This is a genomic window from Paraburkholderia acidicola, from assembly GCF_002362315.1.
Taxonomy (GTDB): domain Bacteria; phylum Pseudomonadota; class Gammaproteobacteria; order Burkholderiales; family Burkholderiaceae; genus Paraburkholderia; species Paraburkholderia acidicola.
The window spans coordinates 460,297-517,967 of record NZ_MTZV01000001.1; the positions used below are offsets into that span (position 1 = coordinate 460,297).

Consider the following 57,671-nt stretch of genomic DNA (forward strand, 5'->3'; position numbering starts at 1 on the left):
ATGCCGACGAACAGATACAGCGTGCTCTCGGGATCGTGCGGTTCTTCCGAGAACGTCAGAAGCGCGGCCGTCTGGGCCAGCGCCTCGAGGATCAGCACGCCCGGCATCACCGGACGCTTCGGAAAGTGCCCCGTGAAGTACGGCTCGTTGATCGTCACGTTCTTCAGCGCCTTGATGCTCTTGTGAGGCTCGAGTTCGAGCACCCGGTCCACCAGCAGGATCGGATAGCGGTGCGGCAGTAGCGTGAGAATCTTGTGGATGTCGAGATTGATTTTTTCGGTGCTCATGGTGTTTCTGCTCACGCGTGAATCGCGCGACGATGACTGCGGATGCTGGTGCAGGGAGGTTGGTCACACAAGCTGCGGCCGGTCTCCTGTTCCAGCCGCCGCATGGCTTTACGCCTTGTCCGTTGAGGCGTGGGCGGCCGTGGCCGCTTCGAGCGCCTTGATGCGGTCTCGTAGCTTGTCGAGGTTGCGCATTATCGCAGCACTCCGGTTCCAGTCGGCGTGGTCGACGGCCGGGAACGCGCTCGTGTACATGCCGGGTTTCAGCAGCGATTTCGACACGCCCGACTTCGCCGTGACGATCACGTAATCGGCCAGCGTGACGTGGCCCGCAATGCCCACCGCGCCACCGATCATGCAGTGCCGGCCGATCGTCGTGCTGCCGGCAATCCCGGCACAGCCGGCGATCACCGTATAGGCTCCGACCTTGCAGTTGTGGCCGATCTGCACGAGATTATCGATCTTCACGCACTCTTCGATCACCGTATCGGCCATCGCGCCGCGGTCGATCGTCGTGTTCGCGCCAATTTCGACGTCCGGCCCGATCGACACGCCGCCCACCTGCGGAATCTTCACCCAGTTGCCGGTACGCGCGTCGCCTTCGCCCACGAAGTCGGGGGCAAAGCCAAAGCCGTCCGAGCCGATCACCGCGCCGGCGTGCACGATGATCCGGTCGCCGAGCTTGCAGCCGTGGTACACGGTCACGTTCGGGTACAGATGCGCACCCGCACCAATCTGCGTGCCGCGCCCGATAAACACGTTCGCATCAAGCCGCACACGCTCACCGATCACCACACCGGCTTCGACCGTCACGTTCGGCCCGATCACCGCGCTGGCCGCGATCTGCGCCGATGGATCGACGGTTGCGCCGGGATGCACACCGGGTACGGGCTTCGGTGCGGCGAGATCGATGAAAGTCTGGGCGATACGCGCGAAATACGCGTAGGGATTCGGTGTGACGATAAAGTTGCGGCCCTCGCGCGACGCGAGTTTCGCGAGGTCGTCGGCATTGATCAACACAGCGCCCGCGCGCGTGCTCTCGACCTGCGACAGATACTTCGGGTTCGCGAGGAACGCCAGCTGGTCGGGAGCGGCCTGATCGAGCGGCGCAAGACTGCCGACCCGGTGCGAAGCGTCGCCGACGACTTCACCGCCGAACTGCCCAACGATGTCCTCGAGCGTAAATGCCATGCGTGTGCTGCTCCTGCTGTTCAGTGAATCCCGGTTCGACGCTCAGTTCGACGAACCCGACCCGGCGCCGGACGCCAGTGCCTTCAGCACCTGATCGGTGATGTCGATGCTCGGACTGACATACACCGCTTCCTGCACGATCAGATCGTAGTGCTGCTGCTCGGCGATCTGCTTGATCACCTTGTTCGCGCGATCGAGTACCGCAGCCAGCTCTTCATTGCGGCGCTGATTCAGGTCTTCACGGAATTCACGCTGCTTGCGCTGGAAATCGGTGTCGAGCTGCGAGATGTCGCGCTGCTTCTGGGCACGGTCGAGTGCCGACAGCGACGCACCGTTCTTGTCGAGCGAATCGGACAGGCTCTTCAGCTTCTGCGCCATGTCCTGCAGGTCCTTGTCGCGCTTCGCGAACTCCGCTTCGAGCTTGACCTGCGCAACCTTGGCCGGCGCGGACTCGCGCAGGATGCGATCCGAATTGACCGCGGCGATCTTCGCGACCTGAGCGTGCGCGACCCCCATCCCCAAGGTCATCGTCATCGCCAGCGTCCATGCGCACGCCACACGTTTCGAAAACATACCGGTTTGCAAAGTCATCCTCTCGATACCGTAAAGAGCCCCATTCCGCCTTGCTTCATCAGAACGCTGTGCCGATCTGGAACTGGAATTTCTGATACTGATCGCCGACGTGCTTCTGCAGCGGGAAGCCGAGACTCAGCTTCAACGGTCCGATCGGCGAGATCCACGCCAGACCGACACCGTAACCGTAACGCAGACCGTTCGCGCCGACGCTGTTGCCCTCATTGCCCCAGACGTTACCGCCGTCCAGGAACGTGAAGACGCGCAGCGTGCGGTCGTAGCCGGTGCCCGGCAGCGGGAATGTCAGTTCGATATTGCCGACCACCATCTCGTTACCGCCGATCGGGTCTCCTGTCGTCGAGTCGCGCGGACCCAGCGAACTCGGCTCGTAACCCCGCACCGAACCGATACCGCCCGCGTAGTAATTCTTGAAGATCGGATACGGCTTGCCGGCCAGCCCGTTACCGTAGCCGCCCTGCAGGTTCAGGCCGAGCACGAAACCGCGTGCGAACGAGTAATAGTACTGCGCCTGAACATCAGCCTTGTAGTATTGCGTGCGCCCAGCCGGCGTGCCGTATTCGGCATTCGCCTGCGTGAAGTAGCCGCGGCTCGGGACGAGTGCGCTGTCGCGCGCATCGCGCGACCAGCCTACCGTGAGCGGCACGTTGTTCGACACGCGGCCGAAACTGTTCACGTAGTCGATGTAGCTCTTCGGCGTAGCGGAATCGACGTCGAGCGTGTTCTGCTCGAGGCCCGCGCCGAAGTACACCGTATCGACTTCCGAAAACGGAATCCCAAACTTCAGGTCGCCGCCCACCGTTACGATGCGGAAGCTCGAATTGGTCGAGTAGTACAGCGGCTGATACGTGCGGTAGTAGACGTCAGTGATGCGCTTGATGCCGTCCACCGTGAAGTACGGGTCGACCTGGGTAACCGTCAGCGTACGGTACGTCTTTGCCGTGTTGACGTTGACTGACAGGCTCGTGCCCGAACCGAACACGTTGTCCTGCGATACCCCCGCCGACAGCACGACCTTGTCCGTCGACGAAAAGCCCGCGCCCAGCGTAATTGCGCCAGTCGGCTTCTCGGTCACCTTGACATCCACGTCGACCTGGTCGGGCGTGCCTTCCACGGGGATCGTCGTGACGTCGACGTCGGTGAAGTAGCCGAGACGGTTGATCCGGTCTTTCGACAGCGCGAGCCGGTTCGAATCGAACCACGAGCTTTCGAGCTGGCGCATTTCGCGGCGCACGACTTCGTCGCGCGTGCGCGTGTTGCCGACCACATTGATGCGCCGCACGTACACGCGGCGGCTCGGATCGACCTGCAGCGTGAGGTCGACCTTGTGATGCTCCTGATCGATCTGCGGCAACGCGTTCACGGTAGCAAACGCATAACCGTACTCGCCCAGCTTGTCGACGACCGCCTTCGTGGTGGCCTGCAGCTTCTCGGCCGAGAACCGGTCACCTGGCTTGATCTTGATCAGCTTGCGGAGCTCCGGCTCGCGGTCCAGCAGGTTGCCACCCAGCTTGATGCTCGAAATCGTGTACGGCTCGCCTTCGTGCAGCGTCACCGTCAGGTACATGTCCTTCTTGTCCGGCGAAATCGACACCTGCGTCGAATCGATGTTGAACTCGAGATAGCCGCGGTTCAGGTAGTACGAGCGGATGTTTTCGAGGTCGCCGGTGAGCTTTTCCTTCGAGTACAGATCGTTCTTCGTGTACCACGAGAACCAGTTCGGCGTGGACTGCTGCATCTCGTCGCGCAGCGTGCTCGTGCTGAACGCCTTGTTACCGATGAAGTTGATCTGGCGGATCTTCGCGCTCGGTCCTTCGATCACCGAGAACAGCAGCGACACGCGATTGCGGTCGATCGGTGTGACCGTGGTCGTGACTTCGGCCGCATAGTAGCCGCGCGTCAGGTACTGACGCTTCAGCTCCTGCTCGGCCTTGTCGACGAGCGCCTTGTCGTAGTAGCGACCCTGCGACAGACCGACCGCGCGCAGCGCCTTGGTCAGGTTGTCCTTGTCGAATTCGTGGATGCCGGAGAAGTCGATCGTGCCGATGGCCGGACGTTCCTGCACCTGCACGATCACGACGCTGCCTTCGGTCGCGATCTTGACGTCGTTGAAGAAACCCGTCGCATAGAGTGCGCGGATCGCTTCGGAAGCCTTGTCGTCGTTGAATGTGTCGCCTTGCTTGATCGGCAGGTACGAGAACACCGTACCGGCTTCGACGCGTTGCAACCCCTCGATGCGGATGTCTTGCACCACGAATGGTGTCGTCGCGTGAGCCACCAGCCCATGCGCGGCGAATGCCGCGGCTACAACAGTCTTAGGTACCAAGCGATGAGGTTTAAACAACGTGCTTCCCCAGTGTGTATAGCTGCATCAGGTCAGACGGTCGTCATCGTGAACGCCGCCGGACACTTTAAAAATGGATTAAACGAGCCAGATCGTTGAAAAGCGCAATCGCCGACAATGCGACGATGCAGGCGAGTCCCGCTCTCTGCAGAACGAGCTGCCAGCGATCGGATACAACCTTGCCGGTTACAGCTTCAACCAAATAATATAACAGATGCCCCCCGTCCAAAACCGGAATTGGTAACAGGTTGAGTACGCCGAGACTAATACTGACGAGCGCGAGGAACGATAAAAAGGCCGACGGACCGAGTCGCGCGCTCTTGCCCGCGTAATCCGCGATCGTCACCGGACCGGACAGGTTCTTCAGCGAAGCCTCGCCGACGATCATCCGGCCGAACATCCGCAACGAGTAGACACTGAGGTCCCACGTGCGGCGCGCGCCCAGCTGCATGCTTTCGAGCGGACCGTAACGGACCTCGAGCGATGGCACCTGGGTGGCCAGTTCGGCGCCGATGCGGCCGACTTGCTGGCCGGTCGTCTCGTCGCGCCGGGCCGCGGGCACGATCACGATGTTCTCGAGCGTGCCGGGCTGCTGCCCCTGGGCGCCGCGCTCGATCCGCAGCGTGACCGGCTTGCCTGCATGCGCCTTGATGGCCGCGATGAAAGTGGTGGCGTTGTCGGCCGGCTTACCGTCGACCGCGCGCAACCGGTCGCCCGCCTGCAATCCGGCCTGTTGCGCGGCGCTGCCCGCCTCTACCCCCGCCACGGACAACGTGCCGCCACCTGGCTCGAAGCCGAGCCGCGACATGAAATCGTCGTCGACGTCCTTGTCGGACACGCCGCGCAGGTCGACGGGGAAATCGAAGGTGCCGCGGCCGTCCTTTGCGCTCAGCACCACACGACGGTGGTCGAACGCGGCCCCGAGCAGCTTCCAGCGCAGATCGGACCACGAGCGCACCGGCTCGGATTCGCCCGCATCGCCCTCGCGCACCGCCACGACTGTTTCGCCGCCATCGAAGCCCGCGCGTGCCGCAACGGTGTCCGGGGCCGGGGTCGCGACAATCGCCGCCGGCTCGGTCACACCGGTCGCGAACACCACAGCGAACAGCACGATAGCCAGCAGGAAATTAGCGATCGGGCCGGCCGCGACGATCGCGATCCGCTTGCCGACCGACTGACGGTTGAAAGCGTGAGGCAACTCGGCGGTGGGGATGGGTACGCCCTCTTCGCGCTCGTCGAGCATCTTCACGTAGCCGCCCAGCGGCAACGCGGCAATCGTCCACTGCGTACCGGTCTTACCGCTGACCCATTGCACGAGTGGCTTGCCGAAACCAATCGAAAAGCGCAGCACTTTAACGCCGCACAGACGCGCGACGCTGTAATGGCCGAACTCGTGCACGACGACGAGCACGCCGATCGCGACCACGAAGGCAAGGAGTTCGATCAGCACGTTCATGGCTGGCTCACTGGACGACGCGTTCCGCGCGGCCCGTGGCGTAAGCACCGGCAACGAAACCGGCCGCCGCACGGCGCGCCGCGGCGTCGGCATCGAGCACATCGTCGAGGCTGCCGGCACTGCGGTTCGGCAGCGCGTTCAGCACGGCGTCGACGATCTGCGCGATCGCCATGAAGCCGATCTTGCGCGCAAGGAACGCTTCCACCGCGACTTCGTTCGCCGCGTTCAGCGCGGCGCTCGCGACGCCGCCTTCGGCGAGCGCCTTCATGGCGAGCGCGAGGCACGGGAAACGGGCGTAGTCGGGTTTCTCGAACGACAGCGACGCGACCTGCACGAGGTCGAGCGGCGCAACGCCGGAGTCGACGCGCTCGGGAAAAGCCAGCGCGTGCGCGATCGGCGTACGCATGTCGGGATTGCCGAGCTGTGCGAGCACCGAGCCGTCCGCATACGACACCAGCGAATGGATCACGCTCTGCGGATGGATCAACACTTCGATGCGTTCGCCCGGCAGATCGAACAGCCAGTGCGCCTCGATCACTTCGAGGCCCTTGTTCATCATCGTCGCCGAATCGACGGAGATCTTGCGGCCCATCACCCAGTTCGGGTGCTTGCAGGCTTCGTCGGGGGTGACGTCGACGAGCGTCGACGGTTCGCGCGTGCGGAACGGGCCACCCGACGCGGTCAGAAGGATCTTCGAGACGCCGCCGTGCAACGCGGCTTCGCGCGGCAGGCACTGGAAAATCGCGTTGTGTTCGCTGTCGACCGGCAGCAGGACCGCGCCGTGGTCGCGCACCGCGTCCATGAAGATCGCGCCGGACATCACCAGCGCTTCCTTGTTCGCGAGCAGGATACGTTTGCCGGCGCGCGCCGCGGCCAGCGTCGGAGCAAGGCCCGCTGCGCCAACGATCGCTGCCACAACCGTATCGCAGGCGGCGCTTTCCGACACGTCGACGAGCGCCTGCGCGCCGAATGTCACCTCGGTCTTGCAGCCGGCGGCCCGCAGCTTTGCCGCAACCTGCGCGGCGGTATCGGCGTCGCCAACCACCGCCACCTCGGGGCTAAAGCGCAGGCATTGCTCGACGAGCTTGTCGCCGTTGCGATGCGCGGTCAGCGCGTAGATCGAGAAGCGCTCGGGATGACGCGCGACGACGTCGAGCGTGCTGTCTCCAATCGAGCCCGTGGAACCGAGCAAAGTTAATCGTTTGTGCATGTCTCTTTCTCTAGCCGAGCGTCGGCGGCAACAGCAGCATGGCGAGCGGCAGCACCGGCAACAACGCGTCGATGCGGTCGAGCACGCCACCGTGTCCCGGTAGCAGGCCACTTGAATCCTTCACGCCGGCCTGCCGTTTCAGCAACGATTCGAACAGGTCGCCGATCACACTGAACACGACCAGTACGGTCAACGCCGCGATGGTGCGCACTGCACCGAACTGCACGAACAGCGCTGAATACAGCGTGGGTTCGAATGCATGTAGCGCAATCGCCACGCCGGCCACGATCATCACCGTCGCCCAGCCGCCGATTGCACCCTCCCAGCTCTTACCGGGACTGATCGTGGGGGCCAGCTTACGGCGACCCAACGCTTTCCCCGCGAAGTATGCGCCAATGTCGGCGAGCCACACCAGAAGCAGCAGGGACAGAACGAACGGCACCCCGGCCATGCGGGCAGCGACGAGCGCATGCCAGCAGGCGACAAACGCGACGATCCCGGCGACGAACAGGAACAGGCGCCACGCGCCTTGCGCGAGCGTAGGCTTGCGCAGCAGCACGAACGGGCCGGCCAGCACCCAGAATACGCCTGCCGCCTGGAAGAGCGGCCGGGGCAACTGCATACCGGTACCAAGACGCGCACTGGCGACGAGCGCAGCCGCGGTCACGAGCGCATAGACCACCGGGCCGGCGCCGCCCACCTTGAGCAGGCGTGCCCATTCCCACGCGGCAAACACGACGACGAAAGCGATCAGCGCGCCGAACGCACCCACCGGCGCAAACAGCGTAACCGGCAGGAACACCGCGAGGAGGACGAGCGCCGTGATGACACGGGTCTTTAGCATGGAAGCGAGTCGGCGTTTTGCGATTGCGGCTCAAGTTGAGCGCTGGTGCGGCCGAAGCGGCGCTCGCGTTCCGTATAGGAAGCGATGGCATGGCCGAGGGCGTCGGCGTCGAAATCCGGCCAGAAAGTATCGGTGAAATAGAACTCGGTGTAGGCCAGTTGCCACAGCAGGAAGTTGCTGACGCGTTGCTCGCCGCCAGTACGGATGAACAGGTCGGGCTCGGGTGCGTACGCCATGGCCAGATGTTCGGCAAACGATCCCTCGGTCACCTCGACGGCGTGACCCGCTGCCGCCGATTGCTCGGCGAGCTTGCGCGTAGCCTGCATGATGTCCCAGCGACCGCCGTAGTTCGCCGCGATGGTCAGCGTGAGACGCGTATTGCGTGCAGTCTTGGTTTCCGCGCGGCGAATCAGGTCCTGGATGCGCCGGTCGAACATCGACAGGTCGCCGACTACACGCAGACGAATACCGTTCGCATGCAGCTTGCCGACTTCGCGCTCAAGCGCGGTGACGAACAGACGCATCAGGAACGAGACTTCATCCGTAGGACGCCGCCAGTTCTCCGAGCTGAACGCGAACAGCGTCAGGTATTCGACGCCTTGCCGCGCGCACGCTTCAACGGTGGCGCGCACCGCATCGACGCCGCGCGTATGACCCGCCACGCGCGGCAGGCGACGCTGCGTCGCCCAGCGGCCGTTACCGTCCATGATGATCGCGATATGTCGCGGCACCGCTGCGACGTCAGGCACGCGCACGGTTGAGCTGGTATAGGTCATGGCCGTCGGAGCAATAGCTGCAAGTGAAGAAGAGTGGACCCTGAAGGTGCCGATGCCTGAGGCATCACACCGTCATGATCTCGGCTTCTTTCGTTTGCACGAGCTTGTCGATCTCCGTGACGAACTTGTCCGTCAGCTTCTGGACGTCGTCGCTGGCGCGGCGCTCGTCGTCCTCGGAGATATCCTTGTCTTTCACGAGCTTCTTCAGTTGCTCGTTGGCATCGCGCCGCAGGTTGCGCACCGCGATCTTGGCCGTCTCGGCTTCGCTCTTGACGACCTTCGTCAGTTCGCGGCGGCGCTCTTCGGTAAGTGCGGGCATCGGTACGCGGATCTGGTCGCCCGAGGTAGCCGGGTTCAGGCCCAGATCCGATTCGCGGATCGCCTTCTCGACCACCTGCACCATCTTCTTTTCCCACGGCTGCACGCCGATCGTGCGCGCGTCCACGAGCGTCATGTTCGCGACCTGCGAGATCGGTACCGGCGAGCCGTAGTAATCGACCTGGATATGATCGAGCAGGCCCGTATGCGCACGGCCCGTGCGGATCTTCGACAGATCGTTCTTGAATGCATCGATCGAGCGCAGCATCTTCTGCTCAGCGCCCTTCTTGACGTCAGCTACAGACATATTTAAACCTCCGAACCTTCAAAACGGTGCGGGCCAGCCAGCGCGCGTAAAGCGGCGACCCGGGCCCGCGTTCGAACCCACATTTTCTGACAAGGAGTTTACACGTGGACGAGCGTGCCTTCGTCCTCGCCCTGCACGATACGTTTGAGCGCGCCCGGCTTGAGAATCGAGAACACGCGAATCGGCAGCTTCTGGTCGCGGCACAGCGCAAACGCCGTCGCATCCATCACCTGCAGGTTGCGGCCGATCGCTTCGTCGAAGCTGATCGTCGTGTAGCGCGTCGCGCTCGGGTCTTTCTTCGGATCAGCCGAATAGACGCCGTCGACCTTGGTCGCCTTCAGCACGACTTCCGCGCCGATTTCCGAACCGCGCAAAGCCGCTGCGGTATCGGTAGTGAAAAACGGGTTGCCGGTACCGGCCGCGAAGATCACGACCTTGCCTTCCTCGAGCTGGCGGATCGCCCGCGGGCGAATGTACGGCTCGACCACCTGGTCCATACGCAGCGCGGACTGCACACGTGCTTCGATGCCCGCGTGACGCATCGCATCCTGCAGCGCAAGCGCGTTCATCATCGTGGCGAGCATCCCCATGTAGTCAGCCGTCGCACGGTCCATACCGGCCGCGCCGCCCGCCACACCACGGAAAATATTGCCGCCGCCGATCACGACCGCGAGCTGCGTGCCCAGCCGCACTACCTCGGCCACGTCCGCCACCATGCCTTCGATCGTTGCGCGATTGATGCCGAAAGCATCCTCGCCCATCAGAGCTTCACCGGAAAGTTTGAGGAGAACGCGTTTGTAGGCAGTGGGCATAGGGGTATCCAGATCGCGCGGAACAGGGCAACAACAAGGGACTAATGTAGGGGTGAAATGCCGGTTCGGGCAAGGGCCGCCAAATTGACGGCCTGCGAGGCCCATGCAGGGCGGCTGCGGCGCGAGGGTCGACCCGCGGACAGCCTTGCGGCGTTTCCGGCCGCGGCAGGCTTGTGCCCCGCCGCGGGTCCAACGATACAACGTGGTGACGCGGCGCGGTGCCGCGCCAACGTCCAACGCTTACTGTTGCTTTGCAGCAGCCACTTGCGCTGCCACTTCGGCAGCGAAGTCGTCCTGGCGCTTCTCGATGCCATCGCCGACTACGAACAGTGCAAATTTCTGCACCGACGCGCCGCCAGCCTTCAGCATCTGCTCGATTGTCTGTTTGTCGTTCTTCACGAACGGCTGGTTCAGCAGCGAGACTTCCTTCAGGTACTTCTGCACGCTACCGTCGACCATCTTCGCGACGATTTCAGCCGGCTTGCCCGATTCGGCGGCCTTCTGTTCGGCGATGCTGCGTTCCTTCGCGATCAGGTCAGCCGGCACTTCGTCGGCCGACAGCGAAACCGGCTTCATCGCGGCGATGTGCATCGCGACGTCCTTGCCGATCTGCTCGTCCGCGCCGGTGTACTCGACCAGCACGCCGATACGCGTGCCGTGCAGGTAAGCAGCCAGCTTGTTCGCGGTTTCGAAGCGCGCGAAACGGCGGATCGACAGGTTTTCACCGATCTTGCCGACCAGTGCGAGGCGCACGGCGTCGACAGTCTGGCCGTCGAGCGGCAGCGCGGCGAGCGCAGCCACGTCAGCCGGGTTTTGCTTCGCGATCAGTTCAGCGACGGTCTTCGAGAACGCGAGGAAATCATCATTCTTCGAAACGAAGTCGGTTTCGCAGTTCAGTTCGACGATCGCGCCCGCGTTGTCGCCGAGGAACGAGGCGATCACGCCTTCTGCCGTCACGCGCGATGCTGCCTTGCTCGCCTTGTTGCCGAGCTTCACACGCAGCAGTTCTTCGGCACGTTCCATGTCGCCGTCAGCTTCCGTCAGCGCCTTCTTGCATTCCATCATCGGCGCATCGGTCTTCGCGCGCAGTTCTGCAACCATGCTTGCGGTAATTGCCGCCATCATTCGCTCCTTGGGTCTGTCTTTCACACGCCGTCCGCATTCGATGCCGACAGCAAGAATTCGTTTCCGCGCGGCGCATTTTTTTACGCACCGGCGGTGGTCCTGCTAAACGCTACGGCTTAAAAAAAGGGGGCCTGTAGAAAGCCCCCTTTTTGGCCGGTCACGGGGTCGCTTACGCTTCCGCGTTGACCTCGACGAACTCGTCGCCGTCGTCGCCGCGTGCGGCCTGGACCACTTCGTTGACCGAGTTCGCACGGCCTTCGAGGATCGCGTCAGCCACGCCTGCCGTGTACAGGGCAACAGCCTTGCTGGCGTCGTCGTTACCCGGGATCACGTAGTCGATGCCTTCCGGCGAGTGGTTCGTGTCGACCACTGCGATGACCGGCACGCCGAGCTTGTTCGCTTCGGTGACGGCAATCTTGTGGTAACCGACGTCGACCACGAAGATCGCGTCCGGAATGCCGCCCATGTCCTTCACGCCACCGATCGACTTTTGCAGCTTCTGGATTTCGCGTTCGAACAGCAGCGCTTCCTTCTTGCTCATGCGTTCGGTTTCGCCGGATTCGACAGCGGCTTCCATGTCCTTCAGGCGCTTGATCGATACTTTCAGCGTCTTGAAGTTGGTCAGCATGCCGCCGAGCCAGCGTGCGTTGACGTACGGCATACCAGCGCGCAGCGCTTCTTCAGCCATCGTGTCACGCGATTGACGCTTCGTGCCGACAAACAGAATCGTGCCGCGGTTCGCTGCCAGTTGACGCACGTACTTCAGCGCGTCGTTGTACATCGGCAGCGTCTTTTCGAGGTTGATGATGTGAATCTTGTTGCGATGGCCGAAAATGAACGGGGCCATTTTGGGGTTCCAGAAGCGCGTCTGGTGACCAAAGTGGACACCGGCTTCCAGCATTTGACGCATGGTGACTGCCATGTAAATCTCCGCAAGGGTTGGGTCTTAAGCCGGCTGCCGCATCCACCGCGCCGCCCTCACCTTTGTGAAGACCTGACGCTGCGGACACCCTGGGTGCGCCGGCTTGCGAGTTTGCTGCTTCGCTTCCTGTTTGCTTGAGGCGCCCGTACTGACTTACGCAGGCAGAGCACATCAAGGATCTTCGCGACGCAGGAAGCGCCCGCCGCGAGAACCCGCCCCTTAATTCGCCCAATACCGCACACAAACCGGTATCCAACAAATCAGGAACGACGTAGCCCGCGATTATAGCATGTGACTATCGCCTGACTCAATGGGTCCGATGGATACCTGGTAGCACATAGCGTTGGCGGCAGGTTGCACCTCCGGGCGGCGCGCGGCCGGCGTTTCGGCGCAAACCGGGGCGCCACAGCCCGGTCCGCCGGCCGCCCGGGCGTCTCCGGGCCGTCTCAAAAGCCAGCGGCACCCTCAATATGGTGCGATAATTCGCCCAATAGACGCATTTCAGGCCCATCCCATGGCTATTACGATCAAAAACGAACACGATATCGCGCAAATGCGCGTTGCATGCCGCCTCGGGAGCGAGGTGCTCGACTACATCACGCCTTTCGTTAAGCCCGGCATCACGACCGGCGAACTCGACCGGCTGTGCCACGAATACATGCTGAACGTACAGGGCACGGTCCCGGCCCCGCTCAACTATCAGCCGCCGGGCTACCCGCCGTACCCGAAAGCCACCTGCATTTCCGTCAACGACGTGATCTGCCACGGCATCCCCGGCGAGAAAACGCTCAAGAACGGCGACGCGCTGAACATCGACATCACGGTGATCAAGAACGGTTATTTCGGCGATACCAGCCGGATGTTCATCGTCGGTGAAGGGTCGATTCTCGCGAAGCGGCTCGTCCAGACCACCTTCGAATGCATGTGGCTCGGCATCGAACAGGTGCGTCCGGGCGCGCATCTCGGCGACATCGGCTACGCGATCCAGCGGCACGCCGAGGCGCAGGGCTATAGCGTGGTGCGCGAATACTGCGGTCACGGTATCGGTACCGTGTTCCACGAAGATCCGCAAATCCTGCACTACGGCCGCCCTGGCACGGGTCTCGAATTGCAGACCGGCATGATCTTCACGATCGAACCGATGATCAACGCCGGCCGCCGTGATATCCGCACCATGCCGGACCAGTGGACCGTCAAGACCAAAGACCGCAGCCTGTCCGCACAGTGGGAGCACACCATCCTCGTCACGGAAACGGGGCACGACGTGCTGACCGTCTCCGCCGGTACGCCCGCCCGGCCGGCGCTCAGCGCCGCTACCGCCTGAGCTTTTCGTTTCCCTTGTCCGCCGCGTGCCCATGAGTAGCGTCCAGGTTGTTCCTCTTTTCAGTGCTACGTCGCTCAAGGCGGACTACAAGATAGCGAAGGCCGCGCTGCTGGAGCGCTTCAGGACCGCCGGCAACGTCGATACGCTGATGCGCTCGCTCGCGCGTCTCACCGATACCGCACTGCGCGGCGCCTGGGATGCGTGCGGGCTGCCACCGGCGCTGACACTGCTGGCTGTCGGCGGTTATGGACGCGGCGAACTCGCGCCGTTTTCCGACATCGATATTCTGGTGCTGTTGCCCGACGGGCCGAATCCGCAGCTTGAAACGCGGCTTGAGCGCTTCATTGGCCTCGCGTGGGATCTCGGGCTCGAACTCGGCAGCAGCGTGCGCACCGTCGAGCAATGTCTCGAAGAGGCGGCCAACGACATCACCGTGCGTACCTCGCTGCTCGAAGCACGACGTATTGTCGGCAGCACATCGCTGTTTGAGCGATTTGCCGTGCGCTATCGCGAGGCGCTCGATCCGCGTGCCTTCTTCCAGGCGAAGGTGCTGGAAATGCGTCAGCGCCACGCGAAGTTTCAGGACACGCCCTACTCGCTCGAACCGAACATCAAGGAAAGCCCGGGCGGCCTGCGCGATCTGCAGTTGATCCTCTGGGTCACGCAGGCGGCGGGCTTCGGCAGTAGCTGGCGCGAACTCGATGCACGCGGCCTGATCACCGAGCGCGAAGCACGCGGGCTGCGCCGCAATGAAAGCTTTCTGAAGACGCTGCGCGCGCGGCTGCATGTGATCGCCGGGCGGCGCCAGGACATTCTCGTCTTCGATCTACAGATCGCGGTCGCCGAAAGTTTCGGCCACAAGGCCACCGACGCGAAACGCGCCAGCGAACAGTTGATGCGCCGCTACTACTGGGCCGCGAAAGCCGTCACGCAGCTGGCGACGATCCTGATCCAGAACATCGAAGCACAGCTGTTTCCGGATACGAGCGGCATCACGCGTGTGCTCTCGGACCATTTCGTCGAGAAGCAAGGCATGCTGGAGATTGCCGGCGACGATGTTTTCGAACGCGAACCGCATGCCATTCTCGAAGCGTTCCTGCTGTACGAGAAGATTCGCGGCGTCAAAGGGCTGTCCGCGCGCACGCTGCGCGCGCTCTACAACGCGCGCGACGCAATGGACCGGCACTGGCGCCGCGACCCCGAAAACCGTCGCATGTTTATGGAAATCCTCCAGCAGCCGGAGGGCATCACGCACGCGCTGCGGCTGATGAACCAGACGAGCGTGCTCGGGCGGTATCTGCTGAACTTCCGCCGCATCGTCGGGCAGATGCAGCACGACCTGTATCACGTGTATACCGTCGACCAGCACATCCTGATGGTGCTGCGTAATCTGCGCCGCTTCGCGGTTGCCGAGCATGCGCACGAATACCCGTTCTGCAGTCAGTTGATCGCGAATCTCGAGCGGCCGTGGGTGCTGTATGTCGCGGCGCTGTTCCACGACATCGCGAAGGGCCGCGGCGGCGATCACTCGAAGCTCGGCATGGCCGACGCCCGACGCTTTTGTCGCGAGCACGGCATCGAAGCCGACGATACGGCGCTCGTCGTCTGGCTGGTCGAGCATCACCTGACGATGAGCCAGTTTGCCCAGAAGCAGGACACGAGCGACCCCGAGGTCATCAAGCGCTTCGCCGAACTGGTCCACAGCGAGCGACGCCTGACAGCGCTGTATCTGCTGACGGTTGCCGATATCCGCGGCACCAGTCCGAAGGTCTGGAACACGTGGAAAGGCAAGCTGCTCGAAGACCTTTATCGCACGACGCTCAATGTGCTCGGTGGCGCGCGGCCCGATGCGCATTCGGAACTGAAGTCCCGTCAGGAAGAGGCCCTGACGTTGCTGCGGCTCGAAACCGTGCCCGAGCACGCGCATAGCGCGCTGTGGGATCAACTCGACGTCGGTTATTTCCTGCGCCACGATGCCGCCGATATCGCGTGGCAAACGCGCGTGCTGCATCGCCACGTCAACACGCCGACGCCGATCGTTCGCGCGCGCCCATGGCCGATCGGCGAAGCGTTGCAGGTGCTCGTCTACGTGCAGGATCGCCCCGATCTGTTCGCTGGCATCTGCGCGTATTTCGACCGCAACGGGCTGTCGGTGCTCGATGCGCGGGTCAGCACGACGAAACACGGCTACGCGCTCGATAACTTCCTCGTTGCGCACACCGAACGGGACGTGCACTATCGCGACATCGCGAATCTCGTGGAGCAGGAGCTCGCCGCCCGGTTAACCGCTGGCGGCACGCTGCTGCCGGAACCGTCGAAGGGCCGTCTGTCGCGGCTCTCGCGCACGTTCCCTGTGACGCCGCGCGTCGACCTGCGGGCCGACGAGCGCGGCCAGTACTACATCCTGTCCGTGTCGGCCAACGACCGGCCAGGCCTTCTTTATTCGATCGCGCGTGTGCTGGCTGAGCACCGGGTCGGCGTCCATGCGGCGCGGATCAATACGCTCGGCGAACGCGTCGAAGACGTGTTTCTGCTGGACGGACGCGGCCTGTCGGACAACCGCCTGCAAATTCAGGTCGAGACCGAGCTGCTGCGCGCGATCGCAGTGTGAGATTTCATGCGACTCAAATTAACAGCCAAGCATCCGCGGCCGGCTTCGTCCGAACGCGCCCCTGTGCGTACCGGTAGTACGTCTGCGCGTAAACCTGTGCGCGGGGCGGGTGCGGGTAAATCTGCGGGGGGCGCTGGGTCTGCTGGATCTGGCGGTGCGGGTAAGCCGCCGCGGGCGGGTGCAGCGGGTGCGGAGAAGCGTCCGGCGGGCAAGTTCGCCGCTGCTACCGGCGAGCGGCGCAAGCCGGCGTCCGCCGCGGGTGGCGTTAGATCCGACGCGCGGCGTGCGCCGTCCGAGCGGCCGCCCCGCCGCGCCGAAGGCGAACCTCGACGCTTTGACGGCGAGCGGCCGCGTGGTGATGGGCCCGCACGTCGTGCTGATGGCGAACGTCCGCGTGGGGACAGCCCGGCACGTCGTTTCGACGGTGAACGTCCACGTGGTGATGGCCCGGCACGTCGTGCTGATGGCGAGCGTCCGCGTGGAGATAGCCCGGCGCGACGTTTCGACGGTGAACGTCCACGCGGCGATGGCCCGGCACGTCGCACCGATGGTGACCGCCCGCGTGGTGTTGGCCCGGCACGTCGTACCGATGGCGAGCGTCCGCGTGGCGACAGTCCAGCACGTCGTTTCGACGGTGAACGTCCGCGTGGTGATGGCTCGGCACGTCGCACCGATGGTGACCGCCCGCGTGGAGATAGTCCCGCACGACGTTTCGACGGTGAACGTACACGTGGTGACGGCCCAGCACGTCGTGCTGACGGCGAGCGCCCGCGTGGGGATAGCCCGGCGCGTCGTTTCGACAGCGAACGTCCGCGCGGCGATGGCCCAGCTCGGCGCTTCGACAGCGAACCGCGCCGCACTGGTGGAGTACGTGCACCACGCGACGGCAACCCGGACGCACCGCGCAATCGCGACGCGGCACGACCGGCACGTTTCACGGGCGAACGCGGTGCGCCGCGCCCGGACCGCGACGCGAGCGACCGTCGCGTCCCCACCGAACGTGGCCCGCGCGCAGCTTCGAGCGACCGTAGCGAGCGGCCCGTCTTCAGATCAGGCGAGAAACGCGAAACCGGACGCGACAGCGCCCCCGAGCGCAAGGAACGTCGCATCGCACAACCCATCAAGGGCGGATACGAAGGCCGCACTACCCGGCCGGCCGAAGACACCCGTCCGGCCCGCCCGGCCGCACGCCGCACCGCTGACGAGGGCAACAGCACCTACCCCGGTCCGAAGCTCGACGATCAGCGCTCCAGACGCGCCAAACGCGCGGATGATCCCAAGCCCTTCAGGCCGGCGCGCGAACGCGACGACCAGCCCGGCACACTCCGTCTTTCGAAGCTGATGTCCGAACTCGGCATGTGCTCGCGCCGCGAGGCCGACGAGTGGATCGAGAAAGGCTGGGTAACGGTCGATGGTGTGGTGATCGACACGTTGGGCACAAAGGTTCGCCCCGATCAGCGCATCGACATCGATCCTGCCGCACAGGCCATGCAGGCGAAGCAGGTCACGATCCTCATCCACAAGCCGGTCGGCTATGTATCGGGGCAGGCGGAAGACGGCTACGAACCCGCGGTCGCGCTGGTCACGCCGGCCAATCGCTGGGAAGGCGACCATTCGGGTACCCAGTTCTCGCCCTCACATCTGCGGACGCTGGCACCGGCCGGACGGCTCGACATCGATTCGACGGGGCTGCTCGTACTGACCCAGGATGGCCGGGTCGCGAAGCAGTTGATCGGTGGGCATTCCGAGGTCGACAAGGAGTACCTGGTCCGAGTCGCCTACGGCGACATCGAAACCGACGTCGATCAACACTTCCCTGCCGAGAGCCTCGCGCTGCTGTGTCACGGCCTGTCCCTCGACGACGTGCCGCTCAAACCCGCGAAGGTCACCTGGCAGAACAGCGAGCAACTTCGTTTCGTCCTGAATGAGGGCAAGAAACGGCAGATCCGCCACATGTGCGAAGCCGTCGGGCTACGGGTCGTCGGGTTGAAGCGGGTGCGCATCGGCAAGGTGATGCTGGGCGCACTGCCACAAGGGCAATGGCGCTATCTGAGCGCCGAAGAGTTGTTCTGACGCGTCTCGCCCGGGGATTCAATTCAGGGAAGGCCAAACGATAAAAAGCCCACGAAAAACGTGGGCTTTTCACTGCCTGCGCGGTTCACCGCGCTCAACCTACATCATCAATCGTCGCTATTCGGATCGAGATCGGGGAACAGGATTTCGGTGAAGCCGAACTTCGAGAAATCGGTGATACGCATCGGGTACAGCTTGCCGATCAGGTGATCGCATTCGTGCTGCACGACACGCGCATGAAAGCCTTCCGCGACGCGATCGATCGGTGTGCCGAACTGGTCGAAGCCGTGATAACGGATCATCGAAAAACGGCTCACCGCACCGCGTAAGCCCGGCACCGACAGGCAACCTTCCCAGCCCTCTTCCATGTCCTGCGACACCGGCGTGATAGTCGGGTTGATCAGCACCGTTTCCGGCACCGGCGGCGCATCCGGATAACGCTCGTTGTGACCGAAACCGAAGATCACCACCTGCAGATCGACACCGATCTGCGGCGCCGCAAGTCCAGCGCCGTTCGCATCGTGCATCGTCTCGAACATGTCCTTCACGAGTTCATGCAGCTCGGGGGTGTCGAAATGATCGACGGCAGCGGCGATGCGGAGCAACCGCGGGTCGCCCATCTTGAGAATTTCGCGAATCATGTTGAGTGCCCCTCCAGGAGCGTGCGCATACCATCTTCGTCCAGCACCGTGATGCCGAGTTCCTCGGCTTTCGCAAGCTTGCTGCCCGCTTCGGCGCCGGCCACCACGTAATCGGTTTTCTTCGATACCGAACCGGCCACCTTCGCGCCGGCCGCTTCGAGCATTTCCTTCGCGACCTCGCGCGACAGGTTCGGCAAGGTCCCGGTCAGCACCACGGTCTTGCCGGTGAGCACACCTTGCGGCGCCTTCGGCGCGGGCGGTCCTTCCTCCCACGTGACGCGGCCCGGTGCGCGCAACTGTTCAATCACGGTGCGGTTGTGCTCCTCGGCGAAGAACTGGTGCAACGCCTCGGCCACCACAGGCCCGACGTCGTTCACTTCCAGCAGTTCTTCAACCGGCGCGTTCATGATCGGATCGAGCGAGCCGAAATGTTTTGCAAGGTCTTTCGCAGTCGATTCGCCGACGTGGCGAATACCGAGCGCGTAAATGAAGCGCGCCAGCGTGGTGTGCTTTGCCTTGTCGAGCGAGTCGAGCAGGTTCTGGGCCGACTTGTCCGCGAAGCGATCGAGTGCGGATAGCGTCGAGAAGCCCAGATTGAACAGATCTGCGGGCGTACGGACGAGGTTCTGTTCGACCAGCTGGTCGATGATCTTTTCGCCGAGTCCATCGATATCGAGTGCGCGACGCGCCGCGAAATGCCAGAGCGCCTGCTTGCGCTGCGCCGGACAGAAGAGCCCGCCTGTGCAGCGCGCAATCGCCTCGTCTGGCAGCCGTTCGATCGCCGAGCCGCACACCGGGCACGCGGTCGGCATCACGAATTCGCGTGCGTCCGCGGGACGGCGGTCGAGCAACGCGCTGACCACTTCGGGAATCACATCGCCGGCGCGCCGCACGATCACCGTGTCGCCGATGCGGATGTCCTTGCGACGCACCTCGTCTTCGTTGTGCAGCGTGGCGTTGGTCACCGTCGCACCGCCGACGAACACCGGCTCCAGCCGCGCCACCGGTGTGATCGCGCCGGTGCGGCCGACCTGCACGTCGATGGCGAGCAGTTTAGTCAACGCCTCCTGAGCCGGGAATTTGTGCGCGAGCGCGAAGCGCGGCGCCCGCGACACGAAGCCGAGCTTGTCCTGTTCGTCGCGGCGGTTCACCTTGTAAACCACACCGTCGATGTCATACGGCAGCCGCTCGCGCTTCTCGCCGACTGCGTGAAAGAACGCGAGCAATCCATCCGCCCCTTCAACCACCGCCCGCTCGTTGTTCACCGGCAGCCCCAGCTCTGCATACCAGTCGAGCAGCTCACTGTGCGTGCCCGGCATCTCGAAGCCTTCGAGCACGCCGATTCCGTACGCGAAGAACGATAGCGGACGCTGCGCGGTAATACGCGAATCGAGCTGCCGCAAACTACCAGCCGCCGCGTTGCGCGGGTTCGCGAATTCGCGCTGCTCCGCTTCGCGCTGCCGCGCATTGAGGCGCTCGAAATCGCGCTTGAACATCAGTACTTCGCCACGCACGTCGAGCACCTTCGGGATGCGCGGGCCCTTGAGCGTGAGCGGAATCGAGCGAACCGTGCGGATGTTTTCGGTGACGTCTTCGCCGGTCGCACCGTCGCCGCGTGTCGATGCCTGCACGAAACGGCCATCGACATAACGCAGTGAAATGGCCAGCCCGTCGAACTTCAGTTCGCACGCGTAGCCGACCGGCGTGTGGCCGAGCGCATCGCCCACGCGCCGGTCGAACGCGGCGATGTCTTCGTCGGCAAAACCGTTGTTCAGCGACAGCATCGGCTGCGTGTGCACGACGGGCTCGAAACCCCGCGCCGCTTCGCCGCCTACGCGCTGCGTCGGCGATTCGGGTGTAACCAGTTCGGGGTGCTCGGTCTCGATCTGCTGCAGCTCCTTGAAGAGCCGGTCGTATTCCGCGTCCGGCAATTCAGGTTGATCGAGCACGTAGTACGCGTGATTCGCGCGGTCAAGCTCTGCGCGCAGCCACGCGATCCGTTCGGACGGGCCACTGGGTGCCGGTTTGGAGACGCTGGTTCGGGCCATGCTGTGGAGGGTTCGCAGGTGGAATTCAGACGTCAGATTATCGCAGGAAGCGCGGGCCGTGACATCGGCCGAATGGGTGTGCCAAAGTGTGCGCAGGTGCGCACGGGCAGTCGATATTGGTACGAAGTGAAGCGGCTTCGTGCGTCAGCGCGGTTGCCGCGGTCGGCGCGGCGAAAACATGCACGTGGAAGGCAGGATCGGCCTCGAACCGATGGATACCGGTGAGGCCGGGCCTGGCAACGCACGCATCTGCGAGGCAAACCCGCGCGATGTCAGAAAACCATCAGGAAGCGAAAGCGGGGAAACCGGTCGCGTGGGGTGTGAAGCAAACATAGAACACCCCCACCCCGTGCCGCACCAACCTCACCGGTCGAATTACTGACTAAACAATCGCCGGGTAGCCGGCGAACCCGCCGGAATCCCCGCCTGTTCGAGTTTTGCGTACAGCGTCATCAGCTGCTTTTCGATCGCGAGAAGCGCACTCTCGGGCAGCGGCCGGCGCTGATCGTCGACCACGCGCCCGCCGATTCGCTCAGCCAGCGACTTCGCGTAATCGCACATCAGCCGGAACGGCAGGATGTCCTCGTCGGCCACCGGCACGTCGAGCACCAGCGTGATCATCTGACCGCCCTTGTAGGTCAGGTCGTCGCGCAGAAAATTCGTGTCGCCGAACTGCAGCATGAACACCGGGCTCTGCTTCGCGTCGAGCTTGACGAAGCGGGTGCCGTCGCGCGACAGCAGCAGGCCGTCCTGCGACGCCACCGCCTGCACGTAATTCGCCGACCACGGCGCGCCATCCGACATCACGTTGATCGACAGTTGCGCGTCGCACTGCGCGGCAAAGCCGTCGAGTTCGCGCGCCATCGCTACGGTTTCCAGCATGTCGGGGAATTCCGGCGATGCATCGATTGCATCGGCGAACTGCTGTACGCCCGTCACGAACTCGGAGAACTCCAGTTCGTTGAGCGGCCCGCTGCGGTTCGCAAGTTGCGCAGCCGCGCGCAGTTCCTCGTAGCGCACGCCGTTTTGCAGCAGCTCCCATGCACCGCCACCTTCCGGCTTGCCTTCGATATGCACGGGCTTGCTGCCCGCGCGGCGCAGGCGCTGCGCAAACGGAATCACCTTGTCGCCGGCCACGGTGGCGGCCGGACGGATCGGGACGATACAGTCGATGCGGCGGTCCACGATGGCGGGCGGCGCTGACGAGATCGTCGTCGCGGCAGGCAGGATCGGTTCGATCGCTTCGTCGGGCCCACCGTCGCCGGCACGCTCGGGGAAGCCGTCTGGCGTCGTCGCCTCGGCCTGGATATCGGTCGGTGTGTCGAGCGGCGCAACCGCGCCGAAGGTCGGCTCGACGCGCGGCGCCACGCTGGCGCCGGCCTCGCCCGCCACCGGTTCGCGGCGCACCGGCTGGCGCGCCGGCTCGATGAACGGACTCTGTTCCGCCTGATCGTCGCGGGCCTGCGCTTCGGCGGCATCGGCCGGCATCGGCCGCGGCATCCTGCGGCGTACTTTCGCGCCCTGCCATGCGTTGTACGCCACGACACCTCCGACGACCACGGCGCCGGCACCGATCAAACCGAGTGTCAACTCGTCCATGCACGCTCCATCAGCAATTCCCTTGTTTCAATTCACTTGCCTGCTCATTTGCCTGCTGCGGTTTGCCCGAGTCTACGACAGGGGCGCCAGCGCATGTGATTCAAACGATTCAAACCCGCGCGTCAAAGCGCATTCTGTGCAAATCCTGCCGCCGCTTCCATATCGACCGCGACGATCCGGGACACGCCCTGTTCCTGCATCGTCACGCCGATCAGTTGCTGCGCCATCTCCATCGCGATCTTGTTGTGCGAGATAAACAGGAACTGCGTCTTTTCCGCCATCGCGCGAACCAGGTTGGCGAAGCGTTCGGTGTTCGCGTCGTCGAGCGGCGCGTCCACTTCGTCGAGCAGACAGAACGGCGCCGGATTCAACTGGAACATCGCGAACACGAGTGCCGTCGCGGTCAGCGCTTTCTCGCCGCCCGACAGCAGGTGGATCGTCGAGTTCTTCTTGCCCGGCGGCTGCGCCATCACCTGCACGCCGGCATCGAGAATTTCGTCGCCGGTCATGATGAGCCGCGCCTGCCCACCGCCGAACAGACGCGGGAACAGTTCGCCGAAGTGCTTGTTGACTTCATCGAACGTGCCTTGCAGCAGCGTCCGTGTTTCCTGATCGATCTTGCGGATCGCGTCTTCGAGCGTGTCGATCGCGCTGGTCAGATCCGCCGATTGCGCATCGAGGAACGCCTTGCGTTCGCTCGCGGCCTTCAGCTCGTCGAGCGCGGCCATGTTCACCGGCCCGAGCGCGGCGATCGCGTTGTTGATGCGCGTGACTTCGCCTTGCAGGTACGACGGCTTCATGTCCGGCGTGAGCTTCGCCTGCAGCTCGGCCTCGTCGATGCCAGCCTCGGCAAGCTGCTCGATGAACTGCTGGCCACTCAGGCGTGCGGCCTGCTCTTTTAGCTGTAATTCGGTGATGCGGTCGCGCAGCGGTTGCAGTGCGCGTTCGGCGGTGAGGCGCGTTTCGTCGGCCTGGCGCAGTTTCGCCGTCAGATCGTCGAGTTCGAGCCGGGCTGCCTGCAGCGCCGCTTCCTTGACCGCGCGCAGCTCGAGCGCTTCCTGCAAACCGGTGTGCGCGGTCTGCTCGTTGATCGTTTCGAGTTCGGCTCGCGCATCTTCCAGCGATCCTGCCACCCGCTCGCTCTGTTCGTGCGCGATCTGGATGCTGCGCTTCAGTTCGTCGATGCGGTTCGCCATATTGCGTGCGGCGAAGCGCGCATCGGTGGCAGCACGATCGAGGTCGCGCGCTTCGGTGCGCGCATTGCTGAGCGCTTCGTCGAGGGCTTCGAAGGCAAGCTGGTTGTCTTCGAAACGCGCCTGCAGTTCGGCAAGCTCCGTATCGTGACGCTCGAAGTTCGCTTCCGATTCGGCACGCAGCGCACGCTGTTCGTCGATCTGCCCGGTGATCTCTTCGAGTTCCTCGCGGATCTGCGTGCTGCGCTGCGTATAGCGCTCATGTGCCTGGGCGAGCTTCAACACGTCCATCTGCAGCGCGTGGACCCGCTGCGTCGCGCGTTCGGCCTGCTGCCGCACGTCGGTCAGCACCTGTGCCGCCTGCGTATGCGCCGCTTCCGCGCGAATTGCCGCCGACTTCGCCTCTTCGGCAAGCAGCGCCTGCGCGCGCACCTGGCGCGTCAGGTTTTCGATCTCCTGCTGGCGTGCCAGCATGCCGGCCTGTTCGGAATCGGCGGCATAGAGCTGCACACCGACGCGCGTCACCACATGGCCGGCCTTGACGACGAACGCGCCGCCTTCCGGCAACTGCGTGCGCATGGCCAGCGCCTGCTGCAGGTCGTCCGCGACAAACGCTCGACCGAGCCAGTCGTTGAGCACTGCGCGCAGCCCTGCGTCGTCGATACGTACCAGCGCCAGTAGCGGCCGCAGTGCAGCCGGTGCGTCCGGAGCGGGGCCTGCCACGGGCGGTGCGTAGAACGCGAGCTTGGCAGGCGGTGCATCGGTGGCGAACGCCTTTACCCAGTCGAGATTCGACACTTCGAGTGCGGCGAGCCGCTCGCGCAGCACCGATTCGAGCGCGGTTTCCCAACCGGCCTCAACATGCAGTTTCTTCCACAGACGCGGCAAGCCGCCCAGTTCGTGCCTGTCGAGCCACGGCTGGATCTTGCCTTCGGTCTGCACGTTTTCCTGCAACTGCTTGAGCGCTGCAAGCCGTGCATCGAGTTGATGGTTCTGTGCGCTTTCGGCCTGCACACGCTCCTGCGCGGCGCGCCGGTCGGCGTCGAGGCGCGGCAGCGTTTCCTGGGCATCGGCGAGGCGCGCCTGCGCATCCTGCAGAATCTCTTCGTGTTCCGCGAGCTGCATGCGCGACTCTTCGAGCTGCGCTTCATCCGGTGCATCGAGCCCGCCCGCTTCCGACTTCAGCCGCTCATGACGCTGCTGCAATTGCTGCAGTTGCTGGTCGGCGTTGCGCTGATGCGCGGCTTCGAGCTTCAACGCCTGCTCGGTCTGCGCGATCCCACCGCGCTCTTCGTTCAACTGCGTCTGCGCATCGCGCCAGCGCGCCTCCAGCGCGGGCAGCGCGTCGTGCTTCGCAGCAGCGCTTTCCTCGGCGACAGCGGCTTTTTCTTCCGCGACGGCCAGTTGCTCTTCAGCATCGCCGAGATCGTCGCCGGCCTTGGCCGCTTGCGCATTCCATTGCTCGCGCTGGGCAGTCAGCGCCGCGATCTGCGCCTGCACGCGGTTGCGCGATTCGACGATGAAGCGGATCTCCGCTTCGAGCCGGCTCACTTCGGCATTCGCTTCGTAGAGGCCGCCCTGGGCGCCCTGCATCGCGTCGCTGGCCGAATAGTGGGCAACCCGCAGCGTTTCGAGCTGCGCTTCGACTTCGCGCAGCTTCGCGGTATGGGCTTCGAGGTCGATCTGCGCCTGTTCGATCGCGCGCTGCTGACGCTCCTGCTCGCCGCCCGCCTCGTTCTTGCGCAGCAGCCACAGCAGCCGCTGCTTTTCTTCGCCGTCGGTCTGCAGTTCCTTGAATTTCGTTGCGACGACCGCCTGTCCTTCGAGCTTCTCGAGGTTCGCGCCGAGTTCGCGCACGATGTCCTCGACGCGCGTCAGGTTCTCGCGCGTGTCGTGCAGACGGTTTTCGGTTTCGCGGCGGCGTTCCTTGTACTTCGACACGCCCGCGGCCTCTTCGAGGAACACACGCAGTTCTTCGGGCTTCGCCTCGATGATCCGCGAGATCATGCCCTGCCCGATGATCGCGTACGCGCGCGGCCCAAGGCCGGTACCGAGGAAGATGTCCTGGATGTCGCGCCGGCGGGCCGGCAGATTGTTGATGTAGTAGCTCGATGTGCCGTCGCGTGTCAGCACGCGCTTCACGGCAATCTCCGCATACTGGCCCCACTGGCCGGCGGCGCGGCCGTCTGCATTGTCGAAGATGAGTTCGACGCTGGCACGGCTACCCGCCTTGCGCGCGGTCGAGCCGTTGAAGATCACGTCCTGCATCGATTCGCCGCGCAGCTCGGACGCGCGCGATTCGCCCAGCACCCAGCGCACGGCGTCGATGATGTTCGACTTGCCGCAGCCATTGGGACCGACCACGCCGACAAGCTGGCCCGGAACCTGGAAATGCGTGGGATCGACGAAGGATTTGAAGCCAGCGAGTTTGATCGAGGTCAGACGCACGGCGATATCGCTGATTGAAAAGAGAAAAGGAACACGGACCGCGCTTGCCGGTTACACCGTTCAGCGACACAGTGAGCCGACGCGCAGACCCGCCGCGAACCTGGCGCCGCATACGCGCGGTCAGGCGCGCTGCGGCGGGCAGAGGCAATCATACCATCGCGCGTGAACGATTCCGGCGCTCCGCCTCGCCTGCAGCCCCGTCAAGCGGCTCGGGCCGGGCGCGGTGCACCCAGCTCGCCAGCGCCGACGCCAGCACGATGCACGCGCCGCCGGCCCACTCGCGCGGCCCCGGCGTCTCGCCGGCGAAGAGCCATGCCGACAGCGCCGTCACGACGATCTCGAACAGCATGATGATCGACGCGCGGTTCGCCGGCACGCGAGCGAGGCCGTACTGCACGAGCATGTTGTTCGAAGCAAGGACGAAGCCGAGTGCGAACACCAGCAGCGCGACCGTGGCGAGGTGCGCGCCGGCGGGCGGCGCGGGCATCGCCTCGAAGAACGACGCACACGAACTGAAGATCGCCGCCCCGCCGAAGATCGTCGCGGTGCGCATCTCGGCCTTCATGTCCGGCAGCACGCGGCTCGTCTTCACGATCAGCACGTTGCTCATCGCGAAGCCCATGCCCGCGGCGAGCCCGGCCCATTCGGCGAGACTGCCGGGCATCGGCATGCCGAGACGCGGCGACCACAGCATCAGCATCGCCCCGGCCAGCGACAGCGCCGCCAGACCCGCACCGGCCCACGTCAGACGCTCGCGCAGGATGAAATGCGCGAATAGCGCGGTCCACGCGGGCGTCAGATAGAACAGCAGCAGCACGCGCATCACTTCACCGTGGATCGTGCCCCAGACGAAGCCGAGATTGGTGATGCCTGCCGTGAAACCGAGCGTGGGTATCAGCCAGTGCCAGCGGACCGTAGCGATCGCGCGGGGCCGCAGCAGGAGCACGCACAGACAGGCGGCTGCGCTCGTCGATGCGCTGGCCACGGTGCCGCTCACGCCGAGCGCTGCGAGCATCCGCAGCGGATACCAGATCATTCCCCATACCGATGCGCCCAGCATGATGGCGAGCACGGGCCAGTTGCGCAGCCAGAGGCTGGTGGTATTCATTGCACGCATTGTGCGGCGCTCACCGTGATGGTCGTCGGTACCGTAACCAATTGCCGTTCCTGTTCTATTCCGTTTGCCGGTGCGGCGTTATCGGCCTCAACCACCGGGCCCGACCACCAGGCCCAACCACCGCCCGCCGCGCCCCGCGCAGCCTGCCGGCCACGCTATAATCGCGAGGTTGCCGGAAGCCGCGCCCGCGGCCCGGTCATTGTGTGCGCCGACCGTCGCACGCACCTGTCTCCGCCCGTCTTCGATCCGACCCGATCCGCCAAGTGAATCCGCTCCTCGACTCCCTCCAGCCCTACCCGTTCGAAAAGCTCCGCGCGCTGTTCAAGGGCGTCACGCCGCCCGCCGGACTGCCGCATATCAGCTTCGGCATCGGTGAGCCGAAACACCCGACGCCGACGCTGATCCGCGACGCCGTCGTCGCCTCGCTGGATGGGCTCGCGTCCTACCCGGCGACGCTCGGCTCGGAGGCGCTACGCGTCGCGATCGCGCGCTGGGTGACGTGGCGCTATGCGCTGCCGCCCGTCGATCCGGCCACCCAGGTCCTGCCGGTAGCGGGCTCGCGCGAAGCGCTGTTCGCGCTCGCACAGACGGTGATCGATCCGGCCCGTACGGCCGGCGGCGAGCCCGCGATCGTACTCTGTCCGAACCCGTTCTACCAGATTTACGAAGGCGCGGCGCTGCTCGCCGGCGCGCAGCCGTATTTCGCCAATAGCGATCCGGCGCGCAACTTCGCGTGCGACTACGCGGCGATCCCCGCCGACATCTGGGCCCGCACCCAGTTGCTCTATGTATGTAGCCCCGGCAACCCGACCGGCGCCGTGCTCACACTCGACGACTGGCGCGAACTGTTCGCGCTGTCGGACCGCTACGGTTTCGTGATCGCCTCCGACGAATGCTATTCGGAAATCTACTTCGACGAAGCACACCCGCCGCTTGGCGCGCTCGAAGCCGCCCATAAGCTCGGGCGCGGTTTCGAACGGCTGGTCATGCTTTCGAGCCTGTCGAAGCGCTCGAACGTGCCGGGCATGCGCTCGGGCTTCGTCGCGGGCGACGCGGCAATCCTCAAGCAGTTCCTGCTGTACCGCACCTATCACGGCGCCGCGCTGTCGACCGTCTACCAGACGGCGAGCATCGCGGCCTGGAGCGACGAGACACACGTGCGCGAAAACCGCGCGAAATATGTGCAGAAGTTTTCCACCGTTACGCCCATGCTGGCCGAGGTGCTCGACGTGCGTCTGCCGGACGCGGCGTTCTATCTGTGGGCCAACGTCGAGCGCACCGGTCTCGCGGACGACGAATTCGCCCGGCGTCTGTACGCCGACTATAATGTGACGGTTCTGCCGGGCTCATACCTCGCACGCACCGCACACGATGCGAATCCGGGCCGGGGTTTCATCCGGATCGCGCTCGTCGCGGATGTCGACGAGTGCACCGAAGGTGCCCGGCGCATCGTTGAGTTTTGCCGGGGGCTGAAAGGCTGATCCGGCAACACATCGCCCCCCAGCATCGCTCCCTTCACCCGATTTCAAACACCTCTTCATCAAGCCCGCATATGTCGCAACAACTTCAGCAGATCATCGATAACGCCTGGGAAAACCGCACCGAGCTGTCGCCGAAAGCCGCGCCGGCCGACGTGCGCGAAGCCGTCGCACACGCGATCGAGCAACTCGACCGCGGCACGCTGCGCGTCGCCGAAAAGAAGGATGGCACCTGGGTCGTCAATCAGTGGCTGAAGAAAGCCGTGCTGCTGTCGTTCCGCCTCGAAGACAACCTGCCGATGCCGGCCGGCGGTAACGGCGGCAATGGTGCGAACTACACGCAGTTCTACGACAAGGTACCGTCGAAGTTCGCGAACTACACCGCCGAAGACTTCGCCGCCGGCGGCTTTCGCGTCGTGCCGCCCGCGCTTGCGCGCCGCGGCGCGTTCATCGCGAAGAACGTCGTGCTGATGCCGTCGTACACCAACATCGGCGCGTACGTCGACGAAGGCACGATGGTCGATACGTGGGCCACCGTCGGTTCGTGCGCGCAGATCGGCAAGAACGTGCATCTGTCGGGTGGCGTCGGTATCGGCGGCGTGCTGGAGCCGCTGCAGGCCAACCCGGTGATCATCGAGGACAACTGCTTCATCGGTGCGCGCTCGGAAGTGGTCGAAGGGGTGATCGTCGAGGAGAACTCGGTGATCTCGATGGGCGTGTATCTCGGCCAGAGCACCAAGATCTATGACCGCGAAACTGGCGAAGTCACCTACGGCCGCATTCCGGCGGGCTCGGTGGTGGTGGCGGGCAACCTGCCGTCGAAGGACGGCTCGCACAGCCTGTACTGCGCCGTGATCGTCAAGAAGGTCGACGCGAAGACGCGCGCCAAGGTCGGTCTCAACGAGCTGCTGCGAGGCGATTGATGGCACGCGCCAACAAGACCGTCGTCTATGGCATCCCGAACTGCGACACCGTGAAGAAAGCGCGCGTCTGGCTGGAAGAGCACGGCATCGAGTTCGAGTTTCACGACTTCAAGAAGGCTGGCGTCACGGCGCCGCTCGTGCAGGACTGGCTCAAGGATGTGTCGCTCGACGCGCTGCTGAACCGCCGCGGCACGACCTGGCGAGGTCTGTCCGACGACATGAAAGCTGCAGCCGATAACCAGGCCGGTGCGATCGCGCTGATGATCCACAAGCCTTCGGTGATCAAGCGGCCGGTCGTGGTCGTGAACGGTCGGGTGAAGACGCTCGGTTTTTCGGCGGAAGAATACGCGACGCTGTTCGCTTGACGTTGACCTCGCTGACCTCGCGGATCTGCGCAAGCAGTAGCCGCGTTGAGTGACTCACGTAGTAGCCGGCCTGCGGGCCGGCGTTTTTTCATTTGCATCTGAATCTGGTGGATACCCAATCCATGTCCGGCACCCTCGCCCTTACCGAACAGCTGATCGCGCGCGCCTCCGTCACGCCCGACGATCAGCATTGCCAGCGCATCCTCACCGACCGTCTGTCCACGCTCGGCTTCGACTGCGAAACGATCGAGTCGCACGGCGTGACCAATCTATGGGCCGTTAAACGCGGCACCTCGGGCAGCGACGGCAAGCTGCTGGTTTTTGCTGGCCACACCGACGTCGTGCCGACCGGTCCGCTCGAACAATGGACCTCGCCGCCGTTCGAACCGACCCATCGCGACGGCAAGCTGTACGGCCGCGGCGCAGCGGATATGAAAACCTCGCTGGCCGCTTTCGTCGTCGCCAGCGAGGAGTTCGTCGCGTCACACGCGGCGCATCGCGGGTCGATTGCGTTTCTGATCACGAGCGACGAGGAAGGCCCCGCCACCGACGGCACCATCAAGGTCGTCGAAGCGCTCAAGGAACGCGGTGAACGGCTCGACTATTGCATCGTCGGCGAACCGACGTCGAGCGCGACGCTCGGCGACATGGTGAAGAACGGCCGGCGCGGCTCGATGTCGGGCAAGCTGATCGTGAAAGGCATCCAGGGGCACATTGCCTATCCGCATCTCGCGAAGAACCCGCTGCACGTACTCGCCCCCGCGCTCGCGGAACTCGTGGCCGAACGCTGGGACGACGGCAACGAATACTTCCCGCCCACCACGTGGCAGGTATCGAACCTGCATAGCGGCACCGGCGCGAGCAACGTGATCCCGGGGCATGCGGACCTGCTGTTCAACTTCCGCTTCTCGACGGCCAGCACGGTGGAAGGTCTGCAACAACGCGTCCACGCAATTCTCGACCGCCATGGTCTCGAATACGACCTGCAATGGAGCGTCAGCGGTTTGCCGTTTCTCACACCGCGCGGCGACCTGTCGGACGCGCTCGCGCGGGCCATCGTCGACGAAACCGGTGTTACTACCGAACTCTCCACCACCGGCGGCACATCCGACGGCCGCTTCATCGCGCAGATCTGCGAGCAGGTCGTCGAGTTCGGGCCACCCAATGGCAGCATTCACAAGATCGACGAGCATATCGACGTCGCCTTCATCGAGCCGCTGAAAAACGTGTATCGCCGCGTGCTCGAACAACTGGTCGCCTGACCGAGGACCCTGCAGCAATGACGCTCCCGTTTTCCACTGTCCGCGATCTGCTGCGTTTCGCCGTATCGCGTTTCAACCAGGCCGGGCTCGCGTTCGGTCACGGCTCTGCCAACGCCTACGATGAAGCGGCTTACCTCGTGCTGCACACGCTGCATCTGCCGCTCGATCTGCTCGATCCGTTTCTCGACGCGCGCCTCGCGCCCGCCGAAATCGATGCGGTGCTGAACGTGATCGAACGACGTGCGACCGACCGCATTCCCGCCGCGTATCTCACGAAGGAAGCGTGGATGCACGGCTATCGCTTCTACGTGGACGAACGCGTGATCGTGCCGCGCTCGTTTATCGGCGAGTTGCTGGCGGATGGTTTGCAACCGTACGTGGTCGATCCCGAACAGGTTGGCGCCGTGCTCGAGCTGTGCACCGGTTCCTGCTGCCTCGCGATCCTCGCGGCGCACGCGTTTCCGAACGCCGACATCGACGCGGTCGATCTGTCCGCGCCGGCACTCGAAGTCGCGGCGCGCAACGTGCACGATTACGAACTCGACGAGCAGATCGTGCTGTTCGAAGGCGACCTCTACGCGCCGCTGCCCGAGCGCCGCTACGACGTGATCATCACGAACCCGCCGTACGTCAACGCGCAATCGATGCAACTGCTGCCGCCCGAGTACCGGCACGAACCGGAGATGGCGCTCGCGGGCGGTGCGGACGGCATGGACCTCGTGCGGCGCATCATCGGTGCGGCGCGCGAATGGCTGACCGACGACGGCGTGCTGGTCGTCGAGATCGGCAACGAGCGCGAACACGTCGAGGCTGCATTCGGCGGGCTCGATCTCGTGTGGCTGACGACGAGCGCCGGCGACAACAACGTGTTCCTGATCCAGGCAGCCGACCTGCCGGTCTGAATGGCGTAGTGAGGTCGTTAGTGGTCCCCGGTAGTTCGCTTGTCATCTAACCCGACCGCTACACGCACGGCTTCGGTAAGATGGGCGTCATCCGCCGACCGGCCGTGCACGTGATACGCGAGCCGGCCCGGCCAACCTGCGCCCGCCTATGCCACTCGATTTACTTCACCTCGGTCCGCTCGTTCTGCTCGCCCATCTGCTGGGCATCGCGGCCGCATGCCACGCCATCCTGCATACCCGCACCTCGCAGGGCGCGATTGCGTGGGCGGTGTCGCTGGTCGCGATGCCGTATCTCACGCTGATCCCGTATCTGTTTCTCGGCCGCAGCAAGTTCGCCGGTTACGCCGATGCGCGGCGCATCGAGAACGAAACGCTGCGCTCGCGTGCGCATCCGCCCGAGTGGGACACGCGCGCTTCATCGGGCGGTGCGCCGACCGATGCGCTCGGTCATAGTCTCGTGCGCTCGCTTACGCACCTTGGCGGCATGCCGTTCCTGCCGGGTAATACAGTGCGCACGCTCGTCAACGGCGAGGCGACGTTTGCCGCGATCCTCGATGCGATCGAAAACGCGCAGCACTATATCGTCGTGCAGTTCTTCATCGTGCGCGCCGACGCGCTCGGCGAAATGCTCAAGGAAGCGCTGATCACGAAAGCCGCCCAGGGCGTACGCATCTACTTTCTATACGACAGCATCGGTAGCTTCGATCTGCCGCATCGCTATGTCGCGGCGCTCCGTTCGGCCGGTGTCGAGATGCATCCGTTTGCGACCAACCGGCGCTTCGTCAATCGCTTCCAGCTCAATTTCCGCAATCACCGCAAGATCGTCGTGGTCGACGGCAAGCGGGCGTTTGTCGGTGGGCACAATGTCGGTGTCGAATATCTCGGCGCGAAGCCGCCGCTTTCGCCGTGGCGCGATACACACATCGAGGTGCGCGGACCCGCGGTGGCAAGCATCCAGTTCGTCTTCACCGAAGACTGGTACTGGGCAACCCAGCAACTGCCCGCCCTCGAGATGCCGCCGTTCGAAGCCCCCACCGAAGGCATGCACTGCCTCGTGATGCCAACCGGCCCCGCGGACCGCTTCGAAACCTGCTCGCTGTTCTTCGTCGAAGCGATCAACGCGGCACGCATGCGCATCTGGATTACGACGCCGTACCTGGTACCCGACGAAGCCGTACTGTCCGCGCTGCGGCTCGCGGTGCTGCGTGGTGTCGACGTGCGCATCCTGATCCCGAGCCGGCGTGACCATCGTGTCGTGTTCGCCGCGTCGACGCTGTATGCGCACGACGCCGTGCGCAGCGGCATCCGGGTGTTCCGCTATCGTCCCGGGTTTCTGCATCAGAAGGTGGTGTTGATTGACGATGTGGCCGCGGCGATCGGCAGCGCGAATCTCGACAACCGTTCGTTCCGGCTCAACTTCGAGATCATGGTGCTGACCGTCGACCGCGAATTCGCCGCCGAGGTCCATGCGATGCTGATGCGCGACTTCGCGGAATCGTTCGAGATCGATCGCAGCGAATACAAAAAGGCGCCGGCGTGGCGGCGCATTGCGATGCACGTGGCGCGGCTGTTTGCGCCGATCCTGTAGCCGCGCGGCTCGCTACAGCAGCTTTTCGATATCGTCTTTGATCGCTTCTGGCTTGGTCAGCGGCGCATAGCGCTTGACGACGTTGCCGCTGCGATCCACCAGAAACTTCGTGAAGTTCCACTTGATCGCCCCAATACCGAGTAGCCCCGGCGCCTCCGACGTCAGATACCGGTACAGCGGATGCGCGCCCGCACCGTTCACATCGATCTTGTCGAACATCGGAAACGACACACCGTAGTTCTTCTCGCAGAAGCTGCCGATCTGCGTTGCATCGCCGGGCTCCTGCTTGCCGAACTGGTTACACGGAAAACCCAGCACTTCGAGTCCACGCTCCGCGTACTCGCCGTACAGCGCCTGCAGGCCCTGGTATTGCGGCGTGAAGCCACATTCGCTCGCCGTATTGACGATCAGCAGAACCTTGCCGCGATAGTGTTCGAGGCCGATCGTCTCGCCGCCGAGCGTGCGAGCCGAGAACTCGTAGACCGATGCCGTATTGTTTCCCATGAAGTCCCCCTGAAGTCCTGCGATGAAAGCGCACAGTCTAAGCGAAATGCTCCGCTGCGACTGTCGGCTAGCCGCGTGACCGACCGCCTGAATGACCGCTTACCCGCCCAGGCCACACTCGCGAACCGCCGCACAGTCTAAAATAGCGACTTTCTCCGCTCCGGTCCGACGTTCCTGTGATCCGCTTCACTCAGTTCAGCCTTGCCCGCGGCACCAAGCCGCTGTTCGACCAGACCACGTTCACTCTCAATCCCGGCGAGAAAGCCGGCCTGATCGGGGCGAACGGCGCCGGCAAGTCGACCCTGTTCGCCGTGCTGCGCGGCGAACTGCATGCGGATGCCGGCGACTTCTCGCTGCCACCCTCGTGGCGCATCGCGTACGTCGCCCAGGAGACACCCGCAGTCGATCGGACCGCGCTCGCCTACACGCTCGACGGCGACACTGCCCTGCGTTCGATTGAAGCGCGCATCGCCGCGGCATCGGCTGCACACGACGGCGCCGCCGAAGCCGACGCACATGCCGCGTTCGCCGACGCCGACGGCTACACCGCGCCCGCGCGCGCCGAAACGCTGCTGCTCGGCCTCGGTTTCACGCTCGACCAGACACGCGAGCCCGTCAGCAGTTTCTCGGGCGGCTGGCGCATGCGGCTGAACCTCGCGCAGGCGCTGATGTGTCCGTCCGATCTGCTGCTGCTCGACGAACCGACGAACCACCTGGACCTCGATGCGATCGTCTGGCTCGAAGACTGGCTGCATCGCTATGCGGGCACGCTGATCGTGATCTCGCACGATCGTGAATTCCTCGATTCGATCTGCGACGTCACGCTGCATCTCGAGAACCAGCAGGTGAAGCGCTACGGCGGCAACTACTCGCAGTTCGAGATCCTGCGCGCGCAACAGCTCGCGCTGCAGCAGAGTGCTTACGAGAAGCAGCGCAAGACCATCGAACATCTGCAAAGCTTCGTCGATCGCTTCAAGGCGAAGGCGACCAAAGCGCGTCAGGCGCAAAGCCGCGTGAAAGCGCTCGAAAAAATGGAGCTGATCGCACCGGCTCACGCCTCGTCGCCGTTCACCTTCGAGTTCCGTGCGCCCGACTCTGCGCCCAATCCGATGCTCGTGATGGAAAACGTGCGCTGCGGCTACCATGCGGAAGACGGCAGCGAGATTCCGATCGTCGGGCAAGTCACGCTGTCGATCCAGAACGGCCAGCGCATCGGCCTGCTTGGTGCAAATGGCCAGGGCAAGTCGACGCTGATCAAAACGCTCGCGGGTACGCTGACGCCGCTTGGCGGCGACGTGCGCGAAGGCAAGGGGCTGCGAATCGGTTACTTCGCGCAGCACCAGCTCGAAACGCTGCGCCCCGACGATACCCCGCTGCAACACCTCGCCCGGCTGGCGCCCGACACGCGCGAACAGGAACTGCGCGATTTCCTCGGGGGTTTCAACTTTCCTGGCGAGATGGCGAGCGCGCGGATCGCGCCGTTCTCGGGCGGTGAGAAGGCACGGCTCGCGCTGGCGTTGATCATCTGGCAGAAACCGAATCTGCTGCTGCTCGACGAACCGACCAATCACCTCGACCTCGAAACGCGTCACGCGCTGACCATGGCGCTCGCGCAGTTCGACGGCACGCTGATTCTCGTCTCGCACGATCGGCATCTGCTGCGCGCGACGACCGACGAGTTCATGCTGGTCGCGAAGCACCGGCTGCAACCGTTCGATGGCGACCTCGACGATTACCGCGACTGGTTGCTGCAACACGCAGCCGAACAGCGCGCGGCACTGAAGGCCGGTAACGCGGAACCGGACGGCGGCGACCCGGCAGTGAATCGCAAGGAACAGCGGCGGCTCGAAGCGGAAACGCGGCAGAAGCTGGCGCACCTGAAAAAGCCGTTGCAGACACGGATCACGAAACTCGAGAAGGAAATGGACGCGCTCAACGCAGAACGCGCGACACTCGATGCATTCGTCGCCGATGCGGCCAGTTATGAGCCTGCCCAGAAGACCCGCCTGACCGATTCGATCCGGCGCCAGGCCGAAGTGAATGCGCGTCTCGCCGCACTCGAAGCTGAATGGCTCGGTGCGCACGAGGAACTTGAACAGATCGGCTAGCGGCACCGTACGAGGTCCGCGCCGGCATCGATGAGAGGTTTGCCTTGTCCGCTTCGCCTGCCTCGTCTGCCTCATCTTCATCTGTGGTTGCCCCCGCCTTGCAAGGACTGCGCGTACTCGATCTGACGCGCCTGCTGCCCGGCCCCGTCGCCACACTACGACTCGCGGAACTCGGCGCCGAAGTGCTGAAGATCGAAGCGCCCGGCGAAGGCGACGCAACGCGCACGATGATGCAAAGTTCGAGCGATCGCGCCGCAGGTCGGCCCGGGGCGTTCTACCGCCTGGTCAATCGCGGCAAACGTGAGATGCGGCTCGATCTGAAGTCGGAGGCGGGGCGCACGGTTCTGTGTGCGCTGGCGCGCGAAGCGGATGTGCTCATCGAAAGTTTCCGTCCCGGTGTGATGGACCGGCTGGGCGTCGGTTTCGAGGCGCTGCATGCGCTCAATCCTAAGCTCGTCTATTGCGCGATCAGCGGGTATGGGTCGACAGGGCCGTTCACGCAGCACGCGGGCCACGATCTCAACTACATCGGCTATGCGGGCGTGCTCGAACAGCTCGCGGACCGCGACGGCGAGCCCGTTCTGCCTAACTTCCAGATCGCTGACCTGCTCGGCGGTGCATTGAGCGCGGTCACGCAGATACTTGCCGCGCTGTGGCATGTTGCGCGCGGAGGCGATGGCCGTTTCGTCGACGTCTCGATGACGCATGCGAGCTACGCGCACAACGTCGTGGCGCAGATCGCGCTCGCCAACGACGGCACCGCGCCGCCCGCGGGCGGTGGACTGCTGAACGGCGGCGTGCCCTGCTACAACCTTTACCGCACGCTCGATGGACGGTGGCTTGCGGTCGGTGCGCTCGAACTGAAGTTCTGGGAGACGTTGTGTGCTGCGCTCGGCCGGCCCGACTGGGGAACGCGGCACTGGAGCCTCGGACAGGCGATCGGCGGTCCGGATGCGCACGCGCTGACGCAGGAACTCGCGGCGGTGATTGCCGGTAATTCGCTGGAAGACTGGGTGACGTTGCTGGAGCCGCTCGACTGCTGTGTGTCGCCGGTGCTGACGGCGGCGGAAGCGGCTCGGCATCCGTTGTTTGTGCCGGTGGTTACGCAGGAAGCGTCACAAGATCCGGGGTAAAGCCCGGCAACCCCTCACGGCAACCCGCTTCGCTCAACGTCGAGGCAAAGTCTGCCGCTGGGCCGGCCCATCGTCGGTCAGCGTGTGCTTGCGCCCTTGCACATGCTGGCGGATGGTGGCCCTCACCTGGTCGGCGGTCACGTCTTCCGCGACCACGCGGCGCGAGATCTGTCCGGTTTCGTCGATCCATTCGACGATCCGGCAGCCGCCGCCCCACGGCGCCCGGATGGGCGGAGATACCCGGCAGCCGCGCAGGCTCGCGAGTCGATCGGTCGCGGTTTCATGAGGCTGTTTCAAGACGTCATCCTTTCCGCTGCGGGTGGAATTACACACCCGGCCAGAATAGGGAAAACGTGTAGCAGCTTGGTTACAGGTATCCTGGCGATATTTACGACGGATTACATCGCGCATACACGCGCACCGACCGGCCGCGCGCGTTCGCCAGTTGTTATTCGAGCGTGCGGACCCGGTCGATGGCCTGTTCGATGCGCTCGACCGCGATGACCTGCAGCCCGTCGATCGGCTGCTTCGGCGCATTCGCCTTGGGAATCAGCGCAATCGAGAAGCCGAGCTTCGCGGCTTCCTTCAGGCGCTCCTGACCGCGCGGCGACGGCCGGATTTCGCCCGCGAGCCCAACTTCGCCGAAAACGACGAGGCCCTTCGGTAGCGGTTTGTTACGCATTGATGAGTGGATCGCGAGCAATACCGCGAGATCGGCGGCAGGCTCGGTGATTTTCACGCCGCCCACCGCGTTCAGGAAAACGTCCTGATCGAAGCACGCGATGCCCGCATGGCGGTGCAGCACGGCAAGCAGCATCGCGAGACGGTTCTGTTCGAGTCCCACCGCAAGACGCCGCGGATTCGGCGCATTCGCCGAATCGACCAGCGCCTGCACTTCGACGAGCAGCGGCCGCGTGCCCTCCTGCGTAACCAGCACGCACGAGCCGGGCACGATCTGTTCGTGTTGCGAGAGGAACAGCGCCGACGGATTGGCCACGCCGCGCAGGCCGCGCTCGGTCATCGCGAAGACACCGAGTTCGTTCACCGCGCCGAAGCGGTTCTTGAACGCACGCACGAGCCGGAACGACGAGTGCGTATCGCCTTCGAAATACAGCACGGTATCGACGATGTGTTCGAGCACGCGCGGACCGGCGAGGTTGCCCTCTTTCGTCACGTGGCCGACCATGATGATCGCCGTGCCCGATTGCTTGGCGATACGCGTGAGTTGCGCGGCGCATTCGCGCACCTGCGCAACCGAGCCGGGCGCGGAGGTCAGCGCCTCGGAATAGATGGTCTGGATCGAATCGATGACGGCGACGTCGGGCCGTTCGGCATCGATGGTGGCCTGGATTTTTTCGAGCTGGATTTCGGCAAGCAGCATGAGTTCGCTCGCCTGCACGTCGGTTTCGAGCAGCGACAGCCGTTGCGCGCGCAACGCAATCTGCGCTGCCGATTCTTCGCCGCTCACATACAGCGCGCGCCGCTCGTTCGAGATCGCCGCAAGCGATTGCAGCAGCAGCGTCGATTTACCGATTCCCGGATCGCCACCGATCAGCACCACGCCGCCCGGCACAAGCCCACCGCCGAGCACGCGATCGAATTCGCCGACGCCGGTCGAAAAGCGCGGCACATCCGATGCCTGGATATCCGCGAGGCGCTGCACCGGCGCATTCTTCGCGAGCGACTGGAAGCGATGCGTGCTGGCCTGCTCCGCGACGCCCTCGACCAGCGTATTCCATGCCCCGCACGCGGGACATTGTCCTTGCCACTTCGGCGCCTGCCCGCCGCATTCGGTGCAGGTGTACAACGTTTTCTGTTTAGCCACGCGCCTTCCGATCTTCTGACCCAATGCCCCGCAAGAAACTCACGCGGCGCTCATTCGGCGCGCACCGGCACCCGCTGCGCGACCGCGCACGTCAACTCGTAGCCGATCGTGCCGCAGGCCTGCGCGACGTCGTCGACCGACAGCGCCGTGCCCCACAGTTCGACGCGCGAGCCGACGCCGGCATTCGGGCACGGTGTCAGGTCGACGGTAATCATGTCCATCGATACCCGGCCGACCACCTGCGTGCGCACCCCATCAACGATCACCGGCGTGCCTTCCGGCGCGAGCCGTGGATAACCATCCGCATAACCGCACGCGATCACGCCGATGCGCATCGGCCCCTGCGCGGCAAACCTCGAGCCGTAGCCGACCGTCTGGCCTGCAGCGATCGATTGCACTGCGATCAATTCGGAGGCGAGCGTCATGGCGGGCTGCAAGCCGGTGTCGGCAATGTCGCTGTGCAAGCCGGTTGGCGAACCGCCGTACAGGATGATGCCAGGGCGAACCCAGTCGAAATGCGCTTCCGGGTGCCACAGCGTCGCCGCCGAATTCGCGAGACTGCGCGCGCCGGCAATGCCTTCGGCACCGCGCTCGAAGGCTGCCATCTGGTGCGCGATGCCGCGCTCGGCGTCGGCATCGGAAAAATGGGTCATCAACGTAATCTGGCCGATGCCCTGACACGCGCGCGCGCGTTCCCACGCGCTGCGAAAACGCTCCGGCGTGTAGCCGAGGCGATTCATGCCGCTGTTCATCTTGAGCTGGATGTTGACCGGCTTCGACAGGCGCGCCATTTCGAGCATGCGCATCTGTTCGTCGGAATGCACCGCGGTGGTGAGGCTATAGCGGTCGATCACGTCGATATCGGTGGGACGGAAAAAACCTTCGAGCAGCAGGATCGGACCCGCCCAGCCAAGCTCGCGCAACTTCACCGCTTCTTCGAGGTCCAGCAAACCGAAACCGTCAGTCGCGCGCAAACCGGGGAACACGCGCGCAAGACCGTGGCCATACGCATTAGCTTTGACCACTGCCCAGATTTTCGACTTCGGCGCGTAACGACGTGCGACAGCGAGATTGTTGGCGAGAGCAGCGGTATGAATCGTGGCAAGAAGGGGGCGCGGCATGAGAAATTTTCGTAAAGACGCTTGCGAATCAGCAGCTTACTGGACGTTTTCAGAGCGTCGAGAGCCCGCTGGGCGGTGCGATCAAGGATTTTGCTAGTCCGAATGCGAGTATTTTCATGTTATAAAGCCGTGCGCACAACCCATTTCGAACGGAATAAGCCCGGACGCAGAACACGTGTCCGGGGCGGACGGACCGCAGCGAGGACAGCATCGCATCAGATGAAAAAAGGTTTTTACACCATTATGGCCGCGCAGTTTTTTTCTTCGCTGGCCGACAATGCGCTTCTGATCGCTGCTATTGCACTGCTGAAAGATCTTCACGCCCCGAACTGGATGACGCCGCTGCTCAAGTTGTTCTTTGTGCTGTCGTACGTCGTGCTGGCTGCTTTCGTCGGTGCCTTCGCAGACTCCCGCCCCAAAGGCCGGGTCATGTTCGTGACCAACACGATCAAGGTGCTCGGCTGCATCGTGATGCTGTTCGGCGCGCACCCGCTCATTGCGTACGGCATTGTCGGCTTCGGCGCGGCGGCTTATTCGCCGGCCAAGTACGGGATACTCACCGAACTGCTGCCGCCTGACCGGCTCGTCGCCGCGAACGGCTGGATCGAAGGCACGACCGTCAGCTCGATCATTCTGGGTACCGTGCTTGGCGGTGCGTTGATCAGTCCGCACATCGCCTCGCATGTCATGAAGCACACCCCCGCGAGTATCGGCACACCCGCCGAAGCTGCGATGCTCGTGATCATCTCCATCTACATCATCGCCGCGCTGTTTAATCTGGGCATTCCCGATACTGGCGCCCGCTATCCGCGCCAGGAGCGCGGACCGATCAAGCTCATCACCGACTTCGCCGACTGCTTCACGATACTCTGGCGCGACAAGCTCGGGCAGATCTCGCTGGCTGTCACGACGCTGTTCTGGGGCGCGGGCGCCACGCTGCAATTCATCGTGCTCAAGTGGGCGGAAGTATCGCTCGACATGTCGCTGTCACAGGCCGCGATCCTGCAGGCGGTCGTCGCGGTCGGCGTCGCGGTCGGGGCCATGATCGCCGCGGCCAAAGTGCCGCTGAAGAAGTCGCTATCGGTGCTGCCGGTCGGCGTCATGATGGGCATCGCGGTGATGCTGATGGCGTTCTATACGAAGCATCTGTTTCCCGAACACTGGGGCATCTACTTCGGCCATATGCATGTGCCGGGCTACCTGCTCGTGGCTTACCTGTTCCTGATGGTGGTCGGTGGGCTGTCGGGCTTCTTCGTCGTACCGATGAACGCGCTGCTGCAACATCGTGGGCACGTGCTGCTGTCGGCGGGACACTCGATCGCGGTGCAAAACTTCAACGAAAACCTCTCGGTGCTCGTGATGTTGTGCCTGTATGCGGTGCTCGTCTGGCTCGATGTGCCGGTTGGGGCCGTGATCGTGCTGTTCGGCACATTCGTGTGCCTGATGATGTGGGTCGTGATGCGGCGCCACCAGGCAAATCAGCGCGCCTTTGACTCGGTCGCCCTGATCGGCGAAGTGCGCCACTGAGATTTCCACAGGGCGGTGTGCGCCCTCACCGCCTTTGTAGCGCCGCGATATCGTACGGCCCGCAACGGCGCTTCTTATTTCACGCTTTCCGATGACACACGCGATTCCCAACGTCCTGACCATCGCCGGCTCGGACTCCGGCGGCGGCGCCGGCATCCAGGCAGATCTCAAGGCATTCTCGGCGCTCGGCGCCTACGGTGCGAGCGTCATCACGGCGCTGACGGCGCAGAATACGCGCGGTGTCACAGCCATTCATACGCCCGATCCGGGCTTCGTTACCGCGCAACTCGATGCGGTGTTCGACGACATCCGCATCGATGCAGTGAAGATCGGCATGCTCGCCAACGCGCAGATCGCGCGCGCGGTGGCCGACGCACTGCGGCGTTATCAGCCGAAGCACATCGTGCTCGATACGGTGATGATCTCGAAGAGCAACCACGCGCTGCTCGCGCCTGATGCGGTCGCGGCGGTCCGCGACGAACTGCTGCCGCTCGCGAGTCTCGTCACGCCCAACCTGCCGGAAGCGGCGGCGCTGCTCGGCGAAGCCGCCGTCACCGATGAAGCCGGCATGATTCGCCAGGGCGAAGCATTGCGCGCGCTGGGCGCACAGGCGGTGCTGATGAAGGGCGGCCATCTTGCCGCATCGGACAGTCCCGACTGGCTGATACAGGAACACGGCACGCTACGGCTGGGCGGTCCACGTGTGCCGGTGAAAAACACGCATGGCACCGGTTGCACACTGTCCTCCTCGATCGCAGCGCTGGTGGCGCAACGCGACGATCTCGCGAGTGCTGTTGCCGAAGCAAAGGTGTATCTGACTGGAGCGCTGCAGGCAAGTGACCAGCTCGAGGTCGGCTCGGGTGTCGGGCCGGTGCATCACTTCTATCGGTGGTGGTGAGCGTGTCGTTGTAATCGTGGCGCGCGTGGTTCGATCGACGTCAGTAACGCCCGCCTGATCGTTGTGTGGCCAACGCCGGCGCGCATGCCATCGTTCGCGGTTACTCGCGCGCAAACACCAGCGCACGTGCGGGCCATGTATCCGGCACCACGAAGCCACGCGAGCGTTCGCACCAGCGCCCATTTCCATCGAGGTCGAAACCCGCGACCATGGTCGGCCCGGTCTGTTGTGTGAGCCGTAACGCGAGTTGGGCCGCGTCGGTCATTTCCGTAACCGCCGGCTCGGCGGGCTGATAGCGTCGCGGCGCCAGCCATTCGAGACGCGGCAGCACGCGCCACTTCGGCGCATGCGCGGTTGCAAAAGCGGGCCAGTCGGTGCGTGTCGTCCACCAGCCGCGTAGATGCGCCGGATCGAGTTCCACGGCTTCGCCAGTCGCTTCTTCCCCCGTCCCCTGCACGATCCTTTCATACGCGTCCACAGGCTGATCCGCTTCCTGCCGGTAGAACAGCCAGCCCTTGACGAACATCTGCGCATCCCACGGCCCTACATGCCCGAGTGACGCAAACTCCTCGCGTGCACTGAGCGGCAACTGATGCCCGAGCAGATGCGCAAGCTTGCGATCGAAGCGGTCCTGCAGGTTCGGACCGACATAGTCGGCGAGCCGTGCGCGGCCATCGCCGGCGTGCAGATAGCACTTCACGGCCAGCTCCCAGTGCAGCCGCCGGCCATCGTTCGTTTCGACGAGAAAATCGCATTCGCCCAACGTGACGCCCGCGCGCCGCAGCGCGATGTTTGCCGCGACGAGCCGCGCGAGCGGTCCGTTTTCCAGGAACCATGCGAGCAGCGTTTCGGCGTAGCGGCCGAGACGCGTCACGTGGGCATCGGCGATCGCGCGATGCAATGCCCCCGCAGCCCCCGCATCCGCATCGAGCGCACGCAGCCAGTCGAGCGTCTGCGCTGCCTGGGTGGGTGTACCCAACGGCTGCGCGAGCACGCCAACGGGCAATTGCGCACGCAGCAGCGCCGGGCTGTACAGCAGCCACGCCAGATCGCGCACGACCGGATCCACAAGCATGTCGAACGCGTCCGCCCATGCATTACGCCGCGCGTCGTGACCGGCCACCGGTGCCGGCGTCGCCATCAGTGCTCCGTCTGGTCGGCGGCACGACCCAGGGTATCGCGCGCAAGACACAGGTCGGCCCACGATTTCGCCTTATCGTGCAGACTGCGCAGCAGATACGCCGGGTGATACGTGACGATGACCGGCACGCCTTCGTACGTATGCACGCGACCGCGCAGCGACGAGATACTCGCGTCGGTCTTCAACAGACTCTGCGCGGCGAAACGGCCGAGCGCCACGATCAGCTTCGGCTTGACGAGCGCGACCTGGCGCTGCAGATACGGCTCGCAACGCGCGACCTCATCGGGCTCGGGATTGCGGTTGCCGGGCGGCCGGCACTTGATCACGTTCGCAATGTAGACGTTCTTGTCGCGCGCCAGATCGAGCGAGCGCAGCATATTGTCGAGCAGCTTGCCGGCCTGGCCCACGAACGGTTCGCCCTGGCGGTCTTCGTTCTCGCCGGGCGCTTCGCCGACCAGCATCCAGTCGGCTTCGCGATCACCGACGCCGAACACGGTTTTCGTGCGCTTTTCGCAGAGACGGCAGCTTTCGCAGGCGGACACGCGCTCGCTCAAGGCATCCCAGTCGAGTGTGGCGACCGCGGATTGCGCCGGTTCTTCTTCTCTGGCGCGGGGTTGTTGCTGATCTCGGTGTTGTGGGGGCGTCGAGGGCAGGTCGTCGAACCAGGCGAAGTCGTCGTCGGGTGGCGGTGGTGCTTCGGCCGATGCAGCGGACGTGCTGCTGCGTGCGTTGCGGGCGTCTGGCCGATCGGTTGTCGCGTCGGTGCTTCGCATGTTCCCGGTACTCACACTGCGCGCCGGCGTGTCCGTCTGCGGCTCCACTGTCTCAACCGGCGCATCGACGACGTGCCTCGCCTGTTGCTTGATCGCCTCCGCAGATGCCGCAGGCCCGATCGACGCATCGCCGCGCCCTATCTCGGCAGATGCAGCAGCTTCCGTCGGCGCGCTACCGCGCCGCACCCAGCGGGTCGCGAGCCCGAGTTCTTCCAGCGCGGATTCATGCAGCGCCATCTGCGCCCTCCTCTGCAAACGAAAAACGCATCACGATGGCGTCCTCCCGGCTGCGATGACGCGCCGGATAATAGTTTTTGCGCCGGCCGATCGACGCAAAGCCGAAGCGCTCGTAGAGCCGGATGGCCCGATGATTCGACGGCCGCACTTCGAGCAGCAAGCCGTCGAGCTTTTCCGTGTGTGTCACACGCACGGCTTCGCGCAGCAACGTAAGTCCCGCACCCGCACCTTGCGCAGCCGGCGCAACGCACAGGTTAAGCAGATGCATTTCATCGACCACTGGCATCAGCACGCAGTAGCCGAGCAGTGTGCCGGTAACGTGCCGCAGGCAAATGCCGAGATAGCCGTTGCGCAAAGAATCCTCGAAATTACCGCGGCTCCACGGAAATTCATAGGCGACTTTTTCGATGGCGGCGACTTCGTCCAGATCGCCCTCGGTCATCGGCGAAACGTAGCGGTCCGCGAGCAGCACGCCGCTCATCGCGTGCCCTCGCCTCGCGTAACTTTCGGCCGCGCGTTGACAGATTCGGTGGACTCAGTGGAGACAGGCGCTGCTGCAACTCCGGCGGCCTGCGCCGCTTTCGCCGCCAGCCGTTCAACCGTTGTCTGCGCCACCTTGTTGCGCACGTATTCGGGCGCCGCCTGGTCGGCCGGCACGGTGCGCCCGGCGCGAAACGCGCGCAGCGCGGCGAACGCGACCGGCACAGCATGCGGCAACGCTTCGCCGTCGACCACGCGGGCCGCATCGCGCGCTGGCAAACGCGCGCCAAACACGGCAGCCGCATTGCCTGCGAGCGTAAACGGCGCATCGGGCAAACCAACCTGACCGGGCGCATCGAGCGACGCCGGATGCACCGTGCGCCATTCGCCCTGCGACGCATCCCACGCATAGTCGGCCCAATAGACCTCGTCCATGCGCGCATCGAGCGCCACGAGCACGCGCGCCGCCGATGGATCGCGAGAACGCGCACGCTCCGCACAGGCGAGCAGCGTACTGACCGGCACCACGGGCCGGTCGAGCCCAAACGCGAGGCCCTGCGCGACGCCGGTTGCGGTCCGCAAACCGGTAAACGAGCCCGGCCCGGCACCGAACGCGATTGCATCGCAGGCGGAAAGCGCCAGACCCGCTTCGTCGAAAAGCTCACGAATAGCCGGCAAAAGTCGCGCACTGGACACGGCGCCGGTCGCTTCGTGGCGCACCCAGATGAGCGGATCGGAGGAAGTGGCGGCAACAGTCGAGGGAACAGACGCCGCAGAGGCGGACAGCAACGCGACCGAACAGAATTCGGTCGACGTATCGAGGGCAAGCAGCACAGTTCGAGTCATGGCCGCTATTGTAATGCGGCGCCTTGAATCGCCGGATGCCTGCGGTGCAGGCGCGCAACCCGAATGGTTTGGAAGGATCGCTCCAGCCTGTGTCCGGCCGTGCTTGCTATGATCGTCGGCCTTATCTTGATTGAATATGCCACGGAGAAATCGATGAGCGACGTCAACGCGCTGTTCGCGCAAGCCCAGGAAGATGTCAAGCAACTGACCGAACGTCCGGGCAACCTGACGCTGCTGCGTCTGTATGCACTGTTCAAGCAGGCCACCGACGGCGACGTGCATGGCGACAAGCCCGGCTTCACCGATATCGTCGGCAAGTACAAATATGACGCGTGGGGCGCGCTGAAAGGCACCTCGCAGGACGCCGCGAAGCAGCAGTACGTCGAAGTGGTCGAGTCCCTGAAGAACGGCACGGCCACCTGAGACCGCCCGCAGGGCCGCCCAGCCGGCCCATTACTTACGATTTCGCGATAATCTGGCGCAGTGCAGCAAACTCCTTTATAATGCGGCCTGCGCTTCACTTTCTCTGTCTGGCTCGCAGTTGAGCGAATTACCGGACCTGGCCGTGCAGCGCCTAGTTGCGTTTAGCTCCAATCCAGTTTAGAACCTGTCCCCTCCTGCTTAGGCCCTCCGGGCCGTCATGTACCAGGCTGGCGACAATGCCGGAACGGCGTGTCGCATCCGATACAGCTTCTAACGAAAAACTTGCCGTACGCAGGCAAGTTGCCCCCGTTTTTTGATTTGCTCGCTGCTTCTTTGCTCGCTGAATCCGACGACTTGGGTATGCCGATTGGCGCCGACGTTTTATTCCCTGTGTTTCAAGGATTCTCATGACTTCGAGCAATAATTCCAGCCCGCTGACCGCCATCGCCAACGAAGCTCTCGGCATCGACGCGCCAGTCGCAGCTGAACTCACCACCCCGGTTGTAGCGCCGATCGCAGCTGAGGCTGTCGCCCCGGCCGCCGTGCCGGAAGGTCCGACGTTCGCTTCGCTCGGCCTGTCGCCGGAAATCGTTTCGGCACTGGTTACCGCCGGCTACCAGGTCCCGACGCCGGTGCAGCAGCGCGCCATTCCCGCTGCCATCGCCGGCCGCGACCTGATGGTCTCGAGCCCGACCGGTTCCGGCAAGACGGCAGCGTTCATGCTGCCCGCCATCGAGCGTTTCGCTCAGCTGCAAAAAACCCAGGCGGCCCAGCCGCGTGAACCGCGCGACGCAGCAGGCGCCGATCGCCGCACGCGCCGTCCGCAACCGGTCGCCCGTCCGAGCCTGCTGGTCCTCACGCCGACCCGCGAACTCGCGATGCAGGTCACGACCGCCGCTACGACGTACGGCAAGCACCTCAAGCGCCTGCGCACCGTCAGCATTCTCGGCGGTGTCGCCTACGGCCAGCAGTTGATGCTGCTGGCGAAGAACCCCGAAATCCTCGTGGCCACGCCGGGCCGCCTGATCGATCACCTGGAACGCGGCCGCATCGATCTGTCGCAACTGCAGATCCTCGTGCTCGACGAAGCCGACCGGATGCTCGACATGGGCTTCATCGAAGACATCGAAACGATCGTCGCCGCCACGCCGGCGTCGCGTCAAACGATGCTGTTCTCGGCCACGCTCGACGGCAAGATCAGCTCGCTGACCGGCCGTCTGCTGAAGAACCCGGAACGCATCGAGATCGTCCAGCGTCTGGAATCGGCCACGAACATTGCGCAAACCGTGCATTACGTTGACGACCGCGATCACAAGGATCGTCTGCTTGATCACCTGCTGCGCGCTGAAGGTCTTGACCAGGCTATCGTGTTCACGGCCACCAAGAGCGAAGCCGACCAGTTGGCGGGACGCCTTGCCGACGCCGGTTTCGAATCGGCAGCACTGCATGGCGATCTGCCGCAAGGCGCACGTAACCGCACGATCCGCGCCCTGCGCGAACGCCGCGTCCGCGTGCTGGTCGCCACCGATGTGGCGGCTCGCGGGATCGACATCCCCGGCATCACGCACGTGTTCAACTACGATCTGCCGAAGTTCGCCGAAGACTACGTGCACCGTATCGGCCGTACCGGCCGTGCAGGTCGCTCGGGCATCGCCGTGAGCCTCGTCCATCACGCCGAACAGGGCGCGCTGAAGCGCATCGAGCGCTTCGTGCGCACGACGCTGGCCGTCAATGTCATCGTCGGGTTCGAACCGCGCAAGTCGGCACCGGCCGGCGGCGGTCGCCCCGGCTTTGGCGGCCGTGGCCGTCCGGGCGGCAGCACCAATGGCAGCGGCCGTCGTTTCGGCAATGGCAGCAGCAAGCCGGCTGGCAGCACCGCCGGTGCACGCACCGGTAGCGGCAACAGCTGGGGCAGCAAGCCGGCTGGCAGCGGCTCGCGCGAAGGCTACGGCGGCTCGCGTGACGGTGGCTACGGCGCACGCCGCAGCGACGGTCCGCGTACCGCACGACGCGGCAGCTAAGCAATATCTATCGGGTAGCGCGACCGGCGGACTTACCGCCGTCGCGCCCCGCTAAAAGAAGAACCGGTGCTCCTGCGCCGGTTTTTTTTCGCCTCCGCGCGCATTTCACAATGTGGAAAATTTTTTTGATCCGTGAAAAATCGTGTTGCGTGGCACAAGAAGGGCTATTGCGAGATGGAAAATGTCTTTTCTCAATGTGAAATAAAATTCATAACACATTGATTTATATCAATTAAAAATAGAAGAAAAAGCACCTCCTGGCGCTGTCCCGGATCAGGTGATTTGCCTAGACTCTTATATAAGACTTCACGAAACAAAACGCCTCCGGCGCCACCGTCTCGTAGAACTTCGTAGAAGACAGCATCCACCGATCCACTTTCACCGCAATCCAGGAGCGCACCATGTCACGTCAACAACAAGCCCAGCAACTCCAGCAACAGTGGGACACCGATCCGCGCTGGAAAGGTATCAAGCGCACCTATACAGCCGAAGACGTGGTGCGTCTGCGCGGCTCGGTGCCCGTCGAGCACACGCTCGCGAAGCGTGGTGCCGAAAAGCTGTGGGAACTGGTGAACACCGAGCCGTTCGTCAACTCGCTCGGCGCGCTGACCGGCAACCAGGCCATGCAGCAGGTCAAGGCCGGCCTGAAGGCCATCTATCTGTCGGGCTGGCAGGTGGCGGGCGACGCGAACGTCGCTGGCGAAATGTACCCGGACCAGTCGCTGTATCCGGCGAACTCGGTGCCGCTCGTCGTGAAGCGGATCAATAACACGCTGACGCGTGCCGACCAGATTCAATGGTCCGAAGGCAAGAACCCCGGCGATGAAGGCTACGTGGACTTCTTCGCGCCGATCGTCGCCGATGCGGAAGCTGGCTTCGGCGGTGTGCTGAACGCGTTCGAACTGATGAAGGCGATGATCGAATCGGGCGCCTCGGGCGTGCACTTCGAAGACCAGCTCGCGTCGGTAAAGAAATGCGGTCACATGGGCGGCAAGGTGCTCGTGCCGACCCGCGAGAACGTGGCGAAACTGACCGCTGCGCGCCTCGCCGCCGACGTGTCCGGCACGCCGACCGTGCTGCTCGCCCGCACCGATGCAGAAGCCGCCGACCTCGTGACCTCGGACATCGACGACAACGACAAGCCGTTCCTGACCGGCGAACGCACGGTGGAAGGTTTCTACCGCACGCGTCCGGGTCTCGAACAGGCGATTTCGCGTGGCCTCGCCTACGCGCCGTACGCCGACATGATCTGGTGCGAAACCGGCAAGCCGGACCTCGAATTCGCGAAGAAATTCGCCGATGCGATCCACAAGCAGTTCCCGGACAAGCTGCTGTCGTACAACTGCTCGCCGTCGTTCAACTGGAAGAAGAACCTCGATGACGCGACGATCGCCAAATTCCAGAAGGAACTCGGCGCGATGGGCTACAAGTTCCAGTTCATCACGCTGGCCGGTTTCCATGCGCTGAACTACTCGATGTTCAACCTCGCGCACGGTTACGCCCGCAATCAGATGACCGCGTTCGTCGAAATGCAGCAGGCCGAATTCGCGGCCGCAGAAAAGGGCTTCACTGCCGTGAAGCATCAGCGCGAAGTCGGCACGGGCTACTTCGACGCGGTAACGCAGACAGTGGAGCGCGACGCATCGACGACCGCACTGCACGGTTCGACAGAAGACGAACAGTTCTTCGACAAGAAGGTCGCCTGACGCGGTTCGTCGTTCAGAAAACGACAGCACGCGACAAGGCGCTGCATGAGCGGCCTCGCAGAAGGCCGCCGTCAGGGAGGGTGATGGCCCCGTACCACGGGTGCTGTCACGGAATCTGGGAGGAAGCGGTGCGACACAACGCACCGTGACTGAGGAAACGCGCGCTGGCGGCAACGTCGGCGCGCACCCTCACCTTCACTTCAAACCGGACACGGATGTCGCGCACGCCCGCACATCGTTATCGATAGACAATTACCGGAATCTTCGTATGCGTGAGCACCCGCTGGGTCTCGCTGCCGATCAGCAGGCTGCCGAGGCCGCGCCGCCCGTGCGACGCCATGAAGATCACATCGCAACCGCCCTGCTCGGCGGCTTCGATAATGCCGAGATACGGCGACGGATGCACACTGGTCTGACTGCTGAACGACACGCCCGCTTCGCGCGCGGCCGTTTCGATTTCCTGCAGATGCAGGCGCGCCTCGCGCTCGCTGCGCTCCTGAAAATCGAACGGCGGCTCGATCACGACATCGGAAAACGGCGAGTACGGATATTGCGGCAGACACGCGTACGCGGTGACGCGTGCGCCGACGGTGCGCGCGAGATCGATGGCGCCGTCGATCGCTTTTCTCGACAGATCCGAACCGTCGGTTGGAACCAGGATGTGCGTGAACATGATGCCCTCCGTCGCCAGATGGGACCACAGCCTGTCCGCGACGACCGTCGCGCCAGGGTCAGGGTGCGGATGCCGCCCCTTCTTCTTGATTGTAGTGCGCAGGAACGGATTGCAACTTGCTGTGGCGAACGCGCGGCATGGGCACAATCAGTCCCAGTAGGCCGAATTGCTGTAGGTATGCTTCAGAAAATCGAGGAAGAGCCGCACGCGCAACGGCAAATGACGGCGCTGCGGAAACACGGCGTGGATGCCGATCGGCGGTGCGGCGAATTCGTCGAGCACACTGACCAGCCGCCCCGCTGCAATATCGCTGCCAACCTCCCACCACGAACGCCACGCCAGTCCGTGTCCTTCGAGACACCATTCGTGCAGCACGGCCCCGTCCGAGCACTCCATCGTGCCGGACACCTTGATCGACACGACCTTGCCGTCCTGCTCGAAAGTCCAGCCGCGCTGCTGGTTGGCACTTGCGCCGAGCGCGAGGCAGTTGTGATGCGCGAGATCGCCGAGCGTGCGCGGTGCACCGCGGCGCGCGAGATAAGCCGGCGACGCGACGCACACACGCCGGTTCTCGCCAAGCCGCAGCGACACCAGCGACGAATCCGGCAGTTCGCCCAGCCGCACCGCGCAATCGAAGCCCTCGTTGACGAGATCGACCATCCGGTCGGACAGATCGAGCGTGATCGATACGTCGGGATGGGCGACCGTGAACGCCGGCACCAGCGGCGCGACGTGCCGCCGGCCGAAACCCGCCGGCGCGGAAACGCGCAGATGGCCGCTCGCCTTCACGCCGCCCGCCGAAACGCTGGCCTCGGCGTTCTGCATGTCGTGAATCACGCGCTGGCAGTCTTCGAGGAACGCGGAGCCTTCGAACGTCAGCGTGATACGACGCGTCGTGCGCACCAGCAGCTTTACGCCGAGCCGCTCCTCGAGCGCGTCGATACGACGCCCGATGATGGCCGGTGCGACGCCCTCCGCCTGCGCCGCCGCCGACAGGCTGCCGCGCGCCGCAACGGTCACGAAAGTTTCGATCTGCTTGAAGCGGTCCATGGGGGAAGCGAACCCGGGCGGGCACGCGGTTATCGATCTGCGCGTCAGATTAGGTGTGTAAAAGTAAAAGATCAAGTGATGTTTAGGGTCTTTTTTAGCATCAACGATCACTAATACAATCCGTCTTGACCTCTAATACGGAGTGCACGGCTATGTCGGCCATAACGACACCTCTCCCCAAGGCAGTGATCTTCGACGCGTACGGCACGTTGTTCGACGTGCATTCGGTCGTCGCGGCGGCGGAGCAGATGTTTCCAGGCCACGGCGACGCGCTCTCGCAGTTGTGGCGGCAAAAACAGATCGAATACACGCAGTTGCGCACGCTCGCCGATCCGGCCGGCACGCACTACCAGCCGTTCTGGAACATCACACTCGATGCGCTGCGCTACGCGGCGCGCAGGCTCAGCCTCACGCTCAACAGCGCAGCGGAAAAGCGCCTGATGGACGAATACGCGTGCCTGTCCGCCTTTCCCGACGCCGTACCGGTGCTGCACCGCCTGCGCGCGTTGCCGGCGCTCGGACTCGCGATCCTGTCCAACGGCAATCCGCAGATGCTCGACATCGCCATCAAGAGCGCCGGCATGACGGGCCTGTTCGATCGCGTGCTCTCCGTCGATACCGTGCGCGCCTACAAGCCGGCACCGGCCGCCTATGCGCTCGGCACCCACGCGTTCGCAGCGAACGCGCGCGAGATCGTGTTCGTCTCGTCGAACGGCTGGGACGTTACCGGCGCAAACTGGTTCGGCTACACGACGTTCTGGATCAATCGCCAGCGGCTGCCAGCCGAAGAACTCGGCGTCATGCCGCACGGCACCGGTAGCGGCATGGCCGAGCTGTTCGATTTTCTGGAAACGCTCGCATCACCATCATCAGGCAAAACTTCCGACCGCACACGCCACAGCCATGGCGCGTGAGACTCCCACCACCGACACTCAACGACGCATTCATTCGCATCTTTGCAATCTGACCGACCAAGGAGAAATCATGGCGAACACCCTCTCGCTGCCACAAGGCGTGCAAATCACCGCGGACATCGCGCCCGGCTTCGAAACGATCCTGACTACCGAAGCCCTCGAACTCGTCGCGAAGCTGCATCGCGCGTTTGAACCGCGCCGCCAGGAACTGCTGAAGCTGCGCGTCGGGCGCACGAAGCGCCTCGACGCCGGCGAGCGTCCCGACTTCCTCGCTGACACGAAGAGCGTGCGCGACGCCGACTGGACGATTGCGCCGCTGCCGCAAGCGCTCGAGTGCCGGCGTGTCGAGATCACGGGTCCGGTCGAACGCAAGATGATCATCAATGCGCTGAACTCGGGCGCCGATTCGTACATGACCGACTTCGAAGATTCCAACACGCCGAACTGGGACAACCAGATCACGGGCCAGTTGAATCTGAAGGAAGCGGTACGCGGCACGATTTCGCTCGAACAGAACGGCAAGTCGTACAAGCTCAACGACAAGGTCGCCACGCTGATCGTGCGGCCGCGCGGCTGGCATCTCGACGAAAAGCACGTGACCGTCGACGGTCAACGTGTCTCGGGGGGCGTGTTCGATTTCGCGCTGTTCCTGTTCCACAACGCGAAGGAACAACTCGCGCGCGGTGCAGGCCCGTACTTCTATCTGCCGAAGCTCGAGAGCCATCTTGAAGCGCGTCTGTGGAACGACGTGTTCATCGCTGCGCAGGAAACGGTCGGCATTCCGCGCGGCACGATCCGCGCAACGGTGCTGATCGAAACGATCCTCGCCGCCTTCGAAATGGACGAGATCCTGTACGAGCTGCGCGAGCACAGCTCCGGGCTGAATGCCGGCCGCTGGGACTACATCTTCTCGGCGATCAAGAAGTTCAAGAACGACAAGGACTTCTGCCTGGCTGACCGCGCGCAGATCACGATGACCGTGCCGTTCATGCGCGCCTACGCGCTGCAGTTGCTGAAGACCTGCCATCGCCGCAATGCGCCGGCGATCGGTGGGATGAGCGCGCTGATTCCGATCAAGAACGATCCGGCAGCTAACGACAAGGCCATGGGCGGCGTCCGCTCGGACAAGGCACGCGATGCCGGCGACGGCTACGACGGCGGTTGGGTCGCGCACCCGGGGCTCGTGCCGATCGCGATGGAGGAGTTCGTCAAGGTGCTCGGCGACAAGCCGAACCAGATCGCCAAGCAACGCGGCGATGTGCAGGTGAGCCCGGCCGATCTGCTCGACTTCCGCCCCGAAGCACCGATCACCGAAACGGGTCTGCGCAACAACATCAATGTCGGCATCCACTACCTGGGCTCGTGGCTCACGGGCAATGGCTGCGTACCGATCCACAACCTGATGGAAGACGCCGCGACCGCCGAGATCTCGCGCTCGCAGGTGTGGCAATGGATCCGCTCGTCGAAGGGCACGCTCGACGATGGCCGCAAGGTCACCGCGGCACTGGTCGGCGATCTGATCCAGCAGGAACTTGCGAAGGTGAAGCAGGCGGTGGGCGGCGATACGCAGCCGTATGAACGCGCTGCGCAGATCTTCGAACAGATGTCGACGTCGGAACAGTTCACCGAATTCCTGACGCTGCCGCTGTACGAGGAAATCTGATTGGGGCTGTTGTAGCGCTCTGGTACGGCCGATAAAAAACCTGGCAAGCGCATGAGCTGCTTGCCAGGTTTTTTTGCTCTTGAAACGGCGCGCGCCTGTGCGTACGTTTCGGCAGACAGACGCTGCGTCTTATGTCGACCCGTGGTTCGCGCGACGATGCTCGACCCAGTCGCCCGAAGCGATTTCCGGCAACCCCTGCACCGCATGGGCGGCCACCGGATAGGCCAGGCACTGCATCGCGGCGCCGTCGACATCAACGGTCATCTGGCGTGCGCTGAACAGGCCCTCGACACCCGGATAAACCGCTTCGATTTCGTCGAGCACCGCGACGAGCTTGTCGTCGATCTCGTACACATCGCCTTTAACGGGGACGCCCGCTGCGTCCACCACCAGACCGGGATACAACCCGAAGTCGAACAGGCGACCACGCACAGACGCCGTGCCAAGCAGCGTAGGTGCCGCGATGTCGTGCCGCGCCGCAGCCGCGCTGATGTCGTTGACCTGGCCGGCCCGCAACGTGCCATAAACGAAAACGTTCTGCATTTCCCTCAGTGTCTCCCTGATCCTTGATTGATGAATGAATGACGCGGTGTCGCGTCAGATGAGCGGCGCGCCTGCGACCAGCACGCCGTCGAAGTTCGCACAGATTATGCCTCGCCGGATACGGTGTGCGTCAATCCGGCCGATCGGACAGCTGCGTCGAACGCTCCTACAATGGCAGCCGGAACCCGCCTCGTTTCGCAGCAGTCGCAGTAGTCCAGCGAGATCTCATCTATACGAACTCATGAACCCGACCAGCGCCGCACCGTTATCCACCCGGGTCCACTTCGCCGACATTCCTCCGGAATTCGCGCCAACGCCGACTCATCCGATCCGTGTCCGTTCGCGACCGATGCCGACGGGCGTGCGCATTGCGCGTCATACGCACGCGTGGGCACAGGTCGCGTACACGTCACGCGGCGTACTGCGGGTAGGTACGGAAGGCACGACGTGGATGGTGCCGCCGTCACGCGCGATCTGGGTGCCGCCGCATGTGTTGCACGATGTGGCGGTCGTAGAGGATGCGTTCATGCGTACGCTGTACGTCAGCGAAACTGTCGTGCCGCCGGGGCTCGATACCTGCCGCGTCGTCGAAGTGTCAGGGCTGCTGCGCGAATTGATCGCTGCACTCGATACGCCGGGTTTGCCGCCCGCGCGCGAACAGTTGCTCGGCGCACTCGCGCTCGATGAACTGACGCGCTCCGAACCGCTGCCGCTGTCGGTGCCGATGCCCAACGAGAAACGCCTGCGCGCACTGTGCGAAGCCGTACTCGCCGACCCGGCGAATACCGACTCACTCGAAAACTGGGCGCTGATTATCGGCGCGAGCACGCGCACGATCGCGCGGCTCTTTCGTCAGGAACTGGGTGTGAGTTTTTCGCAATGGCGCCAGCAGGCAGTGCTCGCGCGCGCGATTCCGCTGCTCAGCCAGGGGCGGCCGCTGTCGCTGGTCGCGCAGGAACTGGGCTATCAGAGTCAAAGCGCTTTTTCTGCGATGTTCAGGCGCGCATTCGGAGAGAGTCCGCGCGCATTCTTCGAACGTGGCGCGGAACATCGCGGTGCGTTCGATAGCCTCATCGATGAGGATTTTGCCGACCCGACGCATGGCGCCGAGCGATGAATGATGCGCGCGCTGAACGTGCGACGCTGGAGCGTAGCGCACCTGAAGCTCGCGGAGCGCCGTCACACACGCCGGGCCATGTGCCGGATCGCGCCCAGCTGCGCAAGACGCGGACCAGCCAGCCGATACCCCATGCGTTGATAAAGTTGTGCGGCGGGATTATCGACGAACACGCGTAGCTGCAATTCCTTGAGCCCGCGCGCCCGCGCCCACCGATGCGACATGTCGAGCAGATACGTGCCCGCCCCCTGGCCGCGGTACCCTTCGGCAATCTGGACATCGCGAATATGTAGTGAGTCGCCCTCCTCGGTGACCCGCAGCACACCGACCGGTTCGCCGTCCGACTCCAGGATGAAATTTTCCGATTCGCGCCAGCTAACGAGAAACAGATCGCCGCGCCACACGAGGTGATGCCTGCGGTAGTAGCCGTTCATGTTGTTGCGGGTCAGCGCTTCCGCGAACTCGAAGTCGTCGATGCTGGCTTTGCGCAACTGGAATTGAAACTGGGCGGCAGTTGGATCGAACATGGCGCAACGCACGAGAGGATCGTCGCACAACGGTAAGGCACGTCGCGCGCGCTGGCAATGGCTGTTTCTCCTGAGCGCAACGCCCCGCGACACGCTGCGGGACGACTGACACGACCCGTTGCACCGGGAGCCGACGAGCCCAAAAAGAAAAAGCCCGTTCAGCGAACTGAACGGGCTTTTCTCTCTTCTGGCGGAGCGGACGGGACTCGAACCCGCGACCCCCGGCGTGACAGGCCGGTATTCTAACCAACTGAACTACCGCTCCATTTCTGCATGGCCTGCGAGCATCGAACCTGCCCGCGAGCCGCACCGCGGGTCATCCCCACGATGCAATATCTGGCGTCCCCTAGGGGATTCGAACCCCTGTACTCACCGTGAAAGGGTGATGTCCTAGGCCTCTAGACGAAGGGGACAACGTACGCTTACACCTTTAATGAAAAAGCCCGCTCAAGCGTACCTGAACGGGCTTCGTCTGGCGGAGTGGACGGGACTCGAACCCGCGACCCCCGGCGTGACAGGCCGGTATTCTAACCAACTGAACTACCACTCCAATCTTTGCATCGTAGGCTGCGAGAGCCGGCCGACTCTGCGCAAACCGCATCGCCGTCGTTCTACGCGATGCCGATGTCTGGCGTCCCCTAGGGGATTCGAACCCCTGTACTCACCGTGAAAGGGTGATGTCCTAGGCC

General features: G+C 64.0%; 48 protein-coding genes and 4 tRNA genes (2 of these 52 only partly in view). 19 read left to right on the forward strand and 33 right to left on the reverse strand.

The window, feature by feature from the left end; translation table 11 throughout:
* The 12 genes from fabZ to rpsB all read right to left on the reverse strand — a co-directional run.
* Positions 1-287, reverse strand: partial view of a 3-hydroxyacyl-ACP dehydratase FabZ gene (gene fabZ / locus BWP39_RS01720; RefSeq protein WP_096716638.1) — the 5' portion only. Its footprint begins 181 nt before the window's first position; the window shows 287 of its 468 coding nt (coding positions 1-287); its start codon is at positions 285-287; the stop codon falls past the left edge of the window.
* 108 nt (positions 288-395) lie between these two features.
* Entirely contained in the window at positions 396-1,475 is a 1,080-nt protein-coding gene (gene lpxD, locus BWP39_RS01725; protein ID WP_096716639.1) for a UDP-3-O-(3-hydroxymyristoyl)glucosamine N-acyltransferase, read from the reverse strand.
* A gap of 42 nt (positions 1,476-1,517) precedes the next feature.
* A complete protein-coding gene (locus BWP39_RS01730) occupies positions 1,518-2,060 on the reverse strand; it encodes an OmpH family outer membrane protein (protein WP_235851363.1) in 543 nt (180 codons plus the stop codon).
* Between the two features lie 46 nt (positions 2,061-2,106).
* Complete coding sequence (gene bamA / locus BWP39_RS01735) at positions 2,107-4,410, reverse strand: outer membrane protein assembly factor BamA (protein WP_096716641.1); 2,304 nt, start codon at positions 4,408-4,410, stop codon at positions 2,107-2,109.
* A gap of 67 nt (positions 4,411-4,477) precedes the next feature.
* Entirely contained in the window at positions 4,478-5,866 is a 1,389-nt protein-coding gene (gene rseP, locus BWP39_RS01740; RefSeq protein ID WP_096716642.1) for an RIP metalloprotease RseP, read from the reverse strand.
* A 7-nt stretch (positions 5,867-5,873) separates the two neighbouring features.
* On the reverse strand, positions 5,874-7,076 hold the full coding sequence (locus tag BWP39_RS01745) for a 1-deoxy-D-xylulose-5-phosphate reductoisomerase (protein ID WP_096716643.1): 1,203 nt from the start codon (positions 7,074-7,076) through the stop codon (positions 5,874-5,876).
* A 10-nt stretch (positions 7,077-7,086) separates the two neighbouring features.
* On the reverse strand, positions 7,087-7,920 hold the full coding sequence (locus BWP39_RS01750; protein ID WP_096716644.1) for a phosphatidate cytidylyltransferase: 834 nt from the start codon (positions 7,918-7,920) through the stop codon (positions 7,087-7,089).
* Complete coding sequence (gene uppS / locus BWP39_RS01755; protein ID WP_096716645.1) at positions 7,914-8,696, reverse strand: polyprenyl diphosphate synthase; 783 nt, start codon at positions 8,694-8,696, stop codon at positions 7,914-7,916. The genes BWP39_RS01750 and uppS overlap by 7 nt, the downstream gene beginning before the upstream one ends.
* Before the next feature lie 64 nt (positions 8,697-8,760).
* The gene (frr, locus tag BWP39_RS01760) at positions 8,761-9,321 is read right to left on the reverse strand and encodes a ribosome recycling factor (RefSeq protein ID WP_091013856.1); all 561 of its coding nucleotides are present in this window, start codon (positions 9,319-9,321) and stop codon (positions 8,761-8,763) included.
* 98 nt (positions 9,322-9,419) lie between these two features.
* Entirely contained in the window at positions 9,420-10,133 is a 714-nt protein-coding gene (gene pyrH / locus BWP39_RS01765) for a UMP kinase (protein WP_091013860.1), read from the reverse strand.
* A gap of 240 nt (positions 10,134-10,373) precedes the next feature.
* Positions 10,374-11,255, reverse strand: coding sequence for a translation elongation factor Ts (tsf, locus tag BWP39_RS01770; protein WP_096716646.1), 882 nt, complete (start codon positions 11,253-11,255; stop codon positions 10,374-10,376).
* A 172-nt stretch (positions 11,256-11,427) separates the two neighbouring features.
* Entirely contained in the window at positions 11,428-12,180 is a 753-nt protein-coding gene (rpsB, locus tag BWP39_RS01775) for a 30S ribosomal protein S2 (RefSeq protein ID WP_091013867.1), read from the reverse strand.
* Between the two features lie 514 nt (positions 12,181-12,694).
* Between rpsB and map the strand changes: the two genes are divergently transcribed.
* Genes map through BWP39_RS01790 form a run of 3 tightly spaced genes read left to right on the forward strand, consistent with a single transcriptional unit; the run spans position 12,695 to position 18,188 of the window.
* Complete coding sequence (gene map, locus BWP39_RS01780) at positions 12,695-13,504, forward strand: type I methionyl aminopeptidase (RefSeq protein WP_091013870.1); 810 nt, start codon at positions 12,695-12,697, stop codon at positions 13,502-13,504.
* 31 nt (positions 13,505-13,535) lie between these two features.
* Positions 13,536-16,115 (forward strand): [protein-PII] uridylyltransferase, encoded by a 2,580-nt coding sequence (locus BWP39_RS01785; RefSeq protein ID WP_096716647.1) that lies wholly within the window; start codon positions 13,536-13,538, stop codon positions 16,113-16,115.
* Positions 16,116-16,121: 6 nt separating this feature from the next.
* A complete protein-coding gene (locus tag BWP39_RS01790) occupies positions 16,122-18,188 on the forward strand; it encodes a pseudouridine synthase (RefSeq protein WP_096716648.1) in 2,067 nt (688 codons plus the stop codon).
* A gap of 107 nt (positions 18,189-18,295) precedes the next feature.
* Here the strand turns inward: BWP39_RS01790 and def are convergent, their stop codons facing one another.
* From def to BWP39_RS01815, 5 genes are all read right to left on the reverse strand, one after another.
* Positions 18,296-18,829 carry a peptide deformylase gene (def, locus tag BWP39_RS01795; protein ID WP_096716649.1) on the reverse strand — a complete coding sequence of 178 codons (534 nt, stop codon included), beginning with the start codon at positions 18,827-18,829 and terminating at the stop codon, positions 18,296-18,298.
* A complete protein-coding gene (ligA, locus tag BWP39_RS01800) occupies positions 18,826-20,877 on the reverse strand; it encodes an NAD-dependent DNA ligase LigA (protein ID WP_096716650.1) in 2,052 nt (683 codons plus the stop codon). Before ligA ends, def begins: the two co-directional genes overlap by 4 nt.
* Positions 20,878-21,252: 375 nt before the next feature.
* Complete coding sequence (locus tag BWP39_RS01805; protein WP_096716651.1) at positions 21,253-22,476, reverse strand: cell division protein ZipA C-terminal FtsZ-binding domain-containing protein; 1,224 nt, start codon at positions 22,474-22,476, stop codon at positions 21,253-21,255.
* A 122-nt stretch (positions 22,477-22,598) separates the two neighbouring features.
* Positions 22,599-26,117, reverse strand: a complete 3,519-nt coding sequence (smc, locus tag BWP39_RS01810) for a chromosome segregation protein SMC (RefSeq protein WP_096716652.1) — start codon at positions 26,115-26,117, stop codon at positions 22,599-22,601.
* A 148-nt stretch (positions 26,118-26,265) separates the two neighbouring features.
* Entirely contained in the window at positions 26,266-27,225 is a 960-nt protein-coding gene (locus BWP39_RS01815; protein WP_096716736.1) for a DMT family transporter, read from the reverse strand.
* Positions 27,226-27,497: 272 nt separating this feature from the next.
* Here BWP39_RS01815 and dapC point away from each other — a divergent pair, with 272 nt between their 5' ends.
* The 6 genes from dapC to cls all read left to right on the forward strand — a co-directional run bounded on the left by dapC (position 27,498) and on the right by cls (position 33,752).
* Positions 27,498-28,715, forward strand: coding sequence for a succinyldiaminopimelate transaminase (dapC, locus tag BWP39_RS01820; RefSeq protein ID WP_096716653.1), 1,218 nt, complete (start codon positions 27,498-27,500; stop codon positions 28,713-28,715).
* Between the two features lie 71 nt (positions 28,716-28,786).
* Complete coding sequence (gene dapD / locus BWP39_RS01825; RefSeq protein ID WP_091013896.1) at positions 28,787-29,635, forward strand: 2,3,4,5-tetrahydropyridine-2,6-dicarboxylate N-succinyltransferase; 849 nt, start codon at positions 28,787-28,789, stop codon at positions 29,633-29,635.
* The gene (locus BWP39_RS01830; protein WP_091013899.1) at positions 29,635-30,000 is read left to right on the forward strand and encodes an ArsC family reductase; all 366 of its coding nucleotides are present in this window, start codon (positions 29,635-29,637) and stop codon (positions 29,998-30,000) included. Before dapD ends, BWP39_RS01830 begins: the two co-directional genes overlap by 1 nt.
* Positions 30,001-30,122: 122 nt before the next feature.
* Entirely contained in the window at positions 30,123-31,262 is a 1,140-nt protein-coding gene (gene dapE / locus BWP39_RS01835) for a succinyl-diaminopimelate desuccinylase (protein ID WP_096716654.1), read from the forward strand.
* Between the two features lie 17 nt (positions 31,263-31,279).
* Entirely contained in the window at positions 31,280-32,164 is an 885-nt protein-coding gene (gene prmB, locus BWP39_RS01840) for a 50S ribosomal protein L3 N(5)-glutamine methyltransferase (RefSeq protein WP_096716655.1), read from the forward strand.
* Between the two features lie 148 nt (positions 32,165-32,312).
* Positions 32,313-33,752, forward strand: a complete 1,440-nt coding sequence (gene cls, locus BWP39_RS01845; RefSeq protein ID WP_096716656.1) for a cardiolipin synthase — start codon at positions 32,313-32,315, stop codon at positions 33,750-33,752.
* A gap of 12 nt (positions 33,753-33,764) precedes the next feature.
* Here cls and BWP39_RS01850 read toward each other — a convergent pair whose 3' ends face one another.
* On the reverse strand, positions 33,765-34,256 hold the full coding sequence (locus BWP39_RS01850; RefSeq protein WP_096716657.1) for a glutathione peroxidase: 492 nt from the start codon (positions 34,254-34,256) through the stop codon (positions 33,765-33,767).
* 176 nt (positions 34,257-34,432) lie between these two features.
* Here BWP39_RS01850 and BWP39_RS01855 point away from each other — a divergent pair, with 176 nt between their 5' ends.
* Both BWP39_RS01855 and BWP39_RS01860 read left to right on the forward strand, forming a co-directional pair.
* Positions 34,433-36,364 (forward strand): ATP-binding cassette domain-containing protein, encoded by a 1,932-nt coding sequence (locus tag BWP39_RS01855; protein ID WP_096716658.1) that lies wholly within the window; start codon positions 34,433-34,435, stop codon positions 36,362-36,364.
* A 98-nt stretch (positions 36,365-36,462) separates the two neighbouring features.
* Entirely contained in the window at positions 36,463-37,497 is a 1,035-nt protein-coding gene (locus BWP39_RS01860; RefSeq protein ID WP_096716659.1) for a CaiB/BaiF CoA transferase family protein, read from the forward strand.
* Between the two features lie 33 nt (positions 37,498-37,530).
* Here the strand turns inward: BWP39_RS01860 and BWP39_RS01865 are convergent, their stop codons facing one another.
* The 3 genes from BWP39_RS01865 to alr form a co-directional block, all read right to left on the reverse strand.
* The gene (locus tag BWP39_RS01865) at positions 37,531-37,794 is read right to left on the reverse strand and encodes a DUF2866 domain-containing protein (protein ID WP_207556532.1); all 264 of its coding nucleotides are present in this window, start codon (positions 37,792-37,794) and stop codon (positions 37,531-37,533) included.
* Positions 37,795-37,945: 151 nt separating this feature from the next.
* Complete coding sequence (radA, locus tag BWP39_RS01870) at positions 37,946-39,322, reverse strand: DNA repair protein RadA (protein WP_096716661.1); 1,377 nt, start codon at positions 39,320-39,322, stop codon at positions 37,946-37,948.
* Positions 39,323-39,372: 50 nt separating this feature from the next.
* Positions 39,373-40,443, reverse strand: a complete 1,071-nt coding sequence (gene alr, locus BWP39_RS01875) for an alanine racemase (protein ID WP_096716662.1) — start codon at positions 40,441-40,443, stop codon at positions 39,373-39,375.
* A gap of 219 nt (positions 40,444-40,662) precedes the next feature.
* On the opposite strand from alr, the gene lplT reads away from it, so the two are divergent.
* Together lplT and thiD are read left to right on the forward strand one after the other, a co-directional pair.
* Entirely contained in the window at positions 40,663-41,970 is a 1,308-nt protein-coding gene (lplT, locus tag BWP39_RS01880; protein ID WP_096716663.1) for a lysophospholipid transporter LplT, read from the forward strand.
* A gap of 91 nt (positions 41,971-42,061) precedes the next feature.
* Entirely contained in the window at positions 42,062-42,868 is an 807-nt protein-coding gene (thiD, locus tag BWP39_RS01885) for a bifunctional hydroxymethylpyrimidine kinase/phosphomethylpyrimidine kinase (RefSeq protein ID WP_096716664.1), read from the forward strand.
* Positions 42,869-42,968: 100 nt separating this feature from the next.
* Here thiD and BWP39_RS01890 read toward each other — a convergent pair whose 3' ends face one another.
* From BWP39_RS01890 to tsaB, 4 genes are read right to left on the reverse strand one after another with little or no spacing between them, the layout of a single operon-like run.
* Positions 42,969-44,012 carry a DUF1853 family protein gene (locus BWP39_RS01890; RefSeq protein ID WP_407944770.1) on the reverse strand — a complete coding sequence of 348 codons (1,044 nt, stop codon included), beginning with the start codon at positions 44,010-44,012 and terminating at the stop codon, positions 42,969-42,971.
* Positions 44,009-45,019, reverse strand: a complete 1,011-nt coding sequence (locus BWP39_RS01895; protein WP_096716665.1) for a uracil-DNA glycosylase — start codon at positions 45,017-45,019, stop codon at positions 44,009-44,011. Before BWP39_RS01895 ends, BWP39_RS01890 begins: the two co-directional genes overlap by 4 nt.
* Entirely contained in the window at positions 45,006-45,500 is a 495-nt protein-coding gene (gene rimI, locus BWP39_RS01900; RefSeq protein WP_096716666.1) for a ribosomal protein S18-alanine N-acetyltransferase, read from the reverse strand. Before rimI ends, BWP39_RS01895 begins: the two co-directional genes overlap by 14 nt.
* Entirely contained in the window at positions 45,497-46,345 is an 849-nt protein-coding gene (gene tsaB, locus BWP39_RS01905; RefSeq protein ID WP_096716667.1) for a tRNA (adenosine(37)-N6)-threonylcarbamoyltransferase complex dimerization subunit type 1 TsaB, read from the reverse strand. Before tsaB ends, rimI begins: the two co-directional genes overlap by 4 nt.
* Positions 46,346-46,498: 153 nt before the next feature.
* Between tsaB and BWP39_RS01910 the strand changes: the two genes are divergently transcribed.
* From BWP39_RS01910 to aceA, 3 genes are all read left to right on the forward strand, one after another.
* Positions 46,499-46,768, forward strand: coding sequence for an acyl-CoA-binding protein (locus BWP39_RS01910; RefSeq protein ID WP_096716738.1), 270 nt, complete (start codon positions 46,499-46,501; stop codon positions 46,766-46,768).
* A gap of 407 nt (positions 46,769-47,175) precedes the next feature.
* Positions 47,176-48,789, forward strand: coding sequence for a DEAD/DEAH box helicase (locus tag BWP39_RS01915; protein WP_096716668.1), 1,614 nt, complete (start codon positions 47,176-47,178; stop codon positions 48,787-48,789).
* Positions 48,790-49,190: 401 nt separating this feature from the next.
* The gene (gene aceA, locus BWP39_RS01920; protein WP_096716669.1) at positions 49,191-50,495 is read left to right on the forward strand and encodes an isocitrate lyase; all 1,305 of its coding nucleotides are present in this window, start codon (positions 49,191-49,193) and stop codon (positions 50,493-50,495) included.
* 238 nt (positions 50,496-50,733) lie between these two features.
* Here aceA and BWP39_RS01925 read toward each other — a convergent pair whose 3' ends face one another.
* Positions 50,734-51,168, reverse strand: a complete 435-nt coding sequence (locus tag BWP39_RS01925) for a universal stress protein (protein WP_096716739.1) — start codon at positions 51,166-51,168, stop codon at positions 50,734-50,736.
* A gap of 147 nt (positions 51,169-51,315) precedes the next feature.
* A complete protein-coding gene (locus BWP39_RS01930) occupies positions 51,316-52,218 on the reverse strand; it encodes a LysR family transcriptional regulator (RefSeq protein WP_096716670.1) in 903 nt (300 codons plus the stop codon).
* Positions 52,219-52,370: 152 nt separating this feature from the next.
* Between BWP39_RS01930 and BWP39_RS01935 the strand changes: the two genes are divergently transcribed.
* Positions 52,371-53,132 carry a haloacid dehalogenase type II gene (locus tag BWP39_RS01935; protein WP_096716671.1) on the forward strand — a complete coding sequence of 254 codons (762 nt, stop codon included), beginning with the start codon at positions 52,371-52,373 and terminating at the stop codon, positions 53,130-53,132.
* A 70-nt stretch (positions 53,133-53,202) separates the two neighbouring features.
* Positions 53,203-54,795, forward strand: coding sequence for a malate synthase A (aceB, locus tag BWP39_RS01940; protein WP_096716672.1), 1,593 nt, complete (start codon positions 53,203-53,205; stop codon positions 54,793-54,795).
* Between the two features lie 129 nt (positions 54,796-54,924).
* On the opposite strand, the gene BWP39_RS01945 is transcribed toward aceB, so the two are convergent.
* Positions 54,925-55,338, reverse strand: coding sequence for a gamma-glutamylcyclotransferase family protein (locus BWP39_RS01945; RefSeq protein ID WP_096716673.1), 414 nt, complete (start codon positions 55,336-55,338; stop codon positions 54,925-54,927).
* Positions 55,339-55,579: 241 nt separating this feature from the next.
* On the opposite strand from BWP39_RS01945, the gene BWP39_RS01950 reads away from it, so the two are divergent.
* Positions 55,580-56,455: an AraC family transcriptional regulator gene (locus tag BWP39_RS01950; RefSeq protein ID WP_096716674.1), complete on the forward strand. Its 876-nt coding sequence runs from the start codon at positions 55,580-55,582 to the stop codon at positions 56,453-56,455.
* Between the two features lie 62 nt (positions 56,456-56,517).
* On the opposite strand, the gene BWP39_RS01955 is transcribed toward BWP39_RS01950, so the two are convergent.
* The 5 genes from BWP39_RS01955 to BWP39_RS01975 form a co-directional block, all read right to left on the reverse strand.
* Entirely contained in the window at positions 56,518-56,982 is a 465-nt protein-coding gene (locus tag BWP39_RS01955) for a GNAT family N-acetyltransferase (protein WP_096716675.1), read from the reverse strand.
* Positions 56,983-57,170: 188 nt separating this feature from the next.
* A tRNA-Asp gene (locus BWP39_RS01960) sits at positions 57,171-57,247 on the reverse strand.
* 72 nt (positions 57,248-57,319) lie between these two features.
* Positions 57,320-57,395: transfer RNA gene (locus BWP39_RS01965), tRNA-Glu, on the reverse strand.
* A 60-nt stretch (positions 57,396-57,455) separates the two neighbouring features.
* Positions 57,456-57,532, reverse strand: a tRNA-Asp gene (locus BWP39_RS01970).
* Between the two features lie 79 nt (positions 57,533-57,611).
* Positions 57,612-57,671: transfer RNA gene (locus BWP39_RS01975), tRNA-Glu, on the reverse strand (it continues 16 nt past the right edge of the window).

Excerpts from the sequence above, each read along its gene's own strand:
- lpxD (WP_096716639.1), bottom strand. The coding sequence starts at position 1,475 with ATGGCATTTACGCTCGAGGACATCGTTGGGCAGTTCGGCGGTGAAGTC.
- rseP (WP_096716642.1), bottom strand. The coding sequence starts at position 5,866 with ATGAACGTGCTGATCGAACTCCTTGCCTTCGTGGTCGCGATCGGCGTG.
- BWP39_RS01745 (WP_096716643.1), bottom strand. The coding sequence starts at position 7,076 with ATGCACAAACGATTAACTTTGCTCGGTTCCACGGGCTCGATTGGAGAC.
- BWP39_RS01750 (WP_096716644.1), bottom strand. The coding sequence starts at position 7,920 with ATGCTAAAGACCCGTGTCATCACGGCGCTCGTCCTCCTCGCGGTGTTC.
- uppS (WP_096716645.1), bottom strand. The coding sequence starts at position 8,696 with ATGACCTATACCAGCTCAACCGTGCGCGTGCCTGACGTCGCAGCGGTG.
- frr (WP_091013856.1), bottom strand. The coding sequence starts at position 9,321 with ATGTCTGTAGCTGACGTCAAGAAGGGCGCTGAGCAGAAGATGCTGCGC.
- pyrH (WP_091013860.1), bottom strand. The coding sequence starts at position 10,133 with ATGCCCACTGCCTACAAACGCGTTCTCCTCAAACTTTCCGGTGAAGCT.
- tsf (WP_096716646.1), bottom strand. The coding sequence starts at position 11,255 with ATGGCGGCAATTACCGCAAGCATGGTTGCAGAACTGCGCGCGAAGACC.
- rpsB (WP_091013867.1), bottom strand. The coding sequence starts at position 12,180 with ATGGCAGTCACCATGCGTCAAATGCTGGAAGCCGGTGTCCACTTTGGT.
- map (WP_091013870.1), top strand. The coding sequence starts at position 12,695 with ATGGCTATTACGATCAAAAACGAACACGATATCGCGCAAATGCGCGTT.
- BWP39_RS01785 (WP_096716647.1), top strand. The coding sequence starts at position 13,536 with ATGAGTAGCGTCCAGGTTGTTCCTCTTTTCAGTGCTACGTCGCTCAAG.
- BWP39_RS01790 (WP_096716648.1), top strand. The coding sequence starts at position 16,122 with ATGCGACTCAAATTAACAGCCAAGCATCCGCGGCCGGCTTCGTCCGAA.
- def (WP_096716649.1), bottom strand. The coding sequence starts at position 18,829 with ATGATTCGCGAAATTCTCAAGATGGGCGACCCGCGGTTGCTCCGCATC.
- ligA (WP_096716650.1), bottom strand. The coding sequence starts at position 20,877 with ATGGCCCGAACCAGCGTCTCCAAACCGGCACCCAGTGGCCCGTCCGAA.
- BWP39_RS01805 (WP_096716651.1), bottom strand. The coding sequence starts at position 22,476 with ATGGACGAGTTGACACTCGGTTTGATCGGTGCCGGCGCCGTGGTCGTC.
- BWP39_RS01815 (WP_096716736.1), bottom strand. The coding sequence starts at position 27,225 with ATGAATACCACCAGCCTCTGGCTGCGCAACTGGCCCGTGCTCGCCATC.
- dapD (WP_091013896.1), top strand. The coding sequence starts at position 28,787 with ATGTCGCAACAACTTCAGCAGATCATCGATAACGCCTGGGAAAACCGC.
- BWP39_RS01830 (WP_091013899.1), top strand. The coding sequence starts at position 29,635 with ATGGCACGCGCCAACAAGACCGTCGTCTATGGCATCCCGAACTGCGAC.
- dapE (WP_096716654.1), top strand. The coding sequence starts at position 30,123 with ATGTCCGGCACCCTCGCCCTTACCGAACAGCTGATCGCGCGCGCCTCC.
- prmB (WP_096716655.1), top strand. The coding sequence starts at position 31,280 with ATGACGCTCCCGTTTTCCACTGTCCGCGATCTGCTGCGTTTCGCCGTA.
- cls (WP_096716656.1), top strand. The coding sequence starts at position 32,313 with ATGCCACTCGATTTACTTCACCTCGGTCCGCTCGTTCTGCTCGCCCAT.
- BWP39_RS01850 (WP_096716657.1), bottom strand. The coding sequence starts at position 34,256 with ATGGGAAACAATACGGCATCGGTCTACGAGTTCTCGGCTCGCACGCTC.
- alr (WP_096716662.1), bottom strand. The coding sequence starts at position 40,443 with ATGCCGCGCCCCCTTCTTGCCACGATTCATACCGCTGCTCTCGCCAAC.
- lplT (WP_096716663.1), top strand. The coding sequence starts at position 40,663 with ATGAAAAAAGGTTTTTACACCATTATGGCCGCGCAGTTTTTTTCTTCG.
- thiD (WP_096716664.1), top strand. The coding sequence starts at position 42,062 with ATGACACACGCGATTCCCAACGTCCTGACCATCGCCGGCTCGGACTCC.
- BWP39_RS01895 (WP_096716665.1), bottom strand. The coding sequence starts at position 45,019 with ATGGCGCTGCATGAATCCGCGCTGGAAGAACTCGGGCTCGCGACCCGC.
- rimI (WP_096716666.1), bottom strand. The coding sequence starts at position 45,500 with ATGAGCGGCGTGCTGCTCGCGGACCGCTACGTTTCGCCGATGACCGAG.
- tsaB (WP_096716667.1), bottom strand. The coding sequence starts at position 46,345 with ATGACTCGAACTGTGCTGCTTGCCCTCGATACGTCGACCGAATTCTGT.
- BWP39_RS01910 (WP_096716738.1), top strand. The coding sequence starts at position 46,499 with ATGAGCGACGTCAACGCGCTGTTCGCGCAAGCCCAGGAAGATGTCAAG.
- BWP39_RS01915 (WP_096716668.1), top strand. The coding sequence starts at position 47,176 with ATGACTTCGAGCAATAATTCCAGCCCGCTGACCGCCATCGCCAACGAA.
- aceA (WP_096716669.1), top strand. The coding sequence starts at position 49,191 with ATGTCACGTCAACAACAAGCCCAGCAACTCCAGCAACAGTGGGACACC.
- BWP39_RS01925 (WP_096716739.1), bottom strand. The coding sequence starts at position 51,168 with ATGTTCACGCACATCCTGGTTCCAACCGACGGTTCGGATCTGTCGAGA.
- BWP39_RS01930 (WP_096716670.1), bottom strand. The coding sequence starts at position 52,218 with ATGGACCGCTTCAAGCAGATCGAAACTTTCGTGACCGTTGCGGCGCGC.
- BWP39_RS01935 (WP_096716671.1), top strand. The coding sequence starts at position 52,371 with ATGTCGGCCATAACGACACCTCTCCCCAAGGCAGTGATCTTCGACGCG.
- aceB (WP_096716672.1), top strand. The coding sequence starts at position 53,203 with ATGGCGAACACCCTCTCGCTGCCACAAGGCGTGCAAATCACCGCGGAC.
- BWP39_RS01945 (WP_096716673.1), bottom strand. The coding sequence starts at position 55,338 with ATGCAGAACGTTTTCGTTTATGGCACGTTGCGGGCCGGCCAGGTCAAC.
- BWP39_RS01950 (WP_096716674.1), top strand. The coding sequence starts at position 55,580 with ATGAACCCGACCAGCGCCGCACCGTTATCCACCCGGGTCCACTTCGCC.
- BWP39_RS01955 (WP_096716675.1), bottom strand. The coding sequence starts at position 56,982 with ATGTTCGATCCAACTGCCGCCCAGTTTCAATTCCAGTTGCGCAAAGCC.